60 protein-coding genes and 1 rRNA gene (1 of these 61 running past the window's edge) are annotated in these 57,671 nt (G+C 40.9%); 31 read left to right on the top strand and 30 right to left on the bottom strand.

The genetic code is table 11. The features are described 5' to 3' along the window. Together deoC and GWK08_RS07775 are read left to right on the top strand one after the other, a co-directional pair. Positions 1-333, top strand: partial view of a deoxyribose-phosphate aldolase gene (deoC, locus tag GWK08_RS07780; RefSeq protein ID WP_163606376.1) — the end only. Its footprint begins 333 nt before the window's first position; 333 of the gene's 666 nt are visible here — the last part of the coding sequence; its start codon lies off the left edge, out of view; the stop codon is at positions 331-333. 49 nt (positions 334-382) lie between these two features. Then, the gene (locus GWK08_RS07775) at positions 383-892 is read left to right on the top strand and encodes a SixA phosphatase family protein (RefSeq protein ID WP_163606375.1); all 510 of its coding nucleotides are present in this window, start codon (positions 383-385) and stop codon (positions 890-892) included. On the opposite strand, the gene GWK08_RS07770 is transcribed toward GWK08_RS07775, so the two are convergent. Beyond that, a complete protein-coding gene (locus GWK08_RS07770) occupies positions 885-1,646 on the bottom strand; it encodes a DUF6503 family protein (protein ID WP_163606374.1) in 762 nt (253 codons plus the stop codon). The two genes, GWK08_RS07775 and GWK08_RS07770, sit on opposite strands and share 8 nt — an antisense overlap. 138 nt (positions 1,647-1,784) lie before the next feature. Next, entirely contained in the window at positions 1,785-2,426 is a 642-nt protein-coding gene (locus GWK08_RS07765) for an OmpW/AlkL family protein (protein WP_163606373.1), read from the bottom strand. Between the two features lie 147 nt (positions 2,427-2,573). On the opposite strand from GWK08_RS07765, the gene smpB reads away from it, so the two are divergent. Beyond that, positions 2,574-3,032 carry an SsrA-binding protein SmpB gene (smpB, locus tag GWK08_RS07760; protein WP_163606372.1) on the top strand — a complete coding sequence of 153 codons (459 nt, stop codon included), beginning with the start codon at positions 2,574-2,576 and terminating at the stop codon, positions 3,030-3,032. 95 nt (positions 3,033-3,127) lie between these two features. Then, the gene (locus GWK08_RS07755; RefSeq protein ID WP_163606371.1) at positions 3,128-5,590 is read left to right on the top strand and encodes a DUF5686 and carboxypeptidase regulatory-like domain-containing protein; all 2,463 of its coding nucleotides are present in this window, start codon (positions 3,128-3,130) and stop codon (positions 5,588-5,590) included. A 4-nt stretch (positions 5,591-5,594) separates the two neighbouring features. On the opposite strand, the gene GWK08_RS07750 is transcribed toward GWK08_RS07755, so the two are convergent. Further along, positions 5,595-6,236, bottom strand: a complete 642-nt coding sequence (locus GWK08_RS07750) for a protein-L-isoaspartate(D-aspartate) O-methyltransferase (RefSeq protein ID WP_163606370.1) — start codon at positions 6,234-6,236, stop codon at positions 5,595-5,597. Between the two features lie 154 nt (positions 6,237-6,390). On the opposite strand from GWK08_RS07750, the gene GWK08_RS07745 reads away from it, so the two are divergent. From GWK08_RS07745 to GWK08_RS07700, 10 genes are all read left to right on the top strand, one after another. After that, positions 6,391-7,350, top strand: coding sequence for a Gfo/Idh/MocA family protein (locus GWK08_RS07745; protein ID WP_163606369.1), 960 nt, complete (start codon positions 6,391-6,393; stop codon positions 7,348-7,350). 34 nt (positions 7,351-7,384) lie between these two features. Next, positions 7,385-8,272: a 3-hydroxyacyl-CoA dehydrogenase family protein gene (locus GWK08_RS07740; protein ID WP_163606368.1), complete on the top strand. Its 888-nt coding sequence runs from the start codon at positions 7,385-7,387 to the stop codon at positions 8,270-8,272. 45 nt (positions 8,273-8,317) lie between these two features. Further along, the gene (locus tag GWK08_RS07735; protein ID WP_163606367.1) at positions 8,318-9,553 is read left to right on the top strand and encodes a DUF1015 domain-containing protein; all 1,236 of its coding nucleotides are present in this window, start codon (positions 8,318-8,320) and stop codon (positions 9,551-9,553) included. 27 nt (positions 9,554-9,580) lie between these two features. After that, positions 9,581-10,261 carry a YggS family pyridoxal phosphate-dependent enzyme gene (locus GWK08_RS07730; RefSeq protein ID WP_163606366.1) on the top strand — a complete coding sequence of 227 codons (681 nt, stop codon included), beginning with the start codon at positions 9,581-9,583 and terminating at the stop codon, positions 10,259-10,261. Positions 10,262-10,281: 20 nt separating this feature from the next. Further along, a complete protein-coding gene (locus tag GWK08_RS07725; protein WP_163606365.1) occupies positions 10,282-11,655 on the top strand; it encodes an exonuclease domain-containing protein in 1,374 nt (457 codons plus the stop codon). 156 nt (positions 11,656-11,811) lie between these two features. Then, positions 11,812-12,654 carry an ion transporter gene (locus tag GWK08_RS07720; protein WP_163606364.1) on the top strand — a complete coding sequence of 281 codons (843 nt, stop codon included), beginning with the start codon at positions 11,812-11,814 and terminating at the stop codon, positions 12,652-12,654. Continuing rightward, entirely contained in the window at positions 12,641-13,552 is a 912-nt protein-coding gene (miaA, locus tag GWK08_RS07715) for a tRNA (adenosine(37)-N6)-dimethylallyltransferase MiaA (RefSeq protein WP_163606363.1), read from the top strand. Before GWK08_RS07720 ends, miaA begins: the two co-directional genes overlap by 14 nt. Before the next feature lie 39 nt (positions 13,553-13,591). Then, on the top strand, positions 13,592-14,038 hold the full coding sequence (locus GWK08_RS07710) for a RidA family protein (RefSeq protein ID WP_163606362.1): 447 nt from the start codon (positions 13,592-13,594) through the stop codon (positions 14,036-14,038). Positions 14,039-14,045: 7 nt separating this feature from the next. Continuing rightward, positions 14,046-15,944, top strand: a complete 1,899-nt coding sequence (gene gndA, locus GWK08_RS07705; RefSeq protein WP_163606361.1) for an NADP-dependent phosphogluconate dehydrogenase — start codon at positions 14,046-14,048, stop codon at positions 15,942-15,944. Positions 15,945-15,956: 12 nt separating this feature from the next. Next, positions 15,957-17,291 (top strand): GntP family permease, encoded by a 1,335-nt coding sequence (locus tag GWK08_RS07700; protein ID WP_163606360.1) that lies wholly within the window; start codon positions 15,957-15,959, stop codon positions 17,289-17,291. A gap of 63 nt (positions 17,292-17,354) precedes the next feature. Here GWK08_RS07700 and GWK08_RS07695 read toward each other — a convergent pair whose 3' ends face one another. The 15 genes from GWK08_RS07695 to GWK08_RS07625 all read right to left on the bottom strand — a co-directional run bounded on the left by GWK08_RS07695 (position 17,355) and on the right by GWK08_RS07625 (position 31,423). Then, entirely contained in the window at positions 17,355-18,068 is a 714-nt protein-coding gene (locus GWK08_RS07695; RefSeq protein WP_163606359.1) for a response regulator transcription factor, read from the bottom strand. A gap of 7 nt (positions 18,069-18,075) precedes the next feature. Then, a complete protein-coding gene (locus GWK08_RS07690) occupies positions 18,076-19,656 on the bottom strand; it encodes a sensor histidine kinase (protein WP_163606358.1) in 1,581 nt (526 codons plus the stop codon). A gap of 77 nt (positions 19,657-19,733) precedes the next feature. Further along, positions 19,734-20,318 carry a dephospho-CoA kinase gene (gene coaE / locus GWK08_RS07685; RefSeq protein WP_163606357.1) on the bottom strand — a complete coding sequence of 195 codons (585 nt, stop codon included), beginning with the start codon at positions 20,316-20,318 and terminating at the stop codon, positions 19,734-19,736. Further along, positions 20,318-21,217: a CdaR family protein gene (locus GWK08_RS07680; RefSeq protein WP_163606356.1), complete on the bottom strand. Its 900-nt coding sequence runs from the start codon at positions 21,215-21,217 to the stop codon at positions 20,318-20,320. Before GWK08_RS07680 ends, coaE begins: the two co-directional genes overlap by 1 nt. A gap of 59 nt (positions 21,218-21,276) precedes the next feature. Next, a complete protein-coding gene (locus GWK08_RS07675; protein ID WP_163606355.1) occupies positions 21,277-22,278 on the bottom strand; it encodes a glycosyltransferase in 1,002 nt (333 codons plus the stop codon). A 264-nt stretch (positions 22,279-22,542) separates the two neighbouring features. Beyond that, positions 22,543-22,794: a hypothetical protein gene (locus tag GWK08_RS07670; protein WP_163606354.1), complete on the bottom strand. Its 252-nt coding sequence runs from the start codon at positions 22,792-22,794 to the stop codon at positions 22,543-22,545. Positions 22,795-23,097: 303 nt separating this feature from the next. After that, on the bottom strand, positions 23,098-23,913 hold the full coding sequence (locus GWK08_RS07665; protein ID WP_163606353.1) for an enoyl-ACP reductase FabI: 816 nt from the start codon (positions 23,911-23,913) through the stop codon (positions 23,098-23,100). A gap of 112 nt (positions 23,914-24,025) precedes the next feature. Further along, positions 24,026-25,678, bottom strand: coding sequence for a DNA repair protein RecN (gene recN, locus GWK08_RS07660; RefSeq protein ID WP_163606352.1), 1,653 nt, complete (start codon positions 25,676-25,678; stop codon positions 24,026-24,028). 61 nt (positions 25,679-25,739) lie between these two features. Beyond that, positions 25,740-26,633 carry a type IX secretion system protein PorD gene (gene porD, locus GWK08_RS07655; RefSeq protein WP_163606351.1) on the bottom strand — a complete coding sequence of 298 codons (894 nt, stop codon included), beginning with the start codon at positions 26,631-26,633 and terminating at the stop codon, positions 25,740-25,742. Next, positions 26,626-27,837: a bifunctional phosphopantothenoylcysteine decarboxylase/phosphopantothenate--cysteine ligase CoaBC gene (coaBC, locus tag GWK08_RS07650; RefSeq protein ID WP_163606350.1), complete on the bottom strand. Its 1,212-nt coding sequence runs from the start codon at positions 27,835-27,837 to the stop codon at positions 26,626-26,628. The genes porD and coaBC overlap by 8 nt, the downstream gene beginning before the upstream one ends. A 7-nt stretch (positions 27,838-27,844) precedes the next feature. Continuing rightward, positions 27,845-28,165, bottom strand: a complete 321-nt coding sequence (locus GWK08_RS07645; protein ID WP_163606349.1) for a DNA-directed RNA polymerase subunit omega — start codon at positions 28,163-28,165, stop codon at positions 27,845-27,847. A gap of 12 nt (positions 28,166-28,177) precedes the next feature. Beyond that, positions 28,178-28,984 carry an outer membrane protein assembly factor BamD gene (locus tag GWK08_RS07640; protein ID WP_163606348.1) on the bottom strand — a complete coding sequence of 269 codons (807 nt, stop codon included), beginning with the start codon at positions 28,982-28,984 and terminating at the stop codon, positions 28,178-28,180. Positions 28,985-29,080: 96 nt separating this feature from the next. Next, positions 29,081-30,007: an ion channel gene (locus GWK08_RS07635; protein WP_163606347.1), complete on the bottom strand. Its 927-nt coding sequence runs from the start codon at positions 30,005-30,007 to the stop codon at positions 29,081-29,083. 14 nt (positions 30,008-30,021) lie between these two features. Then, a complete protein-coding gene (gene dapA, locus GWK08_RS07630; protein WP_163606346.1) occupies positions 30,022-30,897 on the bottom strand; it encodes a 4-hydroxy-tetrahydrodipicolinate synthase in 876 nt (291 codons plus the stop codon). A gap of 1 nt (position 30,898) precedes the next feature. Next, positions 30,899-31,423 (bottom strand): DUF6913 domain-containing protein, encoded by a 525-nt coding sequence (locus GWK08_RS07625; RefSeq protein WP_163606345.1) that lies wholly within the window; start codon positions 31,421-31,423, stop codon positions 30,899-30,901. Between the two features lie 73 nt (positions 31,424-31,496). Between GWK08_RS07625 and GWK08_RS07620 the strand changes: the two genes are divergently transcribed. Continuing rightward, positions 31,497-32,252, top strand: a complete 756-nt coding sequence (locus GWK08_RS07620) for a 5'-nucleotidase C-terminal domain-containing protein (RefSeq protein WP_163606344.1) — start codon at positions 31,497-31,499, stop codon at positions 32,250-32,252. A gap of 3 nt (positions 32,253-32,255) precedes the next feature. Then, the gene (locus GWK08_RS07615; RefSeq protein ID WP_163606343.1) at positions 32,256-33,167 is read left to right on the top strand and encodes a bifunctional metallophosphatase/5'-nucleotidase; all 912 of its coding nucleotides are present in this window, start codon (positions 32,256-32,258) and stop codon (positions 33,165-33,167) included. Here the strand turns inward: GWK08_RS07615 and GWK08_RS07610 are convergent. Genes GWK08_RS07610 through GWK08_RS07595 form a run of 5 tightly spaced genes read right to left on the bottom strand, consistent with a single transcriptional unit; the run spans position 33,142 to position 37,787 of the window. Further along, on the bottom strand, positions 33,142-33,822 hold the full coding sequence (locus GWK08_RS07610; RefSeq protein WP_163606342.1) for a hypothetical protein: 681 nt from the start codon (positions 33,820-33,822) through the stop codon (positions 33,142-33,144). The genes GWK08_RS07615 and GWK08_RS07610 overlap by 26 nt on opposite strands. A gap of 2 nt (positions 33,823-33,824) precedes the next feature. Further along, positions 33,825-35,816, bottom strand: coding sequence for an NAD-dependent DNA ligase LigA (gene ligA, locus GWK08_RS07605; protein WP_163606341.1), 1,992 nt, complete (start codon positions 35,814-35,816; stop codon positions 33,825-33,827). 33 nt (positions 35,817-35,849) lie between these two features. After that, entirely contained in the window at positions 35,850-36,431 is a 582-nt protein-coding gene (locus GWK08_RS19215) for an LOG family protein (protein ID WP_204336032.1), read from the bottom strand. A gap of 1 nt (position 36,432) precedes the next feature. Continuing rightward, entirely contained in the window at positions 36,433-37,293 is an 861-nt protein-coding gene (gene prmC, locus GWK08_RS19210) for a peptide chain release factor N(5)-glutamine methyltransferase (RefSeq protein WP_204336031.1), read from the bottom strand. Continuing rightward, a complete protein-coding gene (locus tag GWK08_RS07595; protein ID WP_204336030.1) occupies positions 37,290-37,787 on the bottom strand; it encodes a GNAT family N-acetyltransferase in 498 nt (165 codons plus the stop codon). Before GWK08_RS07595 ends, prmC begins: the two co-directional genes overlap by 4 nt. Positions 37,788-37,819: 32 nt before the next feature. Here GWK08_RS07595 and ribD point away from each other — a divergent pair, with 32 nt between their 5' ends. The 4 genes from ribD to GWK08_RS07575 are packed head-to-tail and all read left to right on the top strand — an operon-like array spanning position 37,820 to position 40,968. Further along, a complete protein-coding gene (gene ribD / locus GWK08_RS07590) occupies positions 37,820-38,875 on the top strand; it encodes a bifunctional diaminohydroxyphosphoribosylaminopyrimidine deaminase/5-amino-6-(5-phosphoribosylamino)uracil reductase RibD (protein ID WP_163606340.1) in 1,056 nt (351 codons plus the stop codon). Beyond that, the gene (locus GWK08_RS07585) at positions 38,872-39,486 is read left to right on the top strand and encodes an HAD family hydrolase (protein ID WP_163606339.1); all 615 of its coding nucleotides are present in this window, start codon (positions 38,872-38,874) and stop codon (positions 39,484-39,486) included. Before ribD ends, GWK08_RS07585 begins: the two co-directional genes overlap by 4 nt. Next, entirely contained in the window at positions 39,483-40,343 is an 861-nt protein-coding gene (locus tag GWK08_RS07580) for a DMT family transporter (RefSeq protein ID WP_163606338.1), read from the top strand. The genes GWK08_RS07585 and GWK08_RS07580 overlap by 4 nt, the downstream gene beginning before the upstream one ends. Positions 40,344-40,353: 10 nt before the next feature. Further along, a complete protein-coding gene (locus GWK08_RS07575; protein ID WP_163606337.1) occupies positions 40,354-40,968 on the top strand; it encodes an IMPACT family protein in 615 nt (204 codons plus the stop codon). Here GWK08_RS07575 and GWK08_RS07570 read toward each other — a convergent pair. Beyond that, positions 40,965-41,375, bottom strand: coding sequence for an acyl-CoA thioesterase (locus GWK08_RS07570; RefSeq protein ID WP_163606336.1), 411 nt, complete (start codon positions 41,373-41,375; stop codon positions 40,965-40,967). The two genes, GWK08_RS07575 and GWK08_RS07570, sit on opposite strands and share 4 nt — an antisense overlap. 203 nt (positions 41,376-41,578) lie before the next feature. On the opposite strand from GWK08_RS07570, the gene dnaA reads away from it, so the two are divergent. The 3 genes from dnaA (at position 41,579) to GWK08_RS07555 (ending at position 44,262) form a co-directional block, all read left to right on the top strand. Next, positions 41,579-43,006, top strand: coding sequence for a chromosomal replication initiator protein DnaA (dnaA, locus tag GWK08_RS07565; RefSeq protein WP_163606335.1), 1,428 nt, complete (start codon positions 41,579-41,581; stop codon positions 43,004-43,006). A 10-nt stretch (positions 43,007-43,016) separates the two neighbouring features. Further along, on the top strand, positions 43,017-43,475 hold the full coding sequence (locus GWK08_RS07560) for a low molecular weight protein-tyrosine-phosphatase (RefSeq protein WP_163606334.1): 459 nt from the start codon (positions 43,017-43,019) through the stop codon (positions 43,473-43,475). 76 nt (positions 43,476-43,551) lie between these two features. After that, positions 43,552-44,262: an SAM-dependent methyltransferase gene (locus tag GWK08_RS07555; RefSeq protein ID WP_163606333.1), complete on the top strand. Its 711-nt coding sequence runs from the start codon at positions 43,552-43,554 to the stop codon at positions 44,260-44,262. A 50-nt stretch (positions 44,263-44,312) separates the two neighbouring features. On the opposite strand, the gene GWK08_RS07550 is transcribed toward GWK08_RS07555, so the two are convergent. The 4 genes from GWK08_RS07550 to dapF all read right to left on the bottom strand — a co-directional run bounded on the left by GWK08_RS07550 (position 44,313) and on the right by dapF (position 47,437). Continuing rightward, on the bottom strand, positions 44,313-44,969 hold the full coding sequence (locus tag GWK08_RS07550; protein ID WP_163606332.1) for a peptidoglycan-binding protein LysM: 657 nt from the start codon (positions 44,967-44,969) through the stop codon (positions 44,313-44,315). Positions 44,970-45,100: 131 nt separating this feature from the next. Then, on the bottom strand, positions 45,101-46,144 hold the full coding sequence (mltG, locus tag GWK08_RS07545) for an endolytic transglycosylase MltG (RefSeq protein ID WP_163606331.1): 1,044 nt from the start codon (positions 46,142-46,144) through the stop codon (positions 45,101-45,103). A 1-nt stretch (position 46,145) separates the two neighbouring features. Then, the gene (locus GWK08_RS07540) at positions 46,146-46,667 is read right to left on the bottom strand and encodes a GNAT family N-acetyltransferase (protein WP_163606330.1); all 522 of its coding nucleotides are present in this window, start codon (positions 46,665-46,667) and stop codon (positions 46,146-46,148) included. Continuing rightward, on the bottom strand, positions 46,661-47,437 hold the full coding sequence (gene dapF, locus GWK08_RS07535) for a diaminopimelate epimerase (protein ID WP_163606329.1): 777 nt from the start codon (positions 47,435-47,437) through the stop codon (positions 46,661-46,663). Before dapF ends, GWK08_RS07540 begins: the two co-directional genes overlap by 7 nt. 133 nt (positions 47,438-47,570) lie before the next feature. Here dapF and GWK08_RS07530 point away from each other — a divergent pair, with 133 nt between their 5' ends. The 7 genes from GWK08_RS07530 (at position 47,571) to GWK08_RS07500 (ending at position 56,023) form a co-directional block, all read left to right on the top strand. Continuing rightward, a complete protein-coding gene (locus GWK08_RS07530) occupies positions 47,571-48,983 on the top strand; it encodes a trypsin-like peptidase domain-containing protein (protein ID WP_163606328.1) in 1,413 nt (470 codons plus the stop codon). A 126-nt stretch (positions 48,984-49,109) separates the two neighbouring features. Beyond that, positions 49,110-50,558, top strand: coding sequence for a glyceraldehyde-3-phosphate dehydrogenase (locus tag GWK08_RS07525; RefSeq protein WP_163606327.1), 1,449 nt, complete (start codon positions 49,110-49,112; stop codon positions 50,556-50,558). 130 nt (positions 50,559-50,688) lie between these two features. Further along, positions 50,689-51,297, top strand: a complete 609-nt coding sequence (locus tag GWK08_RS07520; protein ID WP_163606326.1) for a tRNA (guanine-N1)-methyltransferase — start codon at positions 50,689-50,691, stop codon at positions 51,295-51,297. A 112-nt stretch (positions 51,298-51,409) separates the two neighbouring features. Further along, on the top strand, positions 51,410-51,853 hold the full coding sequence (locus tag GWK08_RS07515; RefSeq protein WP_163606325.1) for a GNAT family N-acetyltransferase: 444 nt from the start codon (positions 51,410-51,412) through the stop codon (positions 51,851-51,853). 101 nt (positions 51,854-51,954) lie between these two features. Then, on the top strand, positions 51,955-52,632 hold the full coding sequence (gene trmD / locus GWK08_RS07510) for a tRNA (guanosine(37)-N1)-methyltransferase TrmD (RefSeq protein WP_163606324.1): 678 nt from the start codon (positions 51,955-51,957) through the stop codon (positions 52,630-52,632). Between the two features lie 139 nt (positions 52,633-52,771). Then, on the top strand, positions 52,772-53,122 hold the full coding sequence (gene rplS, locus GWK08_RS07505) for a 50S ribosomal protein L19 (RefSeq protein ID WP_163606323.1): 351 nt from the start codon (positions 52,772-52,774) through the stop codon (positions 53,120-53,122). 675 nt (positions 53,123-53,797) lie between these two features. After that, positions 53,798-56,023 (top strand): NADP-dependent isocitrate dehydrogenase, encoded by a 2,226-nt coding sequence (locus tag GWK08_RS07500; protein WP_163606322.1) that lies wholly within the window; start codon positions 53,798-53,800, stop codon positions 56,021-56,023. Positions 56,024-56,069: 46 nt separating this feature from the next. On the opposite strand, the gene GWK08_RS07495 is transcribed toward GWK08_RS07500, so the two are convergent. Continuing rightward, on the bottom strand, positions 56,070-57,197 hold the full coding sequence (locus GWK08_RS07495; RefSeq protein ID WP_163606321.1) for a glycerate kinase: 1,128 nt from the start codon (positions 57,195-57,197) through the stop codon (positions 56,070-56,072). Positions 57,198-57,274: 77 nt separating this feature from the next. Between GWK08_RS07495 and GWK08_RS07490 the strand changes: the two genes are divergently transcribed. Further along, complete coding sequence (locus GWK08_RS07490; protein WP_163606320.1) at positions 57,275-57,499, top strand: DUF6095 family protein; 225 nt, start codon at positions 57,275-57,277, stop codon at positions 57,497-57,499. Between the two features lie 51 nt (positions 57,500-57,550). Here the strand turns inward: GWK08_RS07490 and rrf are convergent. Further along, a 5S ribosomal RNA gene (gene rrf / locus GWK08_RS07485) occupies positions 57,551-57,658 on the bottom strand. Positions 57,659-57,671 lie beyond the last annotated feature (13 nt).

Here is a 57,671-nt window from a genome sequence, read left to right as displayed (position 1 = left end):
ATTAAGCAGGCGATTGGGGATACCGTATTAAAAGTGATCCTGGAGACCTGTTACCTGACGGATGCCGAAATAGAGGAAGCCAGCCGTTTGTCTTCGGCAGGAGGCGCCGATTTTGTAAAGACCTCTACCGGCTTTGGCAGCAGAGGGGCTTCTTTAAATGATATTGCCATTATGAAAGCAGCCATAAACGAAAACACCCGGATAAAAGCTTCCGGCGGGATTAAGGATCATGAAACCGCCCTGAAGTTTATAGAAGCGGGTGCAGATCGCCTGGGAACTTCAAGCGGAATCGCTATTGTTACCGGAAAATCAAAGTCCGAAACAGATTATTGAATTTAATATAGGTATAGACTATCTTTACTCCATAAAATCATTCATCATTATGAAAAAACTTATTCTTTTACTCCTGTTGTGCACTTATTGTTTTACCGGAAATGCGCAGGAAAGTGCAAACAGTGAACTAACTACCTATTACTTTATCCGACATGCAGAAAAAGACAGGACCGATCCGAATAACAGGAATCCTACTCTTACGCAGGACGGGCTGTCAAGAGCTTTAAAATGGGCAGAAACATTTAAAAATGTCAGGTTCGATGCGGTATATTCTACCAATTACGAGCGAACCAAACAAACTGCAGCACCTACCGCTCATAAAAACAAACTGGAAGTAAGTATTTACGATCCGAGAGGTCTGGACCTGAAATCTTTCCTGGCCGAAACCAAAGGTAAGACCGTACTGGTTGTCGGGCACAGCAATACCACCCCGGCATTTGTAAACGGGATCCTAGGAAATAAAAAATACGAACAGATTGACGACTCCAACAATGCCAACCTTTATATAGTTACATTAAGCGGAGATCAGAAGAGCAGTAATCTACTCTATATCAATTAACCTCAATATCGGTAAGTTCTATTTTAGAAAGTAACTGAAGACCTTCCTGCTCAAGGGCATGGCCAAGGTCTTCTACTTTTGTATTCTTATCCTTGGGCTTGTAGTTGTTGTAATCTACAAAACGCAGATTCCCCACATATCTTTCATTATAGGCCTCTCTCAATCTGAGTCCGCCTCCATCTACATGATATTCATAAGCCAGGTAATCTATTTTAAAGGTTTCCTTATTCACCCAGTAAATAAAAACGTCCTCAAAATCAGTTCCGCCGCCTTCCTGATCAAAGCTCACTCTTATTTTGTAATAAGGTACTTCTTTAAGCTTTTCCTCTCCGAGCAGCTCTTTATTGACTGCTTTATCATTTAGTCCCTGAGGTAAATAGGCAAAATAATGAACCGAATTCACCGAATTGGAATAACGGACCGCCATAGAATCGGCAACTTCTACCTGTTCATCATCTATATAGCGTTTAAAACTATCGGATAACAGGACATCCTTAATAACAGATCCCGACTCATTGTCTTCAGTAATCCTGGTCATTTCCTTTCCTGCTTTTGTCCTGGTAGCGGTGTATTTTCTTCCTCTGAACCCAAAAGCAATATCGGCTTTTTTATAATTTTCTCCCCCTGCAACCTCTATAGACCTGTTAATGATCTCATTAGCAGTAAGTGCTGTATCGGGAGTGGTGTTTTCTTCTTTGTTTTTACAGGAAACCACAAAAAGCAGAATCCCTATAAGGCTTAAATATGAACGCATACTTTAAATAAAATTAGTTAGTAAAAGTACATATTGAGTCGAAGATTATGCTCTAAAATAACGTTAAAAAAAAGTATCGCCCGAAAGCGATACTTTTAGTGATATAAACCTGGTATTTAGTCCCGATAGTTATCGGGATTAGAATTTCATCCCGAAACCTACACCTATAATAAGGGGGTTAATATCCACATCAGCATTTACAGTGGCGCCCAGGGCGGTTGTAGCGTTGATCGTAGCATCGGTCTGAAGAAAAAGCTTTTTGATATCGAAGTTAAGGAACCACCTATCGTTCAGCTCGTAATCCAGGCCGGCCTGGAATGAGAAACCGAAGGCATTGTCGTAATCAATATCATCTGCTGCAGGGCCTTCATCTACTCCGTAGAAAATGGTATAGTTGATCCCCGCTCCCAGGTAAGGTTTTAATTTCCCTCCGGTAAAGTGATACTGAAGACTCAGCGTTGGCGGTAATAACCACACATCTCCCAGATCGATATTTCCTGCCGAAGTCGCTACGGCCTCAACATCGTGATTGGTGGTGGCCAGGATAAGCTCAGCGGCCCAGTTCTCGGTAAAGAAATAGGTAAAATCCAGCTCCGGAACATAGGAAGTCGATATATCTGCATTACCACCGATAGCCTGGATCGTTGCATCCTCATCGGGTATTACCGAAATAAGACGCAGACGTGCCTGCCATCTTTTAAAATCTGATGTTCCGTCGTCCTGTGCTTTTAATTGGAATACGGCTAAAAGCACAAAAATCCCAAATAGTACTTTTTTCATGATTAAGTTGCTTAAAATTAATACCCAAAAGTATCTTCCAATTCTCTCAGGAATAATGATAAAAATCATTGTATGAAAAATGCTTCCGATAAAGTATAGGAACAGTTTTACTGTCAATCCAATAAATGTTATTAACTTTGGCGGCCTATGCAGAAAAACATTAACATACAAAACAAAAAGGCACGCTTTGAATATGAGCTTTTGGATCAGTATACGGCCGGGATCGTACTGACCGGAACCGAAATAAAATCCATCAGACTCAGCAAGGCTTCTATTGCCGAAAGTTTTTGTGAGTTTAATGAAAGAGGTGAGTTGTTTGTAATTAATATGTATATAGAAGAATATATGCACGGAACACATTACAACCACAAACCCCGTAGCGAACGTAAGTTACTTCTCAATAAAAACGAATTGAGGAAACTTCACAGGGAAGTAAAAAGTACAGGTCTTACCATTGTTCCTCTCCGGCTCTTTCTGAATGAAAAAGGACTGGCCAAAATAGATATTGCCCTGGCCAGAGGTAAAAAACTTCACGATAAAAGAGAAACTATCAAAGACAGAGATAACAAGCGTGACCTGGATCGTATTAAGAAAGAATATCGTTAGAATTAATTTTTAACATAGCTTAAACATCCCCCCTTTTTAAAACTCTTTATCTTTCGTCGGAATTAACGACAACGCAAACCGATAAAACCTTTACAATGCTGAAAAATTACTTTCTTCTCTTTGTTATATCGTTATTTTCTTATTCCGGTTTTTCTCAGATAAAGGGAAAGGTTACCGATACCGGCGACAATCCCCTGCCCTATGTAAATATCTATCTGAAGAATACCTACACCGGTACCACTACCAATGAACTGGGTATTTACGAACTCAACATAGAGCAGACGGGGAATTATACCGTGGTTTTTCAATATCTCGGATTCAAGACCATCAATAAGGAAGTCTCCATAGACCGCCTGCCCTTCGAATTGAATATCGAACTGGAGGAAGAATCGGTGAGTTTACAGGAAGTAGTTGTCAATGCCGAGGAAAACCCGGCCAATCAGATCATCAGGAATACTATTGCCAAACGCGAGGAAAACCTCAATAAGATAAGTCAGTTTACCAGCGATTTTTACTCCAGGGGGATCTACAGGCTCAAAAATGCACCCGAACGTATTCTAGGCCAGGACCTGGGCGATTTTGGGGGTGGACTCGACTCTACCAGAAGCGGAGTTATTTATCTGTCCGAAACCAAATCCAGGATCACTTATAAACGTCCGAATTCATTCAAAGAAAAGATCATAGCATCAAAAGTAAGTGGAAATGATAACGGCTTTAGTTTTAATAATGCTTCGGATGTGAATTTTAGTTTTTATCAGAATACCATCGACTTTAATACCAACCTCATCTCTCCTATTTCCGATTATGCCTTTAATTATTACAGGTATGAACTGGTCGGTACTTTTTACGACGACAGGAATCACCTCATCAATAAGATAAAAGTAACGCCAAAAAGGGTCAAGGACAGAGTGGGTGAAGGTTTTCTGTATATCGTAGAAGATGACTGGGCGCTCTATGCCGTAGAGTTTAAACTTACCGGAGAACAGGCGCAGATACCGGTTATAGAGACCCTTGATTTTAAGCAGAATTACTCTTATTCGGATAAGGATAAGATATGGGTGCTGATCTCCCAGGTATTCGATGTGGAGTTCGGTATCCTGGGGATAAAAGGTAACGGTCGTTTTACGGCGGTTTACAGTAATTACGATTTTAATCCGGAATTTGATAGATCCACTTTCAGCAGGGAGGTTCTCTCTTTTGAAAACGAAGCAAATAAAAAGGATGATAGCTTCTGGAATCAGATCAGGCCTGTTCCCCTAACCGACGAAGAATCTAATGACTATCAGGTAAAAGACAGCATACAGGTGATAAGGAAATCCAAACCTTATCTGGATTCCCTGGACCGGAAGAATAACAAATTTACACTCGGGAATTTCTTTTTCGGTTATACCTACAGGAATTCCTATAAAGACTGGCAACTGAGTTTTAATGCTCCTCTTTTCGCCACTCAGTTCAACACCGTGCAGGGATGGAATTCCACCGCCGGTCTGAGCTACCTCAAGAATTATGAAGAAGGGGCACGCTGGTTAAGGATCAACAGCGATTTTAACTACGGTTTTTCGGATAAGCGGCTACGGGTGAACGGTTCCATAGCCTATAAGTTCAATAATTTTTCCAGGCCCATTCTCGCGCTTTCGGGAGGTACCGGAGTAAGTCAGTTTAATGAGGCTGAACCCATCTCCGAGCTGATAAACTCTGTCAGCACGCTGGTGTTCGACAATAATTTTATCAAGCTTTTTGATAAGACCTATGTGCGTATTAATTATGCCGATGAGATATTTAACGGGATCCGTTTGTTTGCTTCGGCAGCTTATGAAAACAGAAAGCCACTGTTCAATACGGAGGAAGATGACGAATTTACCTCCAATAATCCGCTTCTTCCCGACGATTTTACAACTCCCGCTTTTGCGGAGCACGATATTTTTAAGGTGAATATTACCGGGAGGATACGTTTTAAACAAGACTATCTGAGCTATCCCGATGCCAAATACAATTTATTCAATAGCGAATTCCCCACACTCTATTTGACCTATGAAGGAGGTTTCGGAGCCAGTGATTCTTCTTTGAATTTCTCCCAGTTAAAAGCCAGGCTTACCCAAAGCTTTGATATTGCCAATAAGGGACGTTTCGGCTATAACTTAAGAGCAGGGACATTCATTGATAGTGATGAACTTTCCTTTATCGATTTTCAGCATTTTAACGGGAATCAGACACGGGTTGGTTCGACCAGCACCTATCTCAACAGTTTTAATCTGTTACCTTACTACGCTTTGAGTACGGACGATTCCTATTTTGAAGGACATGTAGAACATAACTTTAAAGGATACCTCCTCGGAAAGGTGCCATTGATCAACAAACTGAATTTTAACCTGGTTGCAGGTGCAAACTTACTATCCACCAACGGTAATAAACCCTATTCGGAATTTTATGTAGGACTGGATAACCTGGGGATCGGTAAATTCAGGTTCTTACGCCTGGATTATGTACGTTCCTATCAGGGAGGGTTTATCCAGGACGGGGTGATCTTCGGGATCAAGTTCCTGGGAGCTTTTGATTGATCTCCTATTTTTTATCTTCCAGCAGAGGCACAAAACGAAAGGAACCGAATTCTCTTTTTTCGAACTCTTTTTCAGATTTCCTGATGTAGAGGGTCATAGTCTGGGAAGAAGTTCCCACGGGAATAACAAGCCTACCTCCTATCTTAAGCTGCGCCATCAGTGGTTTGGGAACAAAAGGAGCTCCCGCAGTTACAATGATACTGTCGAAAGGCGCTTCTTCTTCCAGTCCCTTATAACCGTCGCCAAAGATCAGTTTTTTAGCCCTGTAGCCCAGTTTGGGTAAAAAGAGGCTGGTCTTTTTAAACAGCTCTTTTTGCCTTTCTATGGAATATACCCTGGCGCCGAGTTCCAGTAGAACAGCGGTCTGATAACCACTTCCGGTACCGATCTCCAGTACCTTATCGTTCTTCTTGATCTGTAGTAATTCTGTTTGAAAAGCTACTGTGTAGGGTTGTGAGATGGTTTGTTCTGCTGCAATAGGAAAGGCTTTATCCACATAGGCATGATCTTCAAAGCTGCTATCCATAAACAAATGTCTGGGGATCTTTCGTATTGCGTTGAGAACATCCTCATTTTTAATCCCTTTCCTGGCTACCGTATCGGCCAGTTTATTGCGCATTCCTTTATGTTTAAAAGTATCTTTCACCTACAGTTAAATTTGGATGCTAAAATTAAACATTCTATTTCTTTTGCAAAATGTTTTTGTAAATTCGGGAGCCGTAAAAAACTGCTGTATTATTGGCATTTTTCTATGGGGGAATCGTTCAATAATACTATTTTTGCTTAAAATAAATAAGCCTATGTTAAAAGCGGGTGTATTAGGTGCCGGACACCTGGGTAAGATCCATTTACGACTATTACAACAATCTGAAAAATACGAACTGGTAGGCTTCTATGATCCCGATCAGCAGAATGCCGGAAAGATCCAGGAGGAATTCGGATATAATTCATTCTCTTCTCTGGACGAATTGATCGATGCGGTGGATGTTGTGGATATCGTTACCCCCACTCTTTCCCATTATGATTGTGCCGTGCAGGCCATTGGTAAAGGGAAACATATTTTTATTGAAAAGCCTATTGCCAATTCGGTGGAAGAAGCGGAAAAGCTTATTAAACTCGCTTCGGATCACGGGGTAAAGGGACAGGTTGGCCATGTAGAGCGATTTAACCCGGCTTTTATTTCGGTAAAGGATAAGATCAGTAATCCGATGTTTATCGAAACGCACAGGCTTGCGGAATTCAATCCGAGAGGAACCGATGTTCCCGTGGTTCTCGACCTGATGATCCACGATATAGATATTATTCTGAGTGTAGTAGATTCCAAAGTAAAAAGTATCAATGCCAGCGGGGTATCCGTGATCAGTAAATCTCCAGATATCGCCAACGCCCGTATTGAATTCGAAAACGGATGCGTGGCCAATTTAACTGCCAGCAGGATCTCTTTAAAAAATATGCGTAAGTCCAGATTCTTCCAGAGGGATGCATATATCTCGGTAGATTTTCTGGAGAAAAAAGTAGAAGTGGTTAAAATGAAGGATGCTCCTGAAGTTCCGGATGAATTTGCCCTTGTACTTCAGAATGCGGAGGGAGAGAAAAAGCAGATCTATTTCGAGAATCCTAAAATAGATGCCAATAATGCCATTCTGGATGAACTGGAAACCTTTGCAGATGCCATAAAAAACAATACTACACCTATTGTAACCTTAACTCAGGGTACTGAAGCCCTGAAGGTGGCAAAAGAGATCATATCATCATTTTAAAAACACTAAAAACTGGTATAATTAAAGAAAAAACATGAAAAATATTGCAGTTATCGGTGCAGGAACTATGGGGAACGGAATTGCCCATACATTTGCACAGTTTGGTTTTAAAGTTCAGCTTATAGATATTTCACAGGCTTCCCTGGATAAAGGAATGGCTACCATTACCAAGAACCTGGACAGAATGCTCAGCAAAGGAAGCATCACCGAAGAGGAAAAAGAAGCTACTTTAAATAATATAACTACTTACGATAATCTTAAAGACGGAGTAGAATACGCCAGCCTCGTTGTGGAAGCGGCAACAGAGAACGTAGATCTTAAACTGAATATCTTCAGAGAATTGAGTGAGCTATGTCCGGAAGATACGATCCTGGCAACTAACACCTCCTCTATTTCCATTACGCAGATCGCTGCGGTGACCAATCGTCCGGATATGGTGATCGGGATGCACTTTATGAACCCGGTGCCGATCATGAAACTGGTAGAGATCATCAGAGGATACAATACTTCCGATGAAGTTACCAATACCATCATGGAGCTTTCGAAAAAACTGAATAAGGTTCCTGTAGAAGTAAACGATTATCCTGGATTTGTTGCCAACCGTATTCTAATGCCAATGATCAATGAAGCAGTAGAAACCCTTTACAATGGCGTGGCCGGAGTTTATGAGATAGACACTGTAATGAAGCTTGGAATGGCGCATCCGATGGGACCCCTGCAACTGGCAGATTTTATAGGTCTTGATGTATGTCTTTCTATCCTGAATGTAATGTACGAAGGCTTTAAGAATCCGAAATACGCACCATGTCCTCTATTGGTAAATATGGTGATGGCCGGGAAGCTCGGAGTTAAATCGGGAGAAGGTTTCTACGATTATTCCGAAAGCAGGAAAGCTGAAAAAGTTGCCGGACAATTTTCATAATTCAAACCGAATAAGGGGAGCTTCTCCTCTATCATTGTTCTAAAAATGGCATTAATTCAACCTTTTAAGGCGGTAAGACCTCCAAAAGACAAGGCTGCTGTTGTGGCTTCACGTTCCTATGAAGATTATTCAAAAGCAGAACGTAAAGCGCATTTGGAATTCAATCCTTTTAGCTTTTTACATATCATCAATCCCGGATATAAGTTTAAAAAGACCATTTCGGGCGTTGAAAGATTTTCCCTGGTACGGAACCGATACCTGGAATTCAAGGAGGACCATGTGTTTATTCAGGACCCGGAACCTGTCTTTTACGTGTATAAGACCAGGACCAGAAATCACAGTTTTTGCGGGATCCTTGCCGGAACCAGTGCCGAAGATTACAAAAACAATGTAATTAAGAAGCATGAGGACACCCTGGAAAAAAGAGAGCAACTCTTTAAGGAATATCTCAAAACCGTTGGATTTAATGCAGAGCCCGTACTTCTCACCTATCCCGACAATAATTCAGTACAGGAAATTGTTGAGGAAGTTACGGCAGGAGTACCCGAATATGAATTTACTTCCATAGACAGGATCACCCATTATTTATGGAAGCTGGACGATAAGAAAAAGATCGAAGAGCTTAAAAGTGCTTTTGCCCAAATGGATTCGCTCTATATCGCAGACGGGCATCACAGATCGGCTTCTTCTTATTTGCTGGCTGAAGAGTTGAAGGCAGAAAACCCGGATCACGATGGCAGTGAGCCTTATAATTTCTTTATGAGTTATCTCATTCCTGAATCTCATTTAAAAATATCTGAGTTTAACAGGATGGTAAAAGACCTCAACGGGCTGACAAAGCAGGAATTCCTGGTTAAGCTGGATGAGTGGTACCGCATAGAGAACAGAGGAAGTGAATTGTACAAACCCTCCAAAAAGCATCATTTTGGTATGTACCTGGACGGGGAATTCTATTCTCTCTATCTCCGGAAATCCATTTATGAGTTCACCGATTCATTAAGTGAGCTGGATACTCAGATCCTGTATGAAACCGTTCTGAAGCCTATTCTCGGAATAAACGACCTCCGTAATGATACCCGTATCAGTTATGGTTACGGGCAGCACAATGTGGTAAAAATGAAAGACCTTATAGACAATGATAAATTTAAGGTAGGTTTTGGCCTTGTTCCGGTAAGTGTGGAGGAGATGAAGAACATAGCGGACGAAGGTTTGCAAATGCCTCCCAAAAGTACTTATATTGAACCTAAACTCAGAAGTGGTCTTATCGTTTACGAATTTTAAGCCCGATCGTGAATAAAAACATTTAAAATGAGTATTTCTCAAAATCTTCAAAAACTAAAGTTGTCGATCCCGCAGGATGTGGAGCTGGTTGCTGTTTCCAAAACAAAACCCGTAAGCGATATACAGGAAGCTTATGATTCCGGACATCGCGTTTTTGGCGAGAATAAGATACAGGAGATGGCAGAGAAATACGAACAACTGCCCGAAGATATTAAATGGCATATGATAGGTCATGTACAAACCAATAAGGTAAAATACATGGCTTCTTTTGTTAGCCTTATTCACGGAGTGGACAGTTTAAAACTGCTCAGGGAAGTAAACAAACAGGCATTAAAGCACGACAGGGTCATAGATTGCCTTCTTCAGATCCGTATAGCGGAAGAAGAGACCAAATTCGGAATGTCTGAAGACGATGCTGTTTCCCTGTTGAATTCGGATGTTTTTAATGAACTTACCAACGTAAGGATCAAAGGTTTTATGGGGATGGCAACATTTACTCATGATAAGGGACAGGTGGAAAAAGAATTTAAATCCCTTAAGTCGTTTTTCGATCGCTGTAAAAATGAAACGGGTAATCATTCCAGTGTTCGTTTGGAGATCCTCTCTATGGGAATGAGCGGCGATTACGATCTCGCCATCTCCAATGGCAGCAATATGGTTAGGATTGGAAGTAGTATATTTGGAGAAAGAAACTATTCTAATTTTTAAAGGAAAAATAAGATAGATACGTGTACGCTATACTCGACATAGAGACTACCGGAGGGAAATATAATGAAGAAGGGATCACAGAGATCGCCGTTTACAAGTTTGACGGTCACAGGGTGGTCGATAAGTTTATCAGCCTTGTCAATCCGGAAAGGGAGATCCAGGCTTTTGTAGTTAACCTTACCGGTATTAATAACAATATGCTCAAGAGCGCTCCTAAATTTTATGAGATCGCCAAACGTATTGTCGAGATCACCGAAGATTGTATCATTGTGGCCCATAATGCTCAATTCGACTACAGGATACTGCGTACCGAATTTAAACGCCTGGGTTATGATTACAAGCGTAAATCCCTTTGTACGGTAGAACTCGCCCAGAAACTGATTCCCGGAAAAGATTCTTATAGCCTTGGTAAACTGGTCAGATCACTGGGTATTCCGGTAAGTGACAGGCATCGTGCCAACGGAGATGCCATGGCTACGGTTAAGCTCTTTAAGATGCTTATCGACAAGGACACCGAAAAAATGATCATCAAGGAGGCCGTAAAGAATGATATCGAGCAAAAAATGGCAAAACGCCTGCTCGACATTATAGAGCAGCTCCCCTCCTCTACCGGGGTGTATTACATTCACAACAAAAAAGGAGAGATCATTTATATCGGTAAAAGCAAGAATATCAGGAGAAGGATCAATCAGCATTTTACCAGTACCTCCAGCAAAGCAAGACGCTTAAGGAAGGAAGTAGTGGCCGTTACCTATGAAGAGACCGGTAACGAGCTTATTGCCCTGCTCAAGGAAAACCAGGAGATCAAGGATAATCAGCCGGTGCACAATCGTTCGCGTAAAAGAAATGTCTTTAATCTGGCACTGAGTAAATATCAGGACGAGAACGGTTATTTGAACCTGAAGATAGATAAGGCTTCCAGGACCAAAGATCCCGTAACCACTTTTACCAATATTCACGAAGCAAAGAATACCCTTTATAAAATTGCTGAAGAATTCAGTCTCTGTCATAAATTGCTCAGGCTTTCCGATGCGCGTGAACACTGTTTTAATTACTCGGTTAACAAGTGTAACGGAGCATGTGTTGCAGAGGAAGAGCCATTCACATACAATAAAAGAACCGAAGAAGCTTTAAAAAAATACAGCTACCCTCAGAGCAATATGGTTATCATAGACAAAGGAAGGGAAATAGATGAGAGAAGTGCTGTTTTAATTGAAGACGGAGAGTTTAAAGGGATCAGTTACTTTAACCTGAATTATCAGATAAACAATCTCAATATCCTGAAGAACATTATCACCCCTATGAATAATAATCCCGATGCTACCCATATTATTCAATCCTATTTGCGAAAAAGAAAAGTTTTAAAGGTCATTTCTTTTGAAAATCAACATTAATCCGAGGCCCGGTATTTTGAGGATAAAGGACAATGCAAAGCTTTATGTATATTATTCTTAACTTACCTGACCATTTAAAGGAGTTACACATTCAAAAAAGATCTCTGTTGTCATTCAGAAAAAAGTAATTTAACTTTAAAGGCAATTTTTAAGCATTTGTTTAAACGTATATTCAATAAAAAACTAAAGAACCAGCTTCATGAGATCATTTATGAAGCGGATACTCCTGCAGGGAAATTATTTGACGTTGCCCTGCTAATTCTCATTCTGGCCAGTATCGTGTTGGTTATGCTGGAAAGTGTAAACGCCATTGATGCAAAGTACCACAATCAGCTGCTACTTGCCGAATGGATAGTGACCATTCTCTTCACCCTGGAGTATATTGCCAGGATCATTTCGCTCAGAAAACCTGTAAATTACATCTTCAGTTTTTACGGAATTATCGATTTCCTGGCTACCATCCCTTTATATATCTCGTATTTCTTTGCGGGTTCGCAGGTACTTCTGGCCTTAAGGGCATTCAGACTACTAAGGGTCTTCCGTATTCTTAAGCTGGTACGGTTTATCGGAGAGGCTTCTCAACTCAAAGAGGCTTTGAGATCAAGCCGGGCTAAAATAACCGTCTTTGTATACACCGTTCTTATCCTGGCGGTAATTATGGGAACTATCATGTACCTGGTAGAAGGAGACCGAAGCGGGTTTAACAGTATTCCCAGAAGTATTTACTGGACCATCGTTACTCTCACCACCGTAGGTTACGGAGATATTGCACCTCAGACCGCATTGGGGCAGGCCATTGCCTCCCTGATCATGATCATAGGTTACGGGATCATTGCAGTACCCACCGGGATCGTAACGGCAGAATTCGCCATGCAGGGAAGAAAGAAAAAAGAAATACATATGAACACTCAATCCTGTCCGAGTTGCGGTGTGGACGGGCATAGAGATGATGCCAAGCACTGCTTCGACTGCGGCACAATTTTAAATGATCATCACTAAACACCTCATATCTGTCATTGGCCCCACTGCTATCGGTAAAACAGCACTGGCCATTAAACTGGCTCAGTATTTCAATACCGAGATCATCTCTGCAGACTCCCGTCAGTTCTTTAAGGAAATGCGTATTGGTACGGCAGTACCTTCTGCAGAAGAATTAAAAAGCGCTAACCATCATTTTATACAACACATCAGCATCTTTGATGAATATTCGGTAGGTGATTTTGAAAAGGACGCCCTGAAAAAACTGGAAGACCTCTTTAAGGTACACGATACCGTGATCATGGTTGGCGGAAGCGGTTTATATGTCGATGCAGTACTCAAAGGCCTGGATCATTTTCCGGAAGTCGATCCGCAGATCAGGGAAGAGCTTCAGAAAGACCTGGAAGAAAACGGGATCGAACATCTGCAGAAGCGTCTAAAGGAACTGGATAAGAGCTATTACGAAAAGGTTGATCTTCAGAATCCGCACAGGCTTATCAGAGCCCTGGAAATATGTATCGGAAGTGGAAGACCCTATTCTTCCTTCCTGAAAAACACTTCCAAAGAGCGACCTTTTACGGCCGTTAAAGTAGGGCTTACGGCAGAACGCCCGATAATATACGACAGGATCAACAGACGGGTGGATATCATGATAAAAGAAGGTTTGCTGGAGGAAGCAAAAGCCCTGTATCCTCATAAAGAACTCAATGCACTTCAAACTGTGGGTTACAAAGAGTTGTTTCAGTACTTTGAAGGCACCTGGTCTGAGGAATTCGCCGTTGAAGAGATCAAGAAGAATACACGTCGCTTCGCCAAAAGGCAATTAACCTGGTACAGAAAAAATCCGGAAGTCCTGTGGTTTGACTTCGAAGCACCTTTTGATAAAATTATAGCCGGGATTGAGGAAAAAATCTCTTAAATTGCATATTAATAGCAATTTAACTATCCTATATACTCTATGAATCCTGAAGAAAAACTAAATGCTCTTGGCATTGAGCTTCCACAACCCTATCAACCTCTGGGAAATTATGTTCGTTATGTAAAAACAGGCAATCTTATTCATATTGGAGGGCATGGCCCCTGTGATGATGAAGTAAAAGGAAAGGTCGGGCGTGACGTTTCTATGGAAGAAGCTTATCTGGAGGCCAGAAAAACAGCTATCAGCCTTCTGGCAACTTTAAAAGAAGCCATAGGCGATCTTAGTAAAGTGAAACGAATTGTAAAAGTACACGGGATGGTCAATGCCGAAGATACTTTTGACAATCATCCTAAGGTCATTAACGGATGTTCAGATCTGCTTGTAGAGGTTTTCGGAGAAAAAGGGATCCATACCAGAGCAGCTGTAGGCATGTCTTCCCTCCCGGGAAATATTGCCGTAGAGATTGAAATGATCGTCGAAATATAAATCTGAAATGAGGCCTCACTTAAAAAAGCAGGTAATATTTATTATCGGAGTTTCGGGTTCGGGTAAAAGTACCATCGGAAACCTTCTGGCAAAGGAATTGGATCTTCCTTTCTTTGACGGAGATGATTACCACCCTGAATCCAACCGGGAAAAAATGGCCTCCGGCAAACCGCTGAATGATGAAGACAGAAAGGGCTGGCTTATGGCTCTTAACACTGTTGCAAAGGAAGAACTCAAAAAGAATTCCTGCATCATAGCATGTTCTGCCCTGAAGAAAAAATACAGGCAACAGTTGAGTGAGGGAATAGAGAATGAGTTCCGGTTTGTTTTCCTGCATGGTTCCTTCGATCAGATCCTGCAGAGAATGGAAAGCCGCAGCGGACATTTTATGCCGTTGTCCCTCCTCCAATCGCAGTTTGATACCCTGGAACCTCCTGAAAATGCCATTCGGGTTGATGTGATCAATACTCCCGAACAGATCCTGGAGCAAATAAAAAGTGAATTGAACAAGAGTGAATTCGGTCTCATAGGTCTTGGGGTCATGGGTAAAAGCCTTTGCCGCAATCTTGCCGGAAAGGGATTTTATATTTCTATGTATAACAGGCATGTGGATGGAAAAGAAGAAGATATTGCCCTTACATTCAAAAAGGATTTTCCCGAACTCCATACGGCAAAAGCATTTGATAAGATGCAGGCTTTTGTGCATTCCCTTCAGACTCCCAGGAAGATCATGCTGATGGTAAACGCAGGGAAAGCGGTAGATCAGGTCATAGAAGAGATATTACCGTTTATGAGTACCGGAGACATCGTGATAGACGGAGGAAATTCTTACTATCTCGACACTCAAAGGAGATACGAATATCTGAAAGAAAAAGGGATCTCTTTTATGGGAGTCGGAGTTTCCGGAGGGGAGGAAGGCGCCCTGCAAGGTCCGTCCCTTATGCCCGGCGGAGATCCGGATGCTTATGATAAAATAAAGGGTTATCTCGAAACTATCTCTGCCAGGGATCCGGATGGAAACGCCTGCTGCAGTTACCTGGGCAAGGGAGGTGCCGGTCATTTTATAAAGATGGCCCATAACGGGGTAGAATATTCCGAAATGCAGCTTATTGCAGAGGTATATCAATTGCTCAGGCAGGGTAAGAATATGCAGCCCGATAAAATAGCCGATCTCTTTGAAGAGTGGTGCCAGGGTGAGCTGAACAGTTATCTGCTGGAGATCACTGCAAAGATCCTGAGAAGAAAAGAAGGGAACAACTGGCTTATCGACCTTATCCTCGACAAGGCCGCCAATAAAGGAACAGGAAACTGGACCACAGTAGCTGCCTCTCAGCTGGGAATTCCTGCTACCGTGCTTACCTCTGCTTTGTACAGCAGGTATATTTCTGCCTTTAAAAGCAGCAGAGAAAAAGCTTCGGCTTTATATTCTCCGGAAAAGCTTAGCCTGGAGTTACCGATAGTGCATATAAAAAATGCATATCGTTTTGCCAGGATAATCAACCATCACCAGGGAATATCTCTCCTGAAGGAAGCTTCGGAATCATACGCATGGGAGCTTGACATGAGTGAGATATGCAGGATCTGGACCAATGGTTGTATTATACGATCTGCTTTTATCGAAACCCTGGTCCCACTGTTAAAGAAGGAGAAAGACATCCTTTTAAACGCTCATATTGCCGGGATGCTAAAGGAATCGTATGCAGCGATCACACAAACTGTTTCGGAAGCCGTCCTGGGGCATTACCCTATCCCCTGCCTTACTGCCGCGCTTAATTACTTTAACAGCTATAAAGAGGATCGTTCCAACGCAAATATGATACAGGCTCAGCGCGATTTTTTCGGGGCACACGGATACAGGAAAAATGACGATCCCGAAGGAGACCTGCATCACACTAACTGGAGCTAAAAACGGAAGCTTATGGATTATACACTTTTATCTGCCATCCTTATCGGAATTGCCGTCCTGTTATTTCTGATCCTCAGATTAAAGATCCCCGCATTTATCTCTTTACTTATAGCAAGTATCCTTACTGGTCTTATTGCCGGACTGGATGCAGAGCAGATCATTAAGACGATCCAGGAAGGAATGGGCGGAACCCTGGGGTTTGTGGCAACCGTTGTAGGCCTGGGAGCTATTTTCGGTGGTATCCTTGAACATTCGGGAGGTGCAAATGCTATTGCCGCCTATCTCACCAAAAAAATGGGTACGGAGAAAGCACCACTGGCCATGCTTATTTCGGGTTTTGTGATCGCTATTCCCGTATTCTTCGATGTGGCATTTATAATCCTTATTCCAGTTATCTATGCCATTCAGCGCACAACTAAAAAATCCCTGCTCCTGTATGCTATTCCGCTACTGGCAGGATTAGCAGCCACCCATGCTTTTATTCCTCCTACACCGGGCCCTATTGCCGTTGCAGATATTATCGGGGCAGATATCGGGTGGGTTATCGCTATCGGGTTTATGGCCGGTATCCCTACCGTCCTGATCAGTGGTCTTGTTTTCGGGAAATACATAGCAAAAAAGATACATATCGATGCCCCGGAGGCGGTTTCGGAACTAAAAACTTCTAATCTGCCTTCCGCCAAAGCTATTTTCGCCATCATTGCTGTTCCTATCCTGTTGATCCTGATAAACAGTTTTGTGGCCAGTGATATCATCAGCATTTCAAACGGTACGGTAAAGAATATTATCAAACTAATTGGCCACCCCTTCTCTGCCCTGATCATTGCCAATATCATTGCATGGTATAGCCTGGGGATCCTAAGGGGAGTTAAAAGCAAGGATCTTTTACAAATTACAACAAAGTCGATGGCCCCGGCGGGTACTATCATACTTTTAACCGGTGCAGGCGGGGTATTCAAACAGGTGCTGGTAAATACGGGTGGCGGGAAAATGCTGGCCGAATCTCTGGTAGATATCGGTTTCCCTGTTTTGCTGTTTGCTTTTGTAACTGCGGCTTTAGTGAGGGTTATTCAGGGATCGGCCACAGTTGCCATGATCACTGCTGCAGGATTGGTGGCCCCGCTAATTATCAATGCGGGTATGGACAATGCTTCCCTGGCGTGCCTGGTCATTTCCATTGCATCGGGTGCTTCTATCTTCTCTCATGTCAATGACAGCGGCTTCTGGCTGGTGGGGCAATATTTAAACCTTTCGGAAAAAGACACTTTCAGATCCTGGTCTGTGATGACCACTATTTTGGCACTTTGCGGGTTTACGATGGCTGTGATCCTCAATAGTATCCTTTAAAAAAAAGCAATAAAAAACCCTGACAAAAATGTCAGGGTCGGTATAGAATTATATCAGATGTATTTATTCTACTTCGCTTTTTACTACCAATCTGAAACCTTCTCCATGGATATTAAGAATCTCAACCTCATCATCTCTTTTCAGATACTTTCTAAGTTTGGCAATATAAACATCCATACTTCTGGACGTAAAGTAATTATCGTCTCTCCATATTTTAGTTAACGCTAATTCTCTTGGCATTAAATCATTTTCATGTAAAGCAAGTAAACGGAGAAGCTCATTTTCTTTTGGCGATAATTTTATCGGCTCATCATCACCGTATGTTAGGAAACGTAATTTAGAATTTAAGTGGAATTTACCGATCTGGAATTCGAATTGCTTACTGTCTGCAACAGAATCAGAAGCTTTTCTCTGCATGATAGCTTTGATCTTAAAAAGCAATACTTCAGAGTCGAAAGGTTTATTCAGATAATCGTCAGCCCCAGCTTTGTATCCTTTTAAAACATCTTCTTTCATTGTTTTAGCAGTTAAAAAGATGATTGGAACGTGTTCGTTCTTCTCTCTGATCTCTTTAGCCAGGGTAAATCCGTCCTTGTAAGGCATCATCACGTCCAAAATACAAAGATCGTAATTGTCTTTTTTGAACTTTTCAAAGCCTTCCATTCCATTCTTTGCCAGCACGACGTCGAAATCGTTCATAGATAAGTAATCCTTAAGAACAATTCCAAAATTCGGGTCGTCTTCTACTAATAAAATTTTCTTATTTGCTGTTTCCATAATCTCTTTATATTAAAGGCATTTTTATATAAAAAATACTTCCTTTGTCTTTTTCACTTTCTGCGTACACCTCTCCCTGGTGATCTTCAACTATTCTTTTTACGTATGCTAATCCGAGGCCATGCCCCTTAACATTGTGTATATTTCCGGTGTGCTCTCTGTAGAATTTCTCAAAAATTCTCTTTAACACTGCCTTGCTCATTCCCGATCCGTGATCCTGTATCTTGATAATTATACTGTTTTTCACTACTTCGGTATAAATATCTACTTCAGGTGCTTCGGGTGAATATTTGATAGCGTTGTCCAGAATATTTACAAGAACGTTGGTAAAATGCATCTCATTTGCAAGAATCTCGCTTCTCGGAGCATCTAAATGCTGACGTATGTAACCCCCTCTGTTTTCAACGATCAGAGAAACATGTAGTACAGCTTCGTCTATTCTGTCGTGAACGTCTACTCTATCCTTACTTATATCCAGCTGGTTTTTTTCGAGTTTAGAAATTCTTAACACATTTTCCACCTGGGCATGCATTCTCTTATTCTCATCCCGGATCATTCCGAGGTATCTTTTTATCTTGTCTGCATCATCAAAAGCTTTAGGATTTTTGATAGCATCCAGCGCCAGATTAATAGTAGCTATGGGTGTCTTAAACTCATGCGTCATATTATTGATGAAATCTGTTTTGATCTCCGATATCTGTTTCTGACGGATGAGCTGGTAGATCGCACTTGAATAGGCTACTATAATAACTAACGTAAAAATTATCGATAATATTACCATCCCCATTATTGAGGAAATAAGGAAGTTATTCTTTTTCGGAAAACTCACCAACAGGTCGTATTCGCTATTCCCTTCATTATCTATAAAAAGAGATGTTTTATAGCGTGTAGACTTTGAAGAGCTGAATCCGTTAGATCTTACTTTAGTGGCAAGGCCGTTACTGTACACTCCGTATTCAAAATCGATATCGATCCCCCTGTCTCCAAATTCGCGTTGCAGAAGCAACTCTATGGTCTTGGAATCTATCCTCTGGTGAATAGGAAAGCGTTTGGCGATGTCACGGAAAGAAGTTTCATAAAGTGCTTTCTGGATATCACTTAATTGTCCTACACTTCTGACTACCTGAGATTCTTTTCTTTTTTTCCTGTCGATATCAAATCCGTCCGAGATAATTCTCGACTCCCTTGTACTGAGTATCCTTCTGCTCGGGATATTCAGGCTATCTAATCCGTTTGCATTTTCAAAGAACGTGGTTGCAATACCGTAATCTTCCTGCAAAATTCCATGAGCATAAATAAACTGTTCATTCGTCCTGCTGTCTGTCTGGATCACAAACAACTGATCTATCCTCGTGTCATTAGGGTTGCTAAGGGTATCTATGTTCTCCGCAACCACATCAACAAAATATTTTAACTCTTTCTGCTCGATTTTATCAGCTGTCGACTTGAGGATCTGATTCACATTCATGGAAAACTGCTCTTCCTTGTTCTCGATTGTGGTCTTGATCCAATAGCCCTGAACGAATATAATTCCTACAAGGGACAAACTCATCAATACAACTAATAAAACGAATAATCTCTTACTCATTTGGTCAAAATTAAAGCTTTAACTTTTTTTTTAATTGGCATTTAACCTAACCTTAACAAAAATGTTAAAATTGTGGTTTACTGATTTTCAGCGAGGATATGTTTATGTATCTTTTCTACTTCCATTGAGGTTCTGATCAGGTCTGTATTTTCTATAACAAAATCAGACAGAGCTATCTTATCCTCATCCTTCCACTGATTCCTCATCCTGGATCTGATATCTTCCTCCGGGCCGCCATCTCTTTGCAGAACCCTCTGAATACGGATATCTACGGGTGCCGTAACCGTGATCATCAGATCGCAATTTCTGTAACCGCCATTCTCAAACAGAATTGCCGCCTCTTTAATAACGTAAGGTGATTTTTGCTGCTCGTACCAATTCTTAAAATGACGGTTCACCTCCGGGTGAACAATGGCATTGAGTTGCTGTAGTTTTTCTTTATCGTTGAATACCAACCCGGCAATATAAGGCCTGTTAAGTTCATTTTCCTTATAAGCCTCTTCTCCGAACAAAGCAATGAGCTGCTCCCTGATCCTCATAGAGGTATTCATTAATTCCTTAGCCTCATCATCCGCAATATATACCGGTATTCCCAATTCGGAAAACATGGTGGCTACCGTAGATTTTCCACTTCCAATTCCTCCTGTCAGACCAACGATCATTAATTCCTGTTGATTAAAAATTCTACCTTCTTCTCCATTAAACTTGCCTCTTTAACCAGTTCGGGTTTCTTCTCTATTCTCGGGATCAAATAATTTGAATTAGGGTTAGCTTCCTCAAAATCACAAACTATCATAAAATCATTTGCACTAATAGTCTTTAAGTCGTTTAAAGTTGCTCTACATAACACGCTTACTTCTTTAGGAAAGACTCTTACTTCTGAACCCGGAGGTACATTGGAAACCACAATAGGAACCCGAATGACCTGCTCGGAAAAGCGCTCTACCTTTCCCCTGACGGAAACACTTTTCTCACTGTAAATAAGATGCGCCAGTTTACTATCGATATCGAGGTCGGCTTTTAAGTTGATATCTTCATTTACACCTGTCAAAAATATCCTTTTGGTCCTCAGAACCTCTATCGTATCTACAGCATCTTCGGGGCCTCTTATGGTGATGCTGGAAGGAAATGCCTTCAGGCTGTCATATAATTCAAAATCGCTTGCAAATTTTATATCGAGCTCCGGAAGCACGATCACTTCTTTTTCTTTATTGACCCCAAAATCCAATCTGATCCTCTTTGTCCCAAGCTCTTCCAGGGTAATATTTTTTGAAAACTGCTCGCGAATAGCTTGTTTAAGGTTGTCTTCACTAAGGTAGTTGGTTTCGGAAGCCTGGCTTACATCCAGTTCTAGTTCCCTTCGGAAAAGACGATAGCTCAGTATCTGAAACCCCTGTGCATTAATCGTAGCACTCAGGTTGGACGGAGGTGTTCCCAGAAGTATTCTGTCTTCCGGTACATTACCATATGCCAGTCTGAAAGTCACATCTCCGGTATATTTATCAGAAAACTTGATCAGGATCCATAGAATAGTTGAAAACAGGATAAAGAACGTAAACATAGTTGCTTTACGCTGTTTAAAAATTCTCCGGATGAATCTTTTAATACCTTTGATCATTTTCAGTCAAAAAATAATTCCGGAATTACCTTTTCCGGTTCTTCTTTGTTCAATTTAAGTAAAAAAGATGATCTGAGAAAACCATATCCGTATCCTAAAAACTGAATCAGGACCGCATAAAGGGATAAAAAGGCAATAACAATACTCTTATTCTTAACCAGGGAATCCAGAAATAAAACAGTAAAATAAATCGCAAATAACAGTAGAGGAATTGCAGACAAGCTGAAGAAGATCAGGATAGCCGCTGCCAAAGCCAATACAAACATGGCCGGGAACCAATAAGTGATCTTTTTGGTATGCGGATGCCATTTGTTGAGGATAGGTCGCGCCAGTCCGAATTTATAGACCTGCTTATAGAATTTTTTCCAGGAAATACGTCTTTTATGGTATACAAATGCCTTCTCGATAAATTTGGTTTCAAAACCTGCCTTCCATATCCTGATAGTAAGGTCCGGGTCTTCTCCCGGATGGATCTTACCAAAACCCTGAGTTTTCTCAAAAGCCGCTTTGGATATTCCCATATTAAAGCTCCTGGGCTGGAACTTATCTACTGCGTTCTTATGTCCTCTTATCCCTCCTGTGGTAAGAAAGGAAGTCATTGCGTAACTTATGGCTTTCTGTATTGTGGTAAAGGAACTATGTGAGGCATCAGGCCCTCCGAAGCAATCTACATAATTCTCCCTGAGCGATTCATCGGCAGCTGTGAGATATTCCGGTGGCAGGATGCAATCGGAATCCAGGATAATAAAATAATTCCCTTTAGCCTTTCTCATTCCGTAATTCCTGGAATCGCCCGGACCCGAATTTTCCTTAAAATAATAAGAGATATCCAGTTGCTCCCTGTATTTTTCACAGATCTTCTCTGAGGTTTCCGTACTCCCGTCTTCTACGATCACCACCTCAAAAGGGTGCTCAAAAGTCTGGGCTGTGAGGCTCTCCAGCAGTTCATCGGTTTCGTCCGGTCTGTTGTATACGGGAACAACAATTGAATACATTAATTCCATGGCACAAAAGTAACTAAATCGGCATAAAAAAAGCCACCTTTCTGGTGGCCTTTATTATCTTTTATTCTTTTGATAGATGTTACTTGTGAAATACTATCATTACTGCTCCCTTAAGCTGGCGCTAGTCTCAGACTAGCGCTATGCACCCTAAAGATACAGATTCCTCCTTTCCCTTCAGCAACAAAAAACCACCTCCCAAAAATGAGAAGTGGTTTTGTTTATATTCATTGCACGGATTACACTATGCTAAATCCGTGCTATCTATCAGGATTTTTCAATTTCTTTAATCTCAGAATCCAACCAAGGTTCCATTCCATTGGATTTAGCATATCGAACTAGCTCTTGATATATTTTTATATATCCATTGTCTTGCTCGATAGTTAAAAGTTTTAAAGGAACATTATGTAATAAATCGCAAAGCCTGAAACTCTTTTTATCATTTCTTTCATATGCTTCTGCTCTAATTTGGATTAAGACAGAATGCATTAGTTTATATAAATATTCTTTTTCTTTCATAATAAAATATCTAATCTATATCAAAAAAATAATCTGAATTGTTGGGATTATGAATCTTAAATTGAATATCGACCTTAAGCTGGCGCTAGTCTCAGACTAGCGTTATGCATCCTAAAGATACAGATTCCTCCTTCCCCGTTGTTCCGGTCCCGATAGCTATCGGGATGCAATCCGTGACATATCTTCCATAACTGACAACAAAAAACCACCTCCCAAAAATGAGAAGTGGTTTTGTTTTATTCTATCCCTCATAAGTCAGGTTCCGATAGCTATCGGGATACACTAACAGAGTTTTTTAAATTTTTATTCTTCGCTGAATTTCTCAATTACCTCATTACTCACACCGGTATTGGAAAATCCTCCGTCGTGAAAGAGGTTTTGCATGGTTACCTTTCTCGTCAGATCTGAGAAAAGGCTCACTGTATAATTTGCACAATCCAGTGCTGTTGCATTCCCCAGAGGAGACATTTTATCGGCATAAGAGATAAATCCACCAAAACCTTTAACTCCCTGTCCGGCAGTAGTAGGTGTCGGGGATTGAGATATTGTATTTACCCTTACTTTCTTGTCTTTTCCGAAAAAGTAACCGAAGCTTCTTGCAATCGACTCCAGATATGCTTTGTTGTCTGCCATATCATTATAGTCCGGGAAGGTTCTCTGAGCAGCCATATAGGTAAGAGCTACAATACTCCCCCAATCATTCATAGCTTCTGCCTGATACAGGGTCTGCATTACCTTGTGGAAAGAAACTGCAGAAACATCCCATCCTTTTGTGGTAAAATCGTATTTCTGATCTGTATAAGCACGTCCTTTTCTAACGTTTACAGACATTCCTATAGAGTGAAGCACAAAATCCAGTTTTCCTCCAAGGATCTCCATAGATTTCTCTACCAGGTTCTGAAGGTCTTCCAGGTTTGTTGCGTCGGCAGGGATTATCTGAGATCCGGTCTTTTCAGCCAGTTGATTGATCTGCCCCATTCTCATTGCAATCGGGGCGTTTGTCAAGACGAATTCACCTCCTTCTTCATGAATGCGCTCCGCCGTTTTCCAGGCGATTGAATTCTCATCTAACGCGCCAAAAATTATTCCTTTTTTCCCTTTTAACAAATTGTATGGCATAGTTTAAGTTTTAGTAGTATTTAGTATTCTTTATCAGCTGTCAAAAATACACATTTTTATTTCATTCAGATCCAGGTTTGGGCCTGAAAACATCCGATTTTTACGTTTCACTTTAATTGAGAAGTTGCTTGGCATGTGCAAGGGCCGAAGAACTGATATCTTTTCCTCCGAGCATTTCCGCAATTGCCTTGATCCTCTCCTCTTTATCAAGCTTTTTCATCCGGGTATAGGTTACCTCATTTACATCTTCTTTAAAGACCTCAAAATGGCTTTCTCCTTTTGCTGCTATCTGCGGAAGGTGTGTAATGGTAAATACCTGCATATTTTTACTCATTCCGGCCATAATATCTCCCATCTTATTCGAGATCTCTCCGGATACACCTGTATCGATCTCATCGAACATAATGGTTGGCAATTGCATATATTCGGCCAGGATAGATTTTATAGACAACATGATCCTGGATAGTTCCCCTCCCGAAGCCACTTTTTTAAGCTCTCCGTAATTGCTTCCCTTATTTGCAGAAAATAAAAACCTAAGTTCATCTTTTCCGTTAGCAAAATAGGAATGAGTTTTATTCACGCCTATATCAAATTTAGCGTTGGGCATTCCCAGTTCAAAAAGGGATTCTTCCAGGTAAGAACTCAATCTCGGAATTGCCATTTCCCTGTTTGAATGTATTCCTTCTGCCAGGGTATCCAGTTCTTTCTCCAGGTCGAGTACCTTTAACTGCCACTGCTTGATCTCTGCATCCAGATTCTCTGTTACCTCTACCTTTTGTTCCAACGCCTGTTGGATCTCCAATAGTTCTTCAAGCTCTATGGCATGGTGTTTTTTCTGAAGATCGTAAATAAGCTGTAATCTTGATTGGATCTCTTCCAGCAAGCGGGGGTCGGTCTCCAGGCTTTCCTCCTGACGTTTGACCTCCATTTGAATATCGTCCAGCTCTATGGCTACCGAATTAACCCGTTGGTATAAATTATCGAACTGCTCCCCGTAGGAAGCCAGTTTCTGAATACTTGATTTTAATTCTGTAAGTCCGCTAAGGATACCGTATTGTTCTGCGGTAAGTTGCTGATATGCATGCGCCAGTTTTTCACCAATTTCCTCTACATTGTTCAGCTTTTCAAAATCGGCTTCGAGTTCTTTCAGCATCCCATTTTCCAGTTTAGCTTCCTGAAGTTCCTTAAGTAAAAAACTATTGTAGTCATGCTCTTTATTGGCTTCGGCCTGAAAATCTATAAGTCGCTGAAGCTCTTTTTTAGCAGCGTGATAATCCTTAAGTTTCAGACTGTACTCCTCCAATGCCGAATCATTCGCAGCCACTGCATCGATGATCCTGAACTGAAAATCATTTTCAGTCAGTCTTAATGTCTGATGCTGGGAGTGGATATCGATAAGCTGACTTCCGAGGGATGCCAAAACATCCAGCGTAACGGGAGTATCGTTGATAAAAGCCCTGGATTTACCACTGGGAAGGATCTCCCTCCTGATAATGGTATTGGCTTCATAATCTATATCTGCCTCTTTAAAGAAGGCCTGCAACTTGTATTTTTCGATAAAAAAGTCTGCTTCGATCACGCATTTTTCATCCTTGGATTTAAGGCTACCAAGATCGGCTCTTTTTCCAAGGATCAGCGATAATCCTCCCAGAAGAATGGACTTTCCCGCTCCGGTTTCTCCTGTGATAATGGTCAATCCCTTATCAAAATCCACCTGAAGCTTATCAATAAGCGCGTAATTTTTTATGGAAAGTGATGTTAACAAAGTTTTTCGCTTTTAAGAAGATCAAATATATGACTGTTATCTGACAGGTAAAAAACTTTGCTTAATATTTTATCTTCTCCCAGGTATTTGCGTAAAAAGGAGCTATTTTATTTAGAGAATTCTTAAGGCTGACGATATCCACTTTGGGTCCGTCTGAAAATACATTGAGGATCTCTTCCGATTTGGCGTCAAAAAAGGTTTGAAGCAGGAAGGAATTAGGCCTTCTCTTTACCAGGTTCTCAAATATTTTCATACAGCTGGCCACCGATTGTTTTCCGAGAGATCCGTTATCGACCATAACATCGAGGCCCAAACGGTGATAATTATACATAACCGTACGGTATTCCCTGAAGGTATTGGAAAGCATGTTATCTATGAGCTCCCATCGTGTCCTGTTCCCGTCGGCTTGCTGCCATCCCAGGTATCCTGCACCTTGTGCCAGGTTAACCACTTCTCTTGCCTTTTCAAAATACTCGGTTCCCGCATTCTTGGAAAAAGTATCGGCATCTATCCCCAGAATAACATACACATAGTAGGTAATTACCCCTACCAGGTTGGACTCATAGGAATTGGGATTGTAAAAAAGCGGTTCGAATTCGAGATAGTTAAAATTAAACTGACGATCATTATGATTAAAGACCGGAGTTTCATAGGATGCATTAAAAACAGGCCTGCTCGATTGCACCTGGATCGTACCGGAGAATTCGCTGTTCGAATCAAAAGAGGTAATGGTGATAAGCATATTGCAGTTAATACGCTCTTGCTGCCCGTATCTTTTATTGGTCCATTTGGTTTTATTCACATAATCGTTCAGGGAACGCTCAAGGGTTTTAAAGATCTGCTGATTGGTCTGATTAACCTGATCTGAATTGACAATAATAGTACAATTCAGTTCCTGCGACTGCAGGAGCATTGTAAAGCTAAGTGCGAATAAAAAAAGGATCTTCTTAAGCATCGGTTCTTTTTAATATTTCATTAAAGATATCCCTTGCCACTTCTGTCTTGGATTTAAGTCCGAAAGACGTAATATCAAGGTTCTTATCAATAAAGGTAATCTTATTTGTTGGTTTTCCAAATCCGGCACCTTCATCGTTTAATGAATTAAGAACGATCGCATCCAGGTTCTTCTTATTTAATTTTTTCTTGGCATTTTCGAGCTCGTCATTGGTTTCCAGTGCAAACCCTACCAAAAACTGATGTTTCTTTATCTTTCCTATAGATGCCAGAATATCCTGTGTTGGTTCCAACTCTATAGTTAACGCTGCATCCTTCTTTTTTATTTTTTTGTCGGCCACATTTTTAGGTCTGTAATCGGCCACTGCGGCAGAGAGGATGGCAATATCGGCAGACGGATAGTGCTCGTGTACCGCATCGTACATCTGCTGAGCACTTGTTACCCTGATAACTTCGATCAGGGAAGAATCTGCATTAAAATTTGTAGGTCCGGTTACCAGCTTTACCTCAGCTCCGAGACGGGCAGCTTCTTTTGCAAGTTCAAAGCCCATCCTTCCGGTGGAGTGGTTCCCGATAAAACGAACCGGGTCTATGGCCTCATATGTAGGTCCTGCCGTGATAACCACCTTTTTGCCTTTTAAGGGTAATTTACTGAGGATATCGCTTTCTATAAAGCTTACTATATCTTCCGGTTCGGCCATTCTCCCCTCTCCTATCAAACCACTGGCCAGCTCTCCGTGAGCTGCAGGGATCATAATATTCCCATAGCCCTTAAGTGCTTCAAAAGATTTGGCGGTCGATTCGTGCCTGTACATATCAAGGTCCATTGCCGGCGCAAAGTAGACCGGGCATTTGGCAGACAGATATACGGCAAGAAGGAAGTTATCACATACGCCATTTGCCATTTTAGCAAGAGTATTGGCTGTTGCCGGAGCAACTACCATAATATCTGCCCACAGGCCGAGGTCGACGTGATTATTCCATACCGCATTCTCATCTTCTTCTTCCGTAAAGGATGAAAAAACCGGGTTTTTAGATAGAGTGGATAAGGTAAGAGGGGTAACAAAGTCTTTGGCATTCTCTGTCATTACCACTTTGACGTTGGCCCCTTTTTTGATAAAATATCTTACAAGAAAAGCCGTCTTATAAGCGGCTATACCTCCTGTTATTCCTAAAAGAATATTTTTACCGCTTAATACGGACATGAAAGATTTATTTTTCGGTGTTTCTATGATAAATTTTACCTTCCAGCCATTCCTGAATAGCAATAGCGTGCGGTTTAGGTAATTTTTCATAGAATTTAGATACTTCTATTTGCTCCTTATTCTCAAATATCTCTTCGAGACTGTCTGTGTAAGTAGCAAATTCTTCAAGCTTTTCGATAAGCTCTTTCTTTATCTCCGCATTGATTTGATTAGCTCTTTTGGCTACCACGGAAATTGCTTCATAGATATTCTCTGTAGGAGAATCAAATTTGTTCTTGTCGATGGTAACTGTCGAAACAGGAGCTTCTGTTTTTCTTAGATCGTTCATATTCTACAATGCTTATTTACTAAATTGTTCTAATTCTTTATCAATGGTTTTCATCATGTCACTAGCCTCTTTCATGTGTTTGGATTCACCAAAATCTGAGGAAAATGACTCATATAATTTTTTAGCATCTGCCAGACGCTCTTCTTTCTTTTGTTGTATACTGTTTATCGCCAGAGCGTATGAAGCGCTGAATTGATAGAACAGTGCATCTTCCTTATACGGGGTTCCCGGATTGTCGGAAATAAAAAGCTCTAAAGCTTTTATAGCCGCATGGTAATAGGAAGTTGTATAATATTGTTTTGCTCTTTCGTAAGCTTTTTTCTCCAGTTTTATTCTGAGTTCCCTAACCATTTCATTGGCTTCGGCAATTCTTTCCGAATCAGGATATTTGTTGATATACAACTGAAGCTTTTCAATAGCATTTACCGTTTCTGTCTGATCTATGCTGAATTTAGGGGATAACTCGTAATAACTCTTCGCCCCGTAAAAAGAAGCTTCCTCCGCCTTTTCACTTCTGGGATAAGACTTGGAGAAACGATCAAACTGATAGGCTGCCAGGTAATAATCCTCCCGCTTATAATAAGCATCCGCATACAAGAAAATAATACGTTCTCCCTGAGGCTTACCGACATACTTAGGCACTATCTGCTCAAATAAACGTACAGCTCTTTTGTAATCACCTTCATTGTAATACTTCTCAGCCAGTTCATATTTTACCTTTACGTCTTCACTTTTCAGTGCACTCTGATATTCCCCGCAGGAGCTTAATAACATTACCAGAACAAGCGACAGGTATAATAAATTTTTGTTTTTAATCATTCGGCAAAATTAGATATTCTATTTTAATTAAAAAAACAATATTTCACTGGCTAAAATAACTGAATAAAGCCCAGGATATTTTAATTTAAAAAAGATTTAACTATTTATCGAATTTGTTCTGTTCAACTTCTCGTGATCCAGCACGATCACTCCTTCCCCATCAAATTCAAAGGCTTTATCGAATATTCGGTCAAATGAAATTTCTTCGAGGGTATAGGAATACACTCTGTGCACATCCTGATTAAAGGATTCATCAAAATAGGTAGCCAGGACGATAAACTCTCCTTTCAGTTTTTTTAATTCCTCCCTGCTGTAACCAAAAAGCGGGCTTTCTTCCTTTATTTCATGAACAATGGTCCAGGTAGTGGGAAGATAGGATATCTGCTCTCTTTCGAGTGCCAGTTTAAAGAATCTGGATTTATATCCGTCATCATCCTTATCCAGTAAGGACAGGGTAACCGTGATCTTAGGTTGCAACATCACTGTTTTCTTCATATTCATGATCCTGAACATGATGGCCGTCCCTCCATTAAACGGCCGGTGAATAATTTTTTCGCTGAATTTCACAAAGGATCTCGGTTTTGCAAACCTTCCGTACAGGAGTCCTGTAATAAATGAGAAGCTCAGTAAACCCACCAGGGCCTGAATGGTAGATATAACCCCTGCCAGGGTGCCCGAAGGTGACATTTTTCCGTACCCCACCGTGGTGATGGTCTGGGCAGAAAAGAAAAAGGCATTCAGGAAATCATAGAACATATTACCGGTAGCCCCGTTCAGGTGTTGCAGACCGATAAGCAGATAAATAATCGCAAAAACAGAATTAATAACGACATAGCCCAGAAATATCAGTAGAAAAAATCTGGGCCATGAAATATCTATCAGATAACTAAAGGTATTAGTGATCTGGTTCTTATGATTAATATGTTTAATGTTGAAGGTACCGTCTTTGTTTACAAAACGCTGTACATTCTCTGCAGAAGTCCTTCCAAACCCCGGATCGGCTACCTGTTTTGTCTTAGCCATTGAAGTGAATAGATTTACATATTTTCCATAAATCTATTAATTTTTTTGGTCAATTCATCACTTGCAGGCATCAGAGGCAGGCGAACCGTATTCTCACTCAAGCCCAGGTATTTGTGAATGGATTTGATCCCTGCGGGGTTTCCTTCCTCAAAGATCAGGTCTATACTTTCCATTACCTGATAGTGTAATTCGTTGGCTTTTTCATTATTCCCTTCAAGGGCATAACGCACCATATCGGAAAATTCTCTTGGAATACCCTGTCCGATTACAGATATTACTCCGGCTCCTCCACCGGTAGTCATCGGTAAGGTAATCATATCATCACCGGAAATTACAAGGAAACCTTCGGGCTTGTCCTTGATAAGACGCATTGCCTGTACGATATCGCCGGCAGCTTCTTTGATCCCGATAATATTACTAAAATCCTTTGCCAGTCGGATGGCTGTTTCCGGAGCAATATTAGAAGAAGTCCTTCCCGGAACATTGTAAATGATAATTGCCTTTTCGGTAGCTCCCGCTACTGCTTTAAAGTGTTGGTAGATCCCTTCTTGTGTGGGTTTGTTATAGTACGGAGAAACAGAAAGAACGGCATCGTAATCTGAAAGGTCTGTGTTTTTGATCTCTTCCGTCACAGCAGCTGTATTATTTCCTCCTATACCGAGTACCATCGGAACCCTGCCGTTATTGGCTTTGGAAATAGTGCTTTTTACCAACTCCTTTTCCTCTTTGGACAAGGTAGCGCTCTCTGCAGTTGTTCCCAATACCACGAGATATTCAACTCCGCCTTCGATTACAAAATTCACTATTCTGGTCAGTGCTTCCGTATCTACACTGAAATCATTCTTAAATGGAGTTACCAATGCCACTCCCGTTCCGATAAATTTTGACATTTTATATTTTCTTTAAAATGGAAAGGTACTTTACAAATTCAGTCTTGAATTTTGAAAATTCTTTAGGCCTGATATCCATGATCATATTGTTTAAGGCTTCGTTCTTTGAAAGAAGTCCCACTTTAAAATCTGCTTTGGTATAAGCACTCACCAGCATCAGGATAAGAGGTGCATCGTTGTAATAATTGAGAAGTACATCGTATTTCTTATCGAGAAATTCCTGAACATCTCCGTTTTCGACCTTACCCTTCCATTTGAGGTCTTTGGGAGAAAACACGGGAAATGAATATGAATGATTATCGGTACTTCCTTCCGTAAAACCAATGATTTTAAACTGATCCTGCCTCAGGTCTAACTCTTTGGCCAGTTCAAAAAATACTTCGGCATGATTAAACTCATCAATATTCAGAATACAAGCAAAGGAGTTGATTTTTCCGGTGCTGACAGCATCCGAAAGGTATCCTGAAGAAAGCACTTTTTTTAGTGCCTTATCTGCCGAAATTTCTTTTAATCTATTTAAAAACATGTATCTTTACTTTGCATTGCAAAAATATACATATTCATCCACAAAATGCTTAACAGAAGTTAAACTTATCAGAATGAAAATAAAACATTTTGTTGTATTTGTAACAATTCTCCTTTCCTATTCCTGTCAAAACAAGCAGCAACTTGCTGAAATACACGGAAAACAGATCAATATCAACGACTCTCTTACAGCGGATTCTTCTATAGAAAAATTTGTCACTCCCTACAGAGATCACATCAATAAAACCCTGGATGAGCCTCTGGCATATAATGTGGCTACCATTTCTAAAAAAGACACTCCGCTGAACACGGCTATCGGAAATTTACTGGCAGACCTGGTATATGAGCAGGCTGATCCTATTTTTTATTCCAGGACCGAAAAACATATCGATTTTGTGCTTTTGAATCACGGAGGGATCCGGGCTCCCATGGCAAAGGGAGAGGTTTCCGCCCGTACCGCCTATGAGATCATGCCTTTCGAGAATAATATTGTAGTGGTGGGACTTCCCTATAACAAGATCATAGAACTTGTTAATTATCTGACCAGCCGAAAACTGGCCCATCCCCTCTCCAAACATATACAGCTAACGCTTAACCAGGACTACTCGGTTAAACAATTGCTTATCGGAGGAGAAGAACCGCAAAAGGACAGGATCTACTATGTGGCCACTTCCAATTACCTGTCTAACGGAGGGGATAGTATGAACTTTTTTATGAACGAAAAAGACATTACTGATACCAATTACCTCATCAGGAATGCCATGATAGACTATTTTAAAAAGCAGGACACCATAGCTCCTGAATACGACCAAAGATTTACAATCCAATAAGTAATGAACAGAAGGAATTTTATACGAAATACCGCAGCAGGTACAACGCTTTTAACCTTAGGGGGACTTCCTCTGTCTTCCTGCTCATTAAACAGCCGGAAACACATTACCATTTTACACACCAATGATGTTCACAGTCATATAGATGCGCTTCCTCCGGACGATCCCAGGAATCCTAATCAGGGAGGGGTATCGAGAAGGGCAACCCTGGTAGAAGCTATCCGAAAGGAAAACCCTAATACCCTGTTGTTTGATGCCGGAGATATCTTTCAGGGCACTCCCTATTTTAATTATTACGGAGGGGAACTTGAATTCAAACTGATGAGTATGCTTAAATACGATGCAGCCACTATCGGGAATCACGATTTCGATAACGGGATAGATGGTCTATATGCTCAGCTACCGCATGCATCCTTCGATTTTTTATCGGCCAATTACGACTTCTCCAACACAGTAATGGATACACATGTTAAACCATACAAAATATTTACGGTAGACGGGATAAGGATCGGGGCGTTCGGCCTGGGAATACGTCTGGCGGGATTGGTTACCCAACAACTTTATAAGGAAACCCGCTACCTGGATCCGGTAGAGACCGCACAGGATGTGAGTCGTGAATTAAAGGAAGAGAAGCAATGCGATCTGGTCATCTGTCTTTCCCACCTGGGATATTCTTATGGAAACGCTCAGTTGGCTTCAGATGTGAATCTGGCAGCTCAGACAGAAAATATAGACCTGATCATTGGTGGGCACACCCATACTTTTATGGACGCTCCCGAGATCCACACCAATCGTAAAGGTGAAGAAATGCTTATTAACCAGGTAGGTTGTTACGGGATCAACCTCGGACGGATTGATTTTTATTTTGACAAGGATAAAAATGTAGCGGCTACAGGGAAGGCGATTTCAGTTTAAAATCGCTGTATTCCAGGGCGAACTTCAGCAAAAAGAAATACACCACAAGATGTGACACTGCGTTGATCACTTTAAACAGGTGTATAGGTGTGGCAAACATATAGTAGCACATAAGCACATCACCCACAACAATAGCCACCGCAATGATAATCAGGTAAAGAGTTAGCTGAGATCCTTCATTAAAAAAGCTCACATTTGCCATGACATTCAGGACTACCAGGGCAATGGAATAGGACAGGATGTACGGATAGAGATTCCCCAGGTACAGGCCAAAGACATCATTAAAATAGTGTTCGTAATACACGATCCAGATCACTGCAATTGGAATAGCCGTGAGCAATAAGCGTTTAACACTCTTTTCCTTAATGAGAGAGAAAGAGAAGGTAGCCAGGATAATATGGCACAAGCCAAAGAATACCGCCGTGTATTTCAGGGCAACCGTATAATCAAAATAAGTGGAAATATCTCCGAGATAACACATGATAAAAACGGTCAGCATCAGATAATTGATCCGTTCTACCGATCTGTAATACATAAAAACCACCAGGGGAACCATAACCAACCTGGTAGCCAACCGGAGCACCGTAATATCGAAGACCTCTCCGATAATTAACCCAAGTCCGATCAGAAAGAAAATCTGAATAAACCTTGTCATGTTCATACCATAGTCAAAAACTGGTCTTCATCGATCATTGCTATTCCCAGTTTCTCTGCTTTTTCTTTTTTGCTGGGTCCCATATTGGCCCCCGCAACTACATAATTTGTTTTAGAAGAAATGGATGAGGCTACCTTGCCTCCATTATCTTCAATAAGCTTCTTAAGTTCATTTCTGGATACTTTTTCGAAAACTCCAGAGACCACAAAGGTAATACCTTTTAATTTATCGGTCTGATTTTGAAGTGCTTCTTCAGAAAGTTTCATCTGCACCCCCTTACTTTCCAGTTCTTCTACAAGAGCAACATTTTCTTCTTCCCCGAAAAAATCGACCACACTCTCAGCGATCTTCCCTCCTATTTCATCTACCTCTACCAGTTCTTCATAATTTGCGGCTCTCAGGGCATTGATATTCTTGTATTCCTTAGCCAGTTTTTTAGCTACGGTTTCCCCGACAAAACGTATCCCCAAAGCGTAAAGTACCCTTTCAAATGGGATCTGTTTGGAGGCTTCTATTCCCTTTATCAGATTATCTGCCGATTTCTCTGCCATCCGCTCCAGTGGAATGACCTGCTCTTTCTCTAAACTGTAGAGGTCGGCATAATTCCGTATCAAGCCTTCTTTAAAAAGCAATTCTACGGTCTCTGCTCCCAAACCGTCTATATCCATTGCTTTTCGGGAAATAAAATGCTGGATACGGCCTGTTATCTGCGGAGGACATCCGTTATAGTTAGGGCAATAATGCTGTGCTTCTCCTTCCTTCCTTACCAGTTCCGTATCGCACTCCGGGCAGGTTGAAGCATAGATCGTAACCGTCGAATCTTCTTCTCTCTTATCGAGGTCCACTCCGACGATCTTAGGGATGATCTCCCCTCCTTTTTCCACAAAAACAGTGTCTTTTTCTCTGATATCCAGTTTCGCTATCTGATCTGCATTATGAAGGGATGCCCGTTTTACGGTAGTCCCGGCAAGTAATACCGGCTCCAGGTTAGCAACCGGTGTAATAGCGCCTGTCCTTCCTACCTGATAGGTGATCTTATTGAGTACGGTGGCAGCCTGTTCGGCCTTAAATTTATAAGCCATAGCCCATCTCGGAGCTTTAGCAGTATAACCCAATTCTTCCTGCTGAGAAATAGAATTGACTTTCACTACTACCCCATCGGTCTCATACGGCAGGTCGTGCCTGTGAATTTCCCAGTAATTCACATATTCCATTACTTCATCGGTAGTCTTGCACAATCTGGCATCTGTCGGAACCTTAAAGCCCCAGGATCTGGCCTTTTCCAGGCTTTCAAAATGAGATGCAATCCCTACACTCCCCGTTAAATTATACAGGAGGCAATCCAGGGGTCGCCTGGCCACTTCGGCGCTGTCCTGTAATTTCAGGCTTCCACTGGCCGTGTTTCTAGGATTCATATAGGGTTCCTCCCCTGCTTCCACCCGTTCCTTATTCATTTGGGCAAAACCTTCATGCGGAAGGATGATCTCTCCCCGGATATCGAATTTCTGCGGATGATCGCCCTTTAATTTTAAAGGAACCGACTTGATCGTCTTGATGTTATTGGTAACATTATCTCCCTGAAAACCATCTCCCCGGGTTACCCCTCTCAGCAGCTCTCCGTTTTCGTAGGTAAGGCTTATAGAAGCTCCGTCATACTTGAGTTCGCAAATAAACTCGACCTCCACATTACCCAGTATTTTCTGGATTCTCTTCTCCCAGTCGTCCAGGTCTTCCTTAGAATAGGAATTGTCAAGAGAATACATGCGATGATCGTGAACAACGGTCTCAAAATTCTTGGTGATCGCCCCTCCAACCCTTAAGGTAGGGGAAGTGGCATCGTAATATTCGGGGTGTTGAGTTTCCAGTTCCTGAAGCTCCTTTAGCTTCATATCAAACTCGTAGTCTGAAATAGTGGGTTTGTCTAATACGTAATAGTTGTGATTGTGTTTGCGAAGCTCATCACGAAGCTGATTGATCTTATTTTCAATATTCATATTCCCCGACTTGTATTTTTTTTAATGTTTTGTTTATACCTGATCTTTTTTAATCCATTTGGGTACCGGCTTAGGCCTGTAGTTGTTCATTTTATGCAGTAATTCATCAACAGTACTTCCAACGAGAAGCATCTCGTAATTTTCAATTTTAAGGAAGCCTTTTTTCACCATGTGTTCCAGGAATTTCAGTAAATGATCATAAAAACCGTTTGTATTAAGTAGTCCTACCGGTTTTTGATGAAGGCCCAATTGTGCCCAGGTAATCATTTCAAACAATTCCTCCAATGTTCCGAAACCTCCCGGTAAGGCAATAATCGCATCCGACAGTTCGTGCATTTTCAGCTTGCGCTCATGCATATTCCTCGTGGTGTACAATTCGGTAAGGCCGAGATGAACAACCTCTTTCATTTTAAGGAATTCGGGAATAACCCCTATAACTTTTCCATGATGATCCAGGCAAGCTTTGGCCAGTTGACCCATGACCCCTATTTTGGCTGCTCCGTATACCAGAGCGATCTCCAGTTCGGCAAAACGCCGGCCCAATGCACGGGCTTCATCTATTACTTTCTGATCATTCCCTTCACTGCTCCCGCAAAAAACTACTATCCGTTCCATATTAATTTGCTTTAACAGCTCTTATCATCCTGTCATTTTCAAAAATATCCTTTCTCAGTTCTATCTCTGTAAAACCGTACTCATTCAAGAGCTTATTCATAGACGAACTAAGATACTGATTGATTTCGAAGAATATACATCCTCCGGGCATTAAATTATCAACAGCCATAGCAGTGATCCTGCGGTAAAACAACAAAGGATCCTCATCTTCAACAAACAAAGCCAGGTGCGGTTCGTACTTCAACACATTGGCTTTCATCTGCTTTTCCTCCGATCTTCTAACGTATGGCGGATTGGAAACAATAATATCATATTTCTCCGGAAGTGCCTCCAGTTTAAGGATATCGGCCTCTATAAATGTCACTTCCGCTTTATTATGCGATGCATTTTCCCGGGCCAGTTCCAGCGCATCTGCAGAGACATCCATCGCATGGACTTCTGCTTTTTCCAGTAATTTTGCCAGGGAAATCGCAATACATCCGCTTCCCGTGCCTATATCCAGTATTTTTAAAGGGTTATCGTTTGACCGGTCCTTAACCTCATTCTCTATCCATTTTACCAGCTCTTCAGTCTCCGGCCTGGGAATAAGTACATGTTTGTTAATCTTAAACTCCAGGTCGCAAAACAGGGTCTTTCCCAGGATCTGCTGAATGGGTTGTTCTGTCTTTAGTCTGCTCAGGGCTTCAAAAAACTTCTGTTCGGTCTCTTTATCGGCGGTATGTTCGGGAGATAATGCCAGGGTAAAGGCTTTTAACCCGCAATATTCCTCTAAAAGGAGATAAAAAAACTGATCTGTTTCTTCCGGCCCGAAAAGTGCATCCAGCTCTTTGTGGAACAACTGCTGTATTTCCTTTAACCTCATTTAGCCTTCTCCTCCAGTTTTTTTAACATCCATACCGGGCAAACACAATGACCTGTATCTCCCATAGGATTGTCGAGATATTCAAAACCGTTCTTCTCATAAAGTTTCTGAGCAACTTCCATTCCCGGTAAGGTTTCCAGGTAACATTCGGTATACCCCAGTTCTTCAGCTTTTTCCAGGCATAATTGAATAAGTCTGCTTCCGATGCCTTTTCCTCTGGCAACAGGTAAGAGATACATCTTCTGCAGTTCGCAAACTTTCCCTTTATAGTTATCCAGCTGAGATATCCCCGCTCCTCCGATGAGTTCTCCGTTGAGTTCCACCACAAAGTAATGTGCATCTTTTACATCATAGGATTCATACATATGGTTAAGGGATTCATCGGCGTAGGTAGAGCCCGTTTTGGGAACATTAAAATCCTCCAGGACACTTCGTATTATAAAAGCAATTCGCTCATTATCACCCGGAACAATATCTCTTATAATTACACTCAAAATATTCGTTTTTATTATGCTATTTTTGTGCTGTGAAGATACATGAAAAATACATAAACCGCTGTATAGAACTGGCTAAAAATGGTCTTCCTGCAGCCATACCCAATCCATCGGTCGGAGCAGTAATCGTTCACAATGAAAAAATCATAGGAGAAGGCTATACGAGTCCGTATGGCGGGCCTCATGCCGAGGTAAACGCTATTAATTCTGTAAAACAACCTTCTCTTTTACCGGAGTCCACAATATATGTGAGCCTGGAACCCTGCAGTCATTTCGGAAAAACACCTCCCTGCAGTGATCTTATCATAGCGAAAAAAATAAAGAAAGTGGTGATCGGAACGACCGATCCTCACGATAAGGTTTCCGGAAACGGGATCCGGAAACTCCAGGCAGCCGGATGTGAGGTAAATGTCGGTGTTCTTGAAAAGGAGTGTATCGATGTCAACAGGCGTTTTTTTACTTTTCACACAAAAAAACGCCCCTATATTATATTGAAATGGGCTCAAAGCAATGACGGCTTTATTTCTCCCGAAACTGCAGTAAAAGATATTAGCGAAGCAAAACCTCATTGGATCACAAATGCTTATTCCCGGCAGCTTGTACACAAATGGCGAAGTGAGGAAAGCGGAATATTGGTGGGAACCAATACGGTTATCAACGACAATCCAAAGTTAAATACGCGTTCCTGGAACGGCAAAGATCCGGTCAGAGTCATTCTCGACCCTAAAGGAAGGATCCCGCATACCTATGCCGTTTATGATGGAACGGTTAATACGATCGTGCTGTCCGGTGAGAAAGGATCAGTTCCTGAAAACAAAAATATCAGCCTGGAAAAAATGGATTTCACCACAAATGTCGGGAACCAGATATGTGATATCCTCTATAAGCACCAGGTACAGAGCGTAATAATTGAGGGAGGAGCACAGACCTTAAATACTTTTATAGAAGAAGGACTCTGGGATGAAGCGAGAGTGTTTACAGGTAGTTCCGATCTTAAAAGCGGGCTCCGGGCACCGGAATTGAATGCAAATACAAAAGAGGAACACGATATTAAAGGAGATCGGTTAAGCATATACAGGAATACATGATAAAGAACATTATTTTTGATTTTGGCGATATTTTTATCGACCTCGACAAGCAAGCCACTTTAAAGCATATGCAGCTGTTAGGGCTGAAGGAAGTCACCGCAGAAATGACACATATCAATCACGATTATGAGAGAGGGCTGGTATCTACTACCGAATTTGTGGGTTTCTATAAAAATTTGTTCCCAAATGCTTCCGAAAAAGAACTGGAAGATGCCTGGAATGCTATTATCCTCGATTTTCCCGAATATAGATTGGATTTTATAGAATCGCTGGCACGGGAGAATAACTATCGCCTTTTTTTACTCAGCAATACCAATGAACTGCATATTAAAAGAGTTATAGAGCGTATGGGGAAAGACCGTTATGATCGCTTCTATAAATGCTTTGAGCAATTTTACCTCTCGCATGAGATACAACTGAGAAAGCCGGATAAAGAAATATATGAATTTGTCATGAAGCAAAACGGCTTAAAGGAATCCGAATCATTTTTTATCGATGATACGGAAGAAAACACAAGAGCAGCCGAAGCCATGGGTATCAGGAGTTGGAACCTTATCCCTGGAGTAGATGATATTACCAAGTTGTTTAACCTAAAAGAACTCATCCATTGATCTATCTTATTCTCAGTGTCGTCTTTGCCAGTCTTATATTTATCATATTTAAGCTTTATGACCGATACCGGGTAAATACCTTTCAGGCCATTATAGTTAATTATGCTGTAGCCTGTACCGTTGGTATCCTTTCCTATGAAAGTACGGTAGAATGGGCGGAACATCACACAAAATCCTGGTTTATCGGCGCTCTGCTTTTAGGCTTTCTTTTTATTGCGGTCTTTAATGTAATGGCCCTGGCATCACAGAAGAACGGGGTATCGGTTGCTTCGGTAGCCGGGAAAATGTCGGTGGTTATTCCTATTATTTTTGCAGTGATCGTTTATAAAGATCATCTGGGGCCCATTAAACTTATCGGGATCATTCTGGCGCTAATTGCCGTATACCTCACGGCAATGAAACAAAAGAACCTTCGAATAGAACGAAAAAACTTTATCTATCCTTTGCTCCTGTTCCTGGGCTCGGGAGTTATAGACACCAGCCTAAAATACCTGGAGACTACTTATGTAGACCCGGGAGAGGTTCCGTTGTTTTCTGCCACCATTTTCTTTTTCGCGGCAATTTCCGGGCTGCTGATATTGATTTTCAAGGGTATCAGAGGGCAGTTAAAGATAAAAGGGATCAACATTATAGGTGGGATCATGCTGGGAGTTCCTAATTATTATTCGGTTTATTTTTTACTGAAAGCATTGCAAAGCGAAACTTTAAACAGTTCTACGGTATTTACCATAAATAATGTAGCGGTTGTAATGCTCACCACACTTTTAGGGATCCTTTTGTTCAGGGAAAAACTAAGCCCCAAAAACTGGCTGGGAATAGCAATAGCCGTAATTAGCATATTTTTAGTGGCCTCATAAATCTTTTAATTTGGAAACAAACGACCTATATAAGATCATTGCAGAAAACACAGAAGAAGTACTTTTTAAAGACCGGAACAGTAAATTTTTCGGATATGCCTTCCCCATATCTAATGAAGATGAGATCAGGCACTGGCTGGAAGTACTAAAGAAACAGCATCATTCTGCAAGACATTGGTGTTATGCATGGCAATTAGGCGTCGAAAAACCAAAATACAGAGCAAACGATGACGGAGAACCCAGCAATAGTGCCGGAATGCCAATATACGGGCAGATAAAATCCTTTGAGCTGACAAACATTCTTATAGTGGTGGTTCGCTATTTCGGAGGGGTTAAACTGGGAGTAGGCGGATTGATCAATGCATACCGTACAGCAGCCAAAATGGCCATTGAAGTTGCAAAAATAGAAGAAAAGACCATAGATGTAAAGCTGGAGATCGGTTTCGATTATAAGAATATGAATAAGGTAATGCGTATCATAAAAGAGAAAAATCTAAAGCTTGTAGATCAAAAAATGGAGATGAATTGCACCTTATTTTTATCCGTAAGGAAGAAACAAGCCCCTGAAATTTTAGAAATTTTTAATTCTTTATTTGAAGTTTCGGTAAAAAAACTGGAAAATTAACCATCAGATCCATTTAACTTTTCGAGGATATAATCGGGGCATTTCATCGGTTTCATTGTTTGCATATTAATAAATGCCAAAACTGTATTTCCTGTAGTAATTATCTCACGATTTTGGTTGTGTATTTCATAATCAAATTCGATCCTTACAGAGGGGTTCTTTGAAAGGGTCGTTTTTATCGATAAAAGGTCATCGTATTTTGCCGATTTATGAAATTTTAGGTTCAAAGAGATCACCGGAAGCATCACTCCATTTTCTTCCATCCACCGGTAAGAAATACCGAGGTCTCTCAACCACTCAACACGTCCTAATTCCAGGAACTGCGCGTAATTCCCGTGATATACCACTCCCATCTGATCAGTTTCAGAATAACGGACTCTTACTTTTATTTCATGACTTTTTTTCATACATTTAGGAAAATTTTTGAACATTAAGAAATTGTGAATTTAATGTTAGCAAGCATGCAAAAAAAAAACTAAAAATTCAACCCACATTTCATTTTTTTTTTCAAATATTTGTTCACATATTTGTTCTACCTAAAAAACACGGAAGAAAAGTCAATTATCCTTCCACTAAGACTAACCTAACATAATAAAAAAATATACGAGGAATGAACGTGACTGCACAATCGGTATGGGAGAACTGTCTGTCTTTTATAAAGGACAATATTCAACCACAAGCCTATAAAACATGGTTTGAGCCAATTAAGTCCGTTAAGCTCACAGATAACTCTCTGAGTATACAGGTCCCCAGTAAATTTTTCTACGAATGGTTAGAGGAGCACTACGTTAAACTTCTGAAAGTTGCCTTAACAAGAGAACTTGGTGAAAATGCCAGATTGGTATACGTTATCAAAATGGAGAATACCTATGGCAACAAGCAACCCTTTACGGAAAAGATACCGAGTAGTAATCGTTCCCATGTTCAGCCTCAGGAGCTGGATGTGCCAATTAAGAATAAAAGTCCGGAGCTAAAGAATCCTTTTGTTATTCCAGGAATACGAAATATCAAGATAGAATCTCAGTTAAACCCTAACTACAATTTCGAGAACTTCCTGGAGGGAGATTCCAACAGGTTGGCAAGATCTGCCGGTCTGGCGGTTGCCAATAAGCCCGGAGGGACTTCTTTTAACCCATTACTGGTCTTCGGAGGAGTAGGTCTGGGAAAAACTCACCTTGCACATGCTATCGGTGTGGAGATCAAGGATAAATACCCTGAAAAGACCGTTCTTTATATTTCTGCGGAAAAGTTCACTCAGCAGTATATAGAATCGGTTAAAAAGAATACGAGAAACGATTTTATCCACTTCTATCAGCTTATAGACGTATTGATCATAGATGATGTGCAGTTCTTTTCCGGTAAAACCGGAACACAGGACGTTTTTTTCCATATTTTCAATCACCTGCATCAGAACGGAAAACAGGTTATCCTGACTTCTGATAAGGCTCCTGTAGATATGCAGGACATCGAACAACGTTTGTTGTCCAGATTTAAATGGGGCTTATCTGCAGAATTGCAGAGTCCGGATTATGAGACCAGAGTATCCATCCTCAGAAACAAACTGTACAGGGATGGTGTTGAAATGCCGGAAGAGATCATAGATTATGTTGCCAAGAATATAAAGACCAATGTTCGTGAACTTGAGGGTGCTATCATCTCTCTTATCGCTCAGTCTTCTTTCAACAAAAAAGAAGTTACTTTAGACCTGGCAACACAGATCGTAGAGAAATTTGTAAAAAATACCAAAAGAGAGGTATCTATCGATTATATTCAGAAAGTGGTTTCCGATTATTTTCAGATGGATGTATCTACTCTTCAGTCCAAGACCAGAAAAAGACATATTGTTCAGGCCCGCCAATTAGCTATGTTTTTTGCTAAGAAATTTACCAAAGCTTCTTTGGCTAGTATCGGATCCCAGATCGGAAAACGGGATCACGCTACCGTATTACATGCCTGTAAGACCGTTGATAATTTAGCAGAAACCGATAAGCAGTTTAGGAAATACATAGACGATTTGACTAAAAAGCTTTCCCAATAACCCCAACGCTATGAAAACCAGCATCCTTATGGTGTGCTTAGGAAATATCTGCCGATCTCCTTTGGCAGAAGGGATCTTAAAATCCAAAATACTAAAATCACATGCTTTTGTAGACTCAGCCGGAACAGGAGGTTATCATATCGGTGAACTTCCGGACAAACGCTCTATTTCGGTAGCTAAAAAATACGGGATCGATATTACAGATCAGAGGTGCAGGCAATTTAAAGCGAATGATTACGATAAATTCGACCTGATCTACGTAATGGACAACAGTAACTACGAAGATGTTATCCGCCTGGCAAGGACCGAAGAAGACAAGCAAAAAGTTCAGCTTATCCTGGACGAGATCTTCCCGGGAGAGAACGTAGATGTCCCGGATCCGTACTACGGAGGAGATCACGGCTTTGAAAACGTGTACAGGATGCTAGACGAGGCCTGCGATCGTATTGCCGAAAAAATAGCGAACTAGGCCCTTATCTGTCTGTTTTCAGATATTTACAAATAATTTTATCTTTAACCTCATTAACTGCTACCTCCAAATTACTATGGAATTAGGAAAACTGTATTTAATCCCAACCACTTTAGGAGACACTGAGCCACTGGAAGTATTACCCATTTCCATAAAGAGGATCATTGAACAGGTTGATGATTACATAGCCGAAAACGAAAAAGCTGCAAGGCGATTTATAAAAAAGGTCAGCTCCGGTAAAGCTCAGGGCGGTCTGAATTTTCAGTTGCTGAACAAATTTACCGAGGCGATCGAGATCCAGGAATATCTTAACCCCTGTCTGGAAGGCAGGAATATAGGACTGATGTCGGATGCAGGATGCCCGGGAGTTGCAGATCCCGGCGCGGAAGTTGTTCGTTTAGCTCATTCTAAAGGCATACAGGTAATACCCCTTGTAGGCCCCTCCTCTATTCTGATGGCAATGATGGCCAGCGGAATGAACGGACAGAGTTTTGCTTTTAACGGTTATCTTCCCATAGATAAATCGGAACGCAAAGCCGCTATCAAAAAGTTCGAGAAAAGATCTAAAGAACTCAATCAGTCCCAGGCCTTTATAGAAACCCCTTATCGCAACGATAAACTGCTCTCCGATTTTAAATCTGCTTTAAGCGAGCATACACGCCTGTGCATTGCATGTGATATCACTTTACCGACTGAATATATAAAAACCCAATATATAAGCGAGTGGAAGAAAACCAATATAGAGCTCCACAAACGCCCCTGTATTTTCATAATACACAGGGAATAAAAAAACCCCGACAATAATGCCAGGGTTTGTTTTCTCTTATTTAAAGATCCTTAGATCTTACTAGCTGCTTTTGCGGTTCTCATAGGTTCAATATGAGATGTGTCATAGCCGGAAAATTTCTTCATATAGTACTGAACAGATGCACCATTTGCGTCTTCAAATACTATTTTTCCTCCGGATCTGAGGTATTTCTTAACGTTACCAGCTCCACCGAGGTGCGCCGCAGCAAGAATCCCAGATTCCGTTACCAGGACACCGTTAAAGGTCCTACCTACATACCGCTGAATATCTTTTCTTAATATCCATTTGTTTCTTGCGGTATTAGCAATAAATGCTTTTTCCTGCAACTGAGGGTTACTCAGAAAAAGACTTTTATTGTAAACCCCCAGTAATTCGAGGGTTGATGCACCAAACTGGTATTTACCTAAGTATCCCAGATAATTGGTGATGAAATAATCTCCTCTGGATTCTTTAAAAGCCAAAGCTTCCTTGAATCCGACAAAAGATTTACCTAAAAAAGGAGGTTGAGTTATGATTTGGGTTGGGGTGATTGATTCGGGTTTTTCAATATTTACCGTGTATTCCAACGGTTCCTTTACTACATAATTTTCATGAACGATGACTTTTTTTGTTTTTAAGGTAAAGCCTAAACTTATTGTTACCACAGCAGCTACTAAAATTGTTAATTTTAATACGCTTTTTCCCATAAAATTTGTTTTCTTTAAGCCTTACGTTGGTCGCACCAATTGCTTAAAAATTACAGCCTGCAAAGATACAACTATTTGGGAGAATTCAAATTTTATTAGTTAAAGTATCCTTAAAACTAGTCAAATCACATTTACCTTCTAATTTTCTGAGCGTCTAACCACCTGATATACTGGCGTTTATTAGCGTTGTGCTGGGCATTGGTTTTAGCAAATTTATGATAGCCAAAATTGCTTATATCAGCCACAAAAAACAGGTATTCGTGCTTCTCGGCATTAAGGACAGCGTCAATTGCAGAGATATCGGGCATAGAAATTGGTCCCGGAGGTACACCTGCATTTTTGTAAGTATTGTAGGGGGAATCCAGCTCCAGGTCTTTATACAGCACTCTTTTGATAATAGTGTCCTGAGTACCGAAATGCTTCTTTAGAGCAAAAATTACAGTCGGATCTGCCTGTAGCGGAATATTCTTTTTTAAACGATTTAAGTATACTCCTGCCACCCTTGGACGTTCATCAATTTTTTTACTCTCTTCATGTACTATTGCAGCAAGAGAGATCACTTCTGTTTCATCAAGGCCTATTTCTGCCGCTTTTTTCTTTCTGTCCTCATTCCAGAACTTTCCATATTCCTTAAGCATCCTGTCTCTGAATTCTTCTCCGCTGGTGTTCCAGAAAAGCTGATAACTGTTAGGCAGGTACATCGCCAGGGAAGTATCTTCATTAAAACCGCTTTCTCCAAGGAACTGAGGATCTTTAAAGGCAGTGATAAGCTCCGTACTGTCGGCTTCTATCTGTTTAGATATCCTTCCGGCGAGTTTTTCCAGGGTCTCCTGATTGTTAAAAGTAACATTGATAGCCTGATTGGCACTTCTGAGCGTATTAATGATCTCGTTGTTATTCATTCCCGGACGCAAAGCATATCTTCCCGCCTTGAAATTGTCTGCATATCCTTTTTTTCGAGCCACCATATCAAAGCTTCCCATATCCTTTAGCAGAGGAAGAAGTTGTTCTCTGATATCCTCATAACCGGCATCTGACGGGATGAGCACATAAGCTTTTTCATTGTTAAAAGCTGTATTGGGCGAAAAGATCGCGTTATAGATACGGTATACAAAGAAACCACCTATAAGGATCCCCAAAACGGCAATAACCACTAAAATTTTTCGTAAGTACATTTTATTTATTGATTTTTTGGAACAGTAATTCATCTACATAGCTACCTCCAACATAATTCCAGTCTTTTTTGACCCCTATTTTCTTGAAGCCCATATTTGAGAACAGGCGTACGCTGGCGGTATTATCTGCAGCTATATTAGCGTATAGCTGATGTATATTAAGGTGATGAAAGGAATACTCCGATATGAGTTTTAAAGCTTCCTTCCCTACTCCTCTTTTTCTTTCTTTTTCCAGGACCACAATACCTATCCCGGCCCTGCTGTTCTTCGGATTAAAATCGAAGAGATCTACTAAACCCAGTAAATTTTTATCGTAATCGGAGATCGCCAGGCGCAGTTGCTTTACTTCATAAATATCTTTATGACTGTTCCTGAGATATTGCTTTAAAATAAACTTCGAATAAGGAGTGAGGGTCTCACTCACTTCCCAGATAGATTCGTCGTTCTCAAGTTGATACAGAAAATCCAGGTCTCCCGGTTCGAGAGCTCTTAAAAAAATCGTATCTCCTTTTAATTTTAGCATTCAACCTCTCCTTTAAAAACCTGTACGGCCGGACCTTCCAGGAATATATTTTTATACGCTCCTCCATCCTTATCAAAAGAAACATTGAGCTCTCCTCCCTGGGTTTTAAGCAGGATGCTGTTCCCGTTGGTTTCTCCCAGATGGTTCATAGCTATAGCTACGGCAGTTACTCCGGTCCCGCAGGAAAGTGTTTCATCTTCCACTCCTCTTTCATAAGTACGGACTGCAAAAATGTCATCGGACTCCTTTTCAACAAAATTAATATTGCTGCCAGATTTTCCGTATTTCCCATAACGTATGGCGGCTCCCTTTTCCTTAACGTCCAGTGCCTGCAGTTCATTTTCAAATTGAACGTGGTGAGGCGATCCTGTATCCAGGAAGACATAATTATTCAGTTGAGAAACATCATCTACATTCTGCATCTGTAAACTTACTCTTTTATCGGAAATACTGGCATAGTGCATCCCGTCTATAGCTTCAAAAGTAGCTTTATCCTCAATAATACCCAGAAAATTTGCAAATGCTACAATACATCTTCCTCCGTTACCGCACATAGAACTTTCATTACCATCAGCATTAAAATATACCATTTTAAAATCGGCAGTAGGATGATTTTCAAGCAGGATGAGTCCGTCAGCCCCTACTCCAAACCTGCGATCGCATAAATGATGAACGAGTTTGGTATCATTTTTGGGAAATTTATCTAAACGGTTATCGATAATAACGAAATCATTCCCGGTTCCCTGATATTTGTAAAATGTAAATAACATTGCAAAATTTTTAGGTTGCAAATATACGATTTGCCCGCTTATTTCTTATTGTTAAACTGCCGTTAAAGTTCAAATTGAATAATAATAAAAAACTAATTTTAATTGTTAAATTTAGAAATTAAATAGATGTATTATGAAAAAGTTTTTAGGCTTGTTTTTAGTTTCTTTTCTTGGTGGGCTTTTTTCACTTGGGATCTATAAAGTGTATTTTGAAAAGGATGCGATCATTGTAGAGAATAAGGATGAGACACCTAAATTTATTACTACCAACTATGCTAACCCAGCTGCCGTCAGACCGATTGTCAGTGCAGAAAATGTAGATTTTACGGAGGCTGCGGAGAAAACCGTTCATGCCGTGGTACACGTACAGAATGTTACGGTTAATAAACGAAGCGGAAGTATCCTTGATTTCTTCTACGGTTCGGAAGGACGAAGAGACAGGGCGCAGGTAGGAACAGGTTCGGGGGTTATAATCTCTCCCGATGGTTATATCGTAACCAATAATCATGTAATTGCCAATTCCTCTCACCTAAGGGTTAAACTGAACAACAATAAAGTATACGATGCAGAATTAGTGGGTTCTGATCCAGGAACCGATATTGCACTTATTAAGGTAGATACAGAAGAAAACCTTCCTTTCCTGGCATTCGGGGATTCAGATAACACCAAGATCGGAGAATGGGTACTTGCAGTGGGAAATCCTTTTAACCTGACTTCTACGGTTACGGCCGGGATCATCAGTGCCAAGGCAAGAGACCTTAATGAAAATGACAGAAGGAATCAATCCTTTATCCAGACAGATGCCGCAGTTAATCCGGGTAATAGCGGAGGGGCTTTGGTAAACACAAACGGAGATCTGATCGGGATCAATACGGCCATTACCTCTCAGACGGGTTCTTTTGTGGGATATGCTTTTGCGGTTCCCAGCAATATAGCCAAGAAGGTGGTTCACGATCTTCTGGAATACGGTAATGTGCAACAGGGTATCCTTGGTGTGCGTGGAGGCGGACTTAACTCTGCCTATGCAGAACGTATCGGAGTAGATGATACCGAAGGTTTCTATATTGATGAAGTGATCGGAAATTCGGGTGCTGAAAAAGCTGGTTTGAAAAAAGGAGATATCATCAAGAAAATGGATAATGTAGAGATCTCCAAATATTCGGATCTTACAGGTTATCTCGGGTCTAAAAGACCTAATGATGTGATAGACGTGACTATTAAGAGAAACGGAAGAACACAGGTGGTACCGGTTACCCTCTTTAAGAACCAGTCATACAGGATCAATTTGCTGAATATTGAAGTTGATAATCTTTCCAAAGCCGATAAACAAAGGTTTAATGTAGATTACGGTGTTAAAGTCTCCAATGTAACTTCTCAGAGAGGTACTTACCTGCTTGATAAGATATTACTTGAAGTAGACGGGAAGAAGGTTAAAAACGTAGATGACGTAAGAAGAATATTTGATAGTTATGCTGACTATGAAGGTCCGGAAAGTATTGTGGTTCTGGACGGGAAAGGTGAAAAGGAAAGGTTAATTTTCGAGTAATCTTTTAAATAACATGAAATTACACAAACCCCTCTTTAGTCGGAGGGGTTATTTTTTTATATTTTTCTTTACGAAAACGATTGAAATTGATACTTTTGCGCAAAATTTTAAATTAAAGAATTTACCATGAGTTTTATTGACACTTATGAAAAAGAATTAGCGTTTCAGGCTGATCGCCGAAGAGCAACCGTTGAGTTTATTAAAATTGTCAGCGATCTTTGGTATGAAAAATCTATCGAACTGGTTTTATTTAGAAATCAGCTAATTGACAGAAGCGTGAGCGAGATCATTAATCTCCATGAATACGCAGGTGCCTTTGTGCAAAAACCTATTTCTATTTTCGATTCTGTAGAGATAGCACAGGCCATTAAAACCATGGACATCCCGCCTTCCAAGATCGATATAGGGAAACTTACCTATGAGTATCATCTGGAAGACAGCAAATTCAACGATTCTACTGCTTTTGTGATCAATAAGCTGAATGATGCATACAGTGCAGAAGAGATCCAGCCAAGAGATGTGGTTTTATACGGTTTTGGAAGGATCGGAAGATTATTGGCCAGAGAATTGATGCTTAGAACCGGGAAAGGAAATCAGTTACGTTTAAGAGCCATTGTTACCAGAGGTTCTGTAAATGCTGATATCCTGGAAAAAAGAGCTGCATTATTAAGAAATGATTCCGTACACGGAGATTTCCACGGAACCGTTAATATAGACGCGGAAAACAATGCCCTTGTTATAAACGGGACTACCGTACATATGATCAGTGCCAATCAGCCGGAAGATATCGATTATACCGAATACGGGATCGAAGACGCCCTGGTTCTTGACAACACAGGAGCATTCAGAGATAAGGAAGCTCTGGGCCGTCATTTAAAATCCAAAGGAGCATCTAAAGTATTACTTACTGCTCCGGGGAAGGAAGTACCGAATATCGTACACGGGGTAAACCACACCGAATACGATCCGGATGAACTGGACATTTTCTCCGCAGCTTCCTGTACTACAAATGCAATTACTCCGGTACTTAAAGTAATTGAAGATACTTTAGGGGTGGTTGAAGGACACCTTGAGACCATCCACGCATATACCAACGACCAGAATCTGGTAGATAATATGCATAAAAAATACAGAAGAGGAAGAGCAGCAGCCTTAAACATGGTTATCACCGAAACGGGAGCCGGAAAAGCAGTTGCAAAAGCACTTCCTTCCCTTCAGGGTAAACTGACTTCTAACGCTATCAGAGTTCCTGTTCCTAACGGATCATTAGCCGTACTTAATCTTCAGGTAGAAAAAACCACTTCCAAAGATGGTATCAACGCTATCATGAAAAAGTACGCTCTTGAAGGAGATCTTGTAGAGCAGATCAAGTATTCTATCAGTAATGAGCTGGTTTCTTCGGATATCGTTGGAACTTCTGCTCCTTCTATCTACGACAGCAATGCAACGATCGTTTCTTCTAACGGAAAAAACCTCGTTCTGTACATCTGGTATGACAACGAATACGGTTATAGTCACCAGGTAATCAGGCTTGCAAAATATATTGCCAAAGTAAGGCGATTTACGTATTATTAGTATATATTGCGCTTATTAGCAAAAAACATTAGCTATTGCGGTAAAAAATTGGGTTCAAAAAAATCCAAACTACCGCAATAGCTCGTATTTAATAGCGTTAGAGTATTACTAATTCCCATTTATTTTTGACATGAAAAACTTAAAACTTCAACTAACCTGTCTCTTGTGTGTTTTTACATTGATTACATTTGCGCAAACCGATGAAAAAACAGGCCTGTCGCTGGATAGTGGCCCTATAGATAGTCAGTTTGAATACGTAATCAAAAAATCCGGCAATTATCAGGAGTATGAAGTGATCAAAAAGATCTGGATCAATAAGTTGAGAAGGAACGTTTCCGATTCTCTTGGCAGGATCAAAAAGGAAACCAATGATCTTTTGAGCAAAATAGATACGCAACAGGGAGAGATCACCCAGTTAAAAGCAGATCTGAATACTACCAATACCAATCTGAGTCAGACTACCAAGGAAAAGGAAAGCATAAGCTTCTTCGGCAGCCTGATCAATAAAGGTTTCTATAAAACCATTATGTGGGGGATCATCGCAATATTAACCCTCCTCCTATTGGTATTTATTTACAAGTTCAGGAATAGTAACATTGTTACCCAGGAAGCAAGAGGCAGCCTGGCAGAGCTTGAAGAAGAATTCGAACAACACAGAAGGAGAGCACTGGAAAGAGAACAAAAACTCAGCCGCCAGTTGCAGGATGAGCTCAATAAGCAAAAATTGATGAAAAAATAAGGTCGCATTTAATATATTAAATGAGTATCGGAATAACCGTGTTTTTATAAGCACGGTTATTTTGTTTTATGGCATTTTGATTATTTTGCAGCTGTAATTCAAATCACCTCACATGAAAATAATAAGAGCTTCCATCGATCATCTCGATATTGTTTCCGATCTCTTTAACGGATACAGGATATTCTACGAACAGGAATCCGATACAGAGGCTGCAAGGTCCTTTTTAATCGACAGAATGGAAAAGGGTGAATCGGTTATTTTCCTCGCACTGAATGAAGATAACAAAGGAATGGGTTTTACACAGCTCTACCCTGTCTTCTCTTCGGTAAGCATGCAGGGGTTTTATATTTTGAACGATCTATACGTAGATAAAAAATACAGGCAGCAGGGAATCGGAGAAGCATTACTGGAAGCCGCCAAAGGCCTGTGCAAGGCAGAAGGCAAAAAAGGACTGGCTCTCGAAACAGCCAAAGACAATCCTGCTCAGAAGTTGTATGAACGTCTCGACTGGAAGAAAGACGATGAGTTTCTCCACTACTTCTGGAAGAATCAATAATTTCCTCCCGCCTATGCTAGGTCTGTTGCTTTTAATATGCTATAAACCCTAGCTCATTTCACAGAATCTTCCCATCTTTGCAGCTCATAAAGACCATAAAAATGCGGATCGATATTATTACCGTTTTGCCCGAGCTTATAAAGAGTCCTTTTGAAGCTTCTATTCTTAAAAGAGCGATAGAAAAAGGACTTGTAGAAGTTCATTTTCACAACTTAAGGGATTATACCACTAATAATTATAAGACCATAGATGATTATCAGTTTGGAGGCGGTGCCGGAATGGTCATGATGATAGAACCCATAGATAAGTGTATTACCCACCTTAAATCGCAAAGAGATTACGACGAACTCATTTATATGACTCCCGACGGGGAGCGTTTTGACCAGGGAATAGCAAATAAACTGTCCCTCAGCAAAAATATTATCATCCTTTGTGGGCATTACAAAGGTGTAGATCAAAGGGTAAGGGATCATTTTATCACCCGGGAGATCTCTATAGGCGATTATGTGCTTTCCGGAGGTGAACTGGGTGCTGCTGTTTTATGTGATGCTGTTATCAGGCTGATCCCCGGAGTGTTGAATGATGAAACTTCTGCCCTGACCGATTCTTTTCAGGACAATTTACTGGCGCCTCCGGTATATACAAGACCCGCCGATTATAAGGGCTGGAAGGTCCCGGAAGTCTTGCTGAGTGGGAATTTCCCTAAAATCGAGAAATGGCGTGAAGAAGAAGCTTTTAAAAGAACTAAAGATCGCAGGCCTGATCTGCTGGAAGAGTAATATTGAGTTCTTTAGCGCTAAAATTCCCTTTATTTTATTGCAGATTAGTAATAATTAAGTATTTTTGCATCCGATTTAGGCCAACCTCTGGCGATAGACGTGAATGTTGACTTGAATAAACCCTAATAATAAAAGCAAAATGGAAGCTTTAGTAAAATTTGTACAAGACGAATTTGTAACAAAAAAAGAATTTCCTGAATTTTCTGCAGGAGATACGATCACTGTTTATTACGAGATCAAGGAAGGTGAAAAAACACGTACCCAGTATTTTAGAGGGGTAGTTATTCAAAGAAGAGGTACCGGAGCATCTGAAACATTTACCATCAGAAAAATGTCCGGAACAATTGGTGTAGAAAGGATCTTCCCTGTTAATATGCCGGCACTTCAAAAAATCGAGATCAACAAGAGAGGTAAAGTTAGAAGAGCACGTATTTTCTACTTCAGAGGACTTACCGGTAAGAAAGCGAGAATCAAAGAAGTTAGAGGTTAATCCTCCCCGCTTTATAAAGAATATCAAGCATCCCGAAAGGGGTGCTTTTTTTATTAACAATTGTTAATAACCCATGTTTGTATTTTGTTGATTTTTAATCACTTAAATTATTTGCATATTTAAATTCTTCTCCTAAATTTGAAATAAGATTTACAACTAATAAGAAAGCCTAATTAGCTGTAAGTTTAAAGAACGTTCTCTAACATAGTTGTTTTTTTAGCGTGTTCGCCGAGAGGAATGTGGTCCAGGATCACAGGAGACCCGGAGAAAAGTTAAGGCGACTTGATACGTGGCGATGCACTATCAGGTAATCTTATGCCGAAACCTAGATTAATGCGAATTATGACGGGAGGTAAGGAGTTAAAAAAATGATTGGGACATCTAATGTTTTCTATTGAATAGCAATATTCCGATAAAAACGCAGATGTTTCATAGGAATAGACGCTAGAGCCGTAGTTAGTTTGATACACATCAGATAAACGTAGGTAACAGCAATGTTAAAACGGTTTTAGTAAAATCTATTTCTTAGAAAGCCATATCAAGAGTAAGCAATTATTAATGATATGGCTTTTGTTATTTTAGTGGTTTTGCTTCGACTATTATTCGCGTTAATACATTGTTAGAAATAGCATATTGATGTATATTTGCGAATCTTAAATTCATACGTAAAACATAATGGCACAAACACCTAAGATAATTTATACCAAAACAGACGAAGCACCCGCATTAGCAACTTATTCATGGCTCTCCATAGTTAAATCATTCACAGAATCTTTCGGAATTAATATTGAAACAAGAGATATCTCCCTTGCAGCGAGAATTCTTGCTAATTTCCCGGAAAATCTGAATGATAGCCAAAAGACATCCAATGCTCTGGCAGAATTAGGAGAGTTGGCTTTAAAACCCGAAGCCAATATTATCAAGTTACCTAATATCAGTGCTTCTATTCCTCAGTTAAAGGCAGCCATTACTGAATTACAGGCACAGGGATTCAATATTCCTGACTATCCGGAAGAGCCGGAGAATGCACAAGAAAAAGAAATCAAATCAAGATACGATAAAATAAAGGGTAGCGCCGTAAACCCTGTTCTTCGAGAAGGTAACTCGGACAGACGCGCACCCAAAGCGGTTAAAAATTACGCTAAAAAGAATCCGCACTCTATGGGTGCCTGGAATCCGGCTTCAACCTCACACGTAGCGAGTATGACCAGCGGAGATTTCCGTTCTAATGAAAAATCACTTACACTCGATAAGGCCGGAAGCCTTAAGATCGAGTTTACTTCGGAAAACGGAGACAAAACCGTACTAAAAGAAAGTGTTCCTGTGCTGGAAGGAGAGGTTGTAGATGCCACTGTAATGAGCAAGCGTGCACTTTTAAGTTTCCTGGAAGAAGAAATTGCAGATGCGAAAGATAAAGGTATCCTCCTTTCTCTTCACATGAAAGCGACTATGATGAAGGTATCCGACCCCATCATTTTCGGGCATGCGGTAAGGACTTATTTTAAAGATGTCTTTGCAAAACACGAAGCTCTTCTTGATGAAGCAGGTGTTGATGTAAACAACGGATTAGGAAACCTTCTTGGTAAACTGGATGAACTTCCGGAAGACAAGAGAGCTATTGTAGAGGCCGACTTGAAAGCGTGCCTGGAAAACGGTCCTGATCTGGCTATGGTAAATTCTGATAAAGGAATTACCAACCTTCATGTTCCGAGTGATGTAATTATCGATGCATCTATGCCGGCAATGATCCGTAGTTCGGGACAAATGTGGAATGCAGATGGAAAGCTTCAGGATACTAAAGCCATTATTCCGGATAGCAGTTATTCCGGTATTTACCAGACAACGATAGATTTCTGTAAGAAGCACGGAGCTTTCGATCCAACAACTATGGGAACTGTTCCTAATGTTGGTCTGATGGCTAAAAAAGCTGAAGAATACGGATCTCACGATAAAACTTTTGAAATAAGTGCTAACGGAGTGGTTCGTGTTATCGACCAGGATGGAAACACACTTATTGAGCACCAGGTTGAAGAGGGTGATATCTGGAGAATGTGCCAGGCAAAAGATGCTCCTATCCAGGATTGGGTTAAGCTAGCTGTATCCAGAGCCAGAGCAACTAACACCCCTGCTGTTTTCTGGCTGGATAAGAACAGGGCACACGATGCTCAGATCATAGAAAAAGTAAATAAATACCTTCCGAATCACGATACTACTGGTTTGGAGATCCATATTATGTCGCCGGTAGAGGCTACGCAATTCACGCTTGAAAGAATGAAAGACGGAAAAGATACGATTTCGGTATCCGGAAATGTATTGCGTGATTATCTTACTGACCTCTTCCCTATTCTTGAATTGGGAACCAGTGCAAAAATGCTTTCTATTGTTCCGTTAATGAACGGAGGAGGGCTTTTTGAGACCGGTGCAGGAGGTTCTGCTCCCAAGCATGTTCAGCAGTTTATGGAAGAAGGGCACTTAAGATGGGACTCTCTTGGAGAATTCCTGGCACTGGCTGTTTCTCTTGAACATTTAGGCGAAACATTCGATAATGAAAAAGCACTGATCTTTGCAGAAACACTGGATGATGCTACGGGTAAATTCCTTGATAACGATAAATCGCCTTCCAGAAAAGTTGGAGAGCTGGATACCAGAGGAAGTCACTTTTACCTGGCTATGTACTGGGCACAGGAATTAGCAGAGCAAAGCAAGAACGAAGAGCTAAGATCTGTTTTTACTCCCGTTGCCGAACAACTTACTCAGAACGCAGCTACGATCGTTAATGAGCTGAATAATGCTCAGGGAAGTTCTGTAGATATTGACGGTTATTACAATCCGAATGAAAAACTCACCACCGACGCAATGCGTCCGAGTGAAACTTTAAACAGTATCCTTCAAAGCATATAAGCATATCTGAAATAAATACGAAAAGCCTCTTTAAAAAGGGGCTTTTTTATTTGGATAGAATATCTCCTAAATTCTGGGCCATAAAAACCAGGTTCACATAAGCGTTCCTGATAGCACTTTCCATATCGCCCGTATTTTCCAGAATAGAAGATACATATTTTAACCCCATTGCTTCCTGTTCGGATTTCGAAAGGGCAACACTGCCACACAGAGCGGCTACAGGTATTTCATGCTCTCTGGCCAGTTTAAGAACCCCGGAGATCGTCTTTCCCGAGGCGGTCTGACTGTCTAGTTTTCCTTCTCCGGTAATGATCCAGTCGGCGCCGTTAATTCGTTCCGCAAAACGAGCAAGCTCCATGATCAGGTCTATTCCGGAAACCAGTTCTGCATCGAGAAAAAGCTTTGTTGCTACTCCCATCCCACCTGCAGCACCCCCGCCTTTAATATTTTGCGGATCGGTTTTAAAATGGTTGCTGAGAAGGGAAGAAAAATGCTTTAGCCCTTCGTCAAGAAATCGGATTTCATCAGGATTTGCGCCTTTTTGCGCAGCATAAACATGAGCAGCTCCTTCCCGCCCGTAAAGTGGATTTCCAACATCACATGCAACTTTAAAGTCAACATGGTGGAGTCTTTTATTAAGTCCGGAAGCATCTATTCTGTTAATAGTACCGAGGTTTTTACCGACCGGAACCACTTCCCTCTCATCGGTATCCAGAAAACGAAACCCTAGTGCATTTGCCATGCCGATCCCGCAATCATTGGTAGCACTCCCTCCTATTCCCAGGATAATCTTTTTTGCACCTCTCTGAATGGCATCCTTTATCATTTCTCCTGTTCCGAAAGATGTTGTATTCATACAATTCCTTTCTTCCTCTTTCAGTAAATGCAGGCCTGAAGCTTCGGCCATCTCAATAAAGGCACTTTTAGTAGCATTGGAAAACAAATAAGACGAAGTAATAGTCCTGAATAAAGGATCTTTAACCTCTGTTTGGATCTTTTCTGCATTGAGGTAATAATTAACCACATCTACGGTTCCGTCTCCCCCATCTGCCAGTGGTAGTTTTACGATCTCAAGAGGTTTGTTCAGTTTACTGAGCCCTGATTCGACAGCATCACAAAATTCGAAGGCACTGAGAGAGCCTTTAAATTTATCGGGTGCTATTACGATCTTCATCTCCGGTCTTTTGGTTTGTTTATACTGATAAATATACTTTTTAATTGTTATTTTTGGGGCAAATTGGCAAGACTTCTATGAATACAGACAGGGAATTACTTCAGAAAAGCTTTAAATTTTTTTCGATTACGGTCATCCTGATGTTTTTAGGGCCGTTTGTTATACACCAGGCCTTTAAGAATGAAGGGCATCCTTTTTATATTCCGGTTCTGATACTAGGTCTGATCATTTCCTTTGGAGCTATTGTTCTGGGGTTTTATAGTCTACGCCTGATACTACGCGCTATTTTTTCGAAAAAATAAGAAAGTTTTATCCAAAAAAAAAGCGTCTATCCAAAGATAAACGCTTTTCAAAGAAGGCGGCGACATACTCTCCCGGTTGCCCAGTACCATCTGCGCTGATGGGCTTAACTACTCTGTTCGGAATGGTAAGAGGTGAGCCCCATCGCTATAACCACCTTAAATCGTCTGTTGC

Origin of the sequence: Leptobacterium flavescens (assembly GCF_010671605.1) — a bacterium.
In the GTDB taxonomy this organism is placed as follows: Bacteria; Bacteroidota; Bacteroidia; order Flavobacteriales; family Flavobacteriaceae; genus Leptobacterium; species Leptobacterium flavescens.
The sequence above is the reverse complement of the archived record's forward strand: the minus strand, read 5'-3'. Positions and strand labels throughout refer to the sequence as shown.

Coding starts and splice junctions, on each gene's coding strand:
- dapF (WP_163606329.1), bottom strand. CDS start 47,437: ATGTTATTTACATTTTACAAATATCAGGGAACCGGGAATGATTTCGTT.
- GWK08_RS07635 (WP_163606347.1), bottom strand. CDS start 30,007: ATGGCTAAGACAAAACAGGTAGCCGATCCGGGGTTTGGAAGGACTTCT.
- GWK08_RS07745 (WP_163606369.1), top strand. CDS start 6,391: ATGTTAAAAGCGGGTGTATTAGGTGCCGGACACCTGGGTAAGATCCAT.
- GWK08_RS07550 (WP_163606332.1), bottom strand. CDS start 44,969: ATGGGAAAAAGCGTATTAAAATTAACAATTTTAGTAGCTGCTGTGGTA.
- GWK08_RS07520 (WP_163606326.1), top strand. CDS start 50,689: ATGAAAAACTTAAAACTTCAACTAACCTGTCTCTTGTGTGTTTTTACA.
- GWK08_RS07640 (WP_163606348.1), bottom strand. CDS start 28,984: ATGATTAAAAACAAAAATTTATTATACCTGTCGCTTGTTCTGGTAATG.
- GWK08_RS07700 (WP_163606360.1), top strand. CDS start 15,957: ATGGATTATACACTTTTATCTGCCATCCTTATCGGAATTGCCGTCCTG.
- dnaA (WP_163606335.1), top strand. CDS start 41,579: ATGAACGTGACTGCACAATCGGTATGGGAGAACTGTCTGTCTTTTATA.
- GWK08_RS07690 (WP_163606358.1), bottom strand. CDS start 19,656: ATGAGTAAGAGATTATTCGTTTTATTAGTTGTATTGATGAGTTTGTCC.
- GWK08_RS07680 (WP_163606356.1), bottom strand. CDS start 21,217: ATGTTTACGTTCTTTATCCTGTTTTCAACTATTCTATGGATCCTGATC.
- ligA (WP_163606341.1), bottom strand. CDS start 35,816: ATGAATATTGAAAATAAGATCAATCAGCTTCGTGATGAGCTTCGCAAA.
- GWK08_RS07645 (WP_163606349.1), bottom strand. CDS start 28,165: ATGAACGATCTAAGAAAAACAGAAGCTCCTGTTTCGACAGTTACCATC.
- smpB (WP_163606372.1), top strand. CDS start 2,574: ATGCAGAAAAACATTAACATACAAAACAAAAAGGCACGCTTTGAATAT.
- GWK08_RS07585 (WP_163606339.1), top strand. CDS start 38,872: ATGATAAAGAACATTATTTTTGATTTTGGCGATATTTTTATCGACCTC.
- mltG (WP_163606331.1), bottom strand. CDS start 46,144: ATGTACTTACGAAAAATTTTAGTGGTTATTGCCGTTTTGGGGATCCTT.
- coaE (WP_163606357.1), bottom strand. CDS start 20,318: ATGATCGTTGGTCTGACAGGAGGAATTGGAAGTGGAAAATCTACGGTA.
- GWK08_RS07770 (WP_163606374.1), bottom strand. CDS start 1,646: ATGCGTTCATATTTAAGCCTTATAGGGATTCTGCTTTTTGTGGTTTCC.
- GWK08_RS07625 (WP_163606345.1), bottom strand. CDS start 31,423: ATGTTTTTAAATAGATTAAAAGAAATTTCGGCAGATAAGGCACTAAAA.
- GWK08_RS07525 (WP_163606327.1), top strand. CDS start 49,110: ATGAGTTTTATTGACACTTATGAAAAAGAATTAGCGTTTCAGGCTGAT.
- prmC (WP_204336031.1), bottom strand. CDS start 37,293: ATGAGGTTAAAGGAAATACAGCAGTTGTTCCACAAAGAGCTGGATGCA.
- GWK08_RS07620 (WP_163606344.1), top strand. CDS start 31,497: ATGAAAATAAAACATTTTGTTGTATTTGTAACAATTCTCCTTTCCTAT.
- GWK08_RS07530 (WP_163606328.1), top strand. CDS start 47,571: ATGAAAAAGTTTTTAGGCTTGTTTTTAGTTTCTTTTCTTGGTGGGCTT.
- GWK08_RS07735 (WP_163606367.1), top strand. CDS start 8,318: ATGGCATTAATTCAACCTTTTAAGGCGGTAAGACCTCCAAAAGACAAG.
- GWK08_RS07515 (WP_163606325.1), top strand. CDS start 51,410: ATGAAAATAATAAGAGCTTCCATCGATCATCTCGATATTGTTTCCGAT.
- GWK08_RS07765 (WP_163606373.1), bottom strand. CDS start 2,426: ATGAAAAAAGTACTATTTGGGATTTTTGTGCTTTTAGCCGTATTCCAA.
- GWK08_RS07695 (WP_163606359.1), bottom strand. CDS start 18,068: ATGGAAACAGCAAATAAGAAAATTTTATTAGTAGAAGACGACCCGAAT.
- miaA (WP_163606363.1), top strand. CDS start 12,641: ATGATCATCACTAAACACCTCATATCTGTCATTGGCCCCACTGCTATC.
- trmD (WP_163606324.1), top strand. CDS start 51,955: ATGCGGATCGATATTATTACCGTTTTGCCCGAGCTTATAAAGAGTCCT.
- GWK08_RS07665 (WP_163606353.1), bottom strand. CDS start 23,913: ATGCCATACAATTTGTTAAAAGGGAAAAAAGGAATAATTTTTGGCGCG.
- GWK08_RS07730 (WP_163606366.1), top strand. CDS start 9,581: ATGAGTATTTCTCAAAATCTTCAAAAACTAAAGTTGTCGATCCCGCAG.
- GWK08_RS07710 (WP_163606362.1), top strand. CDS start 13,592: ATGAATCCTGAAGAAAAACTAAATGCTCTTGGCATTGAGCTTCCACAA.
- GWK08_RS07740 (WP_163606368.1), top strand. CDS start 7,385: ATGAAAAATATTGCAGTTATCGGTGCAGGAACTATGGGGAACGGAATT.
- GWK08_RS19215 (WP_204336032.1), bottom strand. CDS start 36,431: ATGGAACGGATAGTAGTTTTTTGCGGGAGCAGTGAAGGGAATGATCAG.
- gndA (WP_163606361.1), top strand. CDS start 14,046: ATGAGGCCTCACTTAAAAAAGCAGGTAATATTTATTATCGGAGTTTCG.
- GWK08_RS07610 (WP_163606342.1), bottom strand. CDS start 33,822: ATGACAAGGTTTATTCAGATTTTCTTTCTGATCGGACTTGGGTTAATT.
- GWK08_RS07495 (WP_163606321.1), bottom strand. CDS start 57,197: ATGAAGATCGTAATAGCACCCGATAAATTTAAAGGCTCTCTCAGTGCC.
- GWK08_RS07500 (WP_163606322.1), top strand. CDS start 53,798: ATGGCACAAACACCTAAGATAATTTATACCAAAACAGACGAAGCACCC.
- GWK08_RS07570 (WP_163606336.1), bottom strand. CDS start 41,375: ATGAAAAAAAGTCATGAAATAAAAGTAAGAGTCCGTTATTCTGAAACT.
- dapA (WP_163606346.1), bottom strand. CDS start 30,897: ATGTCAAAATTTATCGGAACGGGAGTGGCATTGGTAACTCCATTTAAG.
- porD (WP_163606351.1), bottom strand. CDS start 26,633: ATGCTTAAGAAGATCCTTTTTTTATTCGCACTTAGCTTTACAATGCTC.
- GWK08_RS07555 (WP_163606333.1), top strand. CDS start 43,552: ATGGAATTAGGAAAACTGTATTTAATCCCAACCACTTTAGGAGACACT.
- GWK08_RS07560 (WP_163606334.1), top strand. CDS start 43,017: ATGAAAACCAGCATCCTTATGGTGTGCTTAGGAAATATCTGCCGATCT.
- rplS (WP_163606323.1), top strand. CDS start 52,772: ATGGAAGCTTTAGTAAAATTTGTACAAGACGAATTTGTAACAAAAAAA.
- GWK08_RS07540 (WP_163606330.1), bottom strand. CDS start 46,667: ATGCTAAAATTAAAAGGAGATACGATTTTTTTAAGAGCTCTCGAACCG.
- GWK08_RS07755 (WP_163606371.1), top strand. CDS start 3,128: ATGCTGAAAAATTACTTTCTTCTCTTTGTTATATCGTTATTTTCTTAT.
- GWK08_RS07615 (WP_163606343.1), top strand. CDS start 32,256: ATGAACAGAAGGAATTTTATACGAAATACCGCAGCAGGTACAACGCTT.
- GWK08_RS07490 (WP_163606320.1), top strand. CDS start 57,275: ATGAATACAGACAGGGAATTACTTCAGAAAAGCTTTAAATTTTTTTCG.
- coaBC (WP_163606350.1), bottom strand. CDS start 27,837: ATGTCCGTATTAAGCGGTAAAAATATTCTTTTAGGAATAACAGGAGGT.
- GWK08_RS07670 (WP_163606354.1), bottom strand. CDS start 22,794: ATGAAAGAAAAAGAATATTTATATAAACTAATGCATTCTGTCTTAATC.
- GWK08_RS07775 (WP_163606375.1), top strand. CDS start 383: ATGAAAAAACTTATTCTTTTACTCCTGTTGTGCACTTATTGTTTTACC.
- GWK08_RS07675 (WP_163606355.1), bottom strand. CDS start 22,278: ATGGAATTAATGTATTCAATTGTTGTTCCCGTATACAACAGACCGGAC.